General features: G+C 65.7%; 55 protein-coding genes and 1 other RNA gene (2 of these 56 cut by a window edge). 30 read left to right on the plus strand and 26 right to left on the minus strand.

Annotation, left to right across the window (positions count from 1 at the left end; genetic code table 11):
* From AC1DGP_RS06895 to AC1DGP_RS06915, 5 genes are all read left to right on the plus strand, one after another.
* A protein-coding gene (locus AC1DGP_RS06895) for a Crp/Fnr family transcriptional regulator (RefSeq protein WP_476831900.1) crosses the window boundary here: on the plus strand, positions 1-8 show its 3' portion. It extends 793 nt beyond the left edge of the window; the window shows 8 of its 801 coding nt (coding positions 794-801); the start codon falls outside the window, past its left edge; its stop codon occupies positions 6-8.
* Positions 9-130: 122 nt separating this feature from the next.
* Positions 131-922, plus strand: a complete 792-nt coding sequence (locus AC1DGP_RS06900) for a class I SAM-dependent methyltransferase (RefSeq protein WP_441504961.1) — start codon at positions 131-133, stop codon at positions 920-922.
* A 150-nt stretch (positions 923-1,072) separates the two neighbouring features.
* Positions 1,073-1,642, plus strand: coding sequence for an NADPH-dependent FMN reductase (locus AC1DGP_RS06905; protein ID WP_441504962.1), 570 nt, complete (start codon positions 1,073-1,075; stop codon positions 1,640-1,642).
* Positions 1,643-1,799: 157 nt separating this feature from the next.
* A complete protein-coding gene (locus AC1DGP_RS06910; RefSeq protein WP_441504963.1) occupies positions 1,800-3,005 on the plus strand; it encodes a diguanylate cyclase domain-containing protein in 1,206 nt (401 codons plus the stop codon).
* Positions 3,006-3,234: 229 nt separating this feature from the next.
* Entirely contained in the window at positions 3,235-4,182 is a 948-nt protein-coding gene (locus tag AC1DGP_RS06915) for a glutaminase (RefSeq protein WP_441504964.1), read from the plus strand.
* A 205-nt stretch (positions 4,183-4,387) separates the two neighbouring features.
* Here AC1DGP_RS06915 and AC1DGP_RS06920 read toward each other — a convergent pair whose 3' ends face one another.
* Positions 4,388-5,089, minus strand: coding sequence for an SDR family oxidoreductase (locus tag AC1DGP_RS06920; RefSeq protein WP_441490571.1), 702 nt, complete (start codon positions 5,087-5,089; stop codon positions 4,388-4,390).
* Positions 5,090-5,202: 113 nt separating this feature from the next.
* Here AC1DGP_RS06920 and AC1DGP_RS06925 point away from each other — a divergent pair, with 113 nt between their 5' ends.
* From AC1DGP_RS06925 to AC1DGP_RS06960, 8 genes are all read left to right on the plus strand, one after another.
* The gene (locus AC1DGP_RS06925; RefSeq protein ID WP_441504965.1) at positions 5,203-6,093 is read left to right on the plus strand and encodes a LysR substrate-binding domain-containing protein; all 891 of its coding nucleotides are present in this window, start codon (positions 5,203-5,205) and stop codon (positions 6,091-6,093) included.
* A gap of 455 nt (positions 6,094-6,548) precedes the next feature.
* A complete protein-coding gene (locus AC1DGP_RS06930) occupies positions 6,549-8,417 on the plus strand; it encodes an ABC transporter permease (protein WP_441504966.1) in 1,869 nt (622 codons plus the stop codon).
* Positions 8,417-9,550: an ABC transporter ATP-binding protein gene (locus tag AC1DGP_RS06935; protein ID WP_441504967.1), complete on the plus strand. Its 1,134-nt coding sequence runs from the start codon at positions 8,417-8,419 to the stop codon at positions 9,548-9,550. The genes AC1DGP_RS06930 and AC1DGP_RS06935 overlap by 1 nt, the downstream gene beginning before the upstream one ends.
* A 32-nt stretch (positions 9,551-9,582) precedes the next feature.
* Complete coding sequence (locus AC1DGP_RS06940) at positions 9,583-10,692, plus strand: ABC transporter substrate-binding protein (RefSeq protein WP_441504968.1); 1,110 nt, start codon at positions 9,583-9,585, stop codon at positions 10,690-10,692.
* A 77-nt stretch (positions 10,693-10,769) separates the two neighbouring features.
* Positions 10,770-11,885 (plus strand): ABC transporter substrate-binding protein, encoded by a 1,116-nt coding sequence (locus tag AC1DGP_RS06945; RefSeq protein ID WP_441504969.1) that lies wholly within the window; start codon positions 10,770-10,772, stop codon positions 11,883-11,885.
* Between the two features lie 33 nt (positions 11,886-11,918).
* Positions 11,919-12,749 (plus strand): inositol monophosphatase family protein, encoded by an 831-nt coding sequence (locus AC1DGP_RS06950; RefSeq protein ID WP_441504970.1) that lies wholly within the window; start codon positions 11,919-11,921, stop codon positions 12,747-12,749.
* A gap of 166 nt (positions 12,750-12,915) precedes the next feature.
* Positions 12,916-13,557 carry a dual specificity protein phosphatase family protein gene (locus AC1DGP_RS06955; RefSeq protein ID WP_441504971.1) on the plus strand — a complete coding sequence of 214 codons (642 nt, stop codon included), beginning with the start codon at positions 12,916-12,918 and terminating at the stop codon, positions 13,555-13,557.
* Complete coding sequence (locus AC1DGP_RS06960; RefSeq protein ID WP_441504972.1) at positions 13,554-15,215, plus strand: metallophosphoesterase family protein; 1,662 nt, start codon at positions 13,554-13,556, stop codon at positions 15,213-15,215. The genes AC1DGP_RS06955 and AC1DGP_RS06960 overlap by 4 nt, the downstream gene beginning before the upstream one ends.
* Here the strand turns inward: AC1DGP_RS06960 and AC1DGP_RS06965 are convergent.
* Positions 15,182-16,183 (minus strand): LacI family DNA-binding transcriptional regulator, encoded by a 1,002-nt coding sequence (locus AC1DGP_RS06965; protein WP_441504973.1) that lies wholly within the window; start codon positions 16,181-16,183, stop codon positions 15,182-15,184. The genes AC1DGP_RS06960 and AC1DGP_RS06965 overlap by 34 nt on opposite strands.
* Before the next feature lie 555 nt (positions 16,184-16,738).
* Here AC1DGP_RS06965 and AC1DGP_RS06970 point away from each other — a divergent pair.
* Positions 16,739-17,326: a phosphatase PAP2 family protein gene (locus AC1DGP_RS06970; protein ID WP_441504974.1), complete on the plus strand. Its 588-nt coding sequence runs from the start codon at positions 16,739-16,741 to the stop codon at positions 17,324-17,326.
* Between the two features lie 193 nt (positions 17,327-17,519).
* Positions 17,520-17,801 (plus strand): hypothetical protein, encoded by a 282-nt coding sequence (locus AC1DGP_RS06975; protein ID WP_441504975.1) that lies wholly within the window; start codon positions 17,520-17,522, stop codon positions 17,799-17,801.
* Between the two features lie 273 nt (positions 17,802-18,074).
* On the opposite strand, the gene gyrB is transcribed toward AC1DGP_RS06975, so the two are convergent.
* From gyrB to mutM, 11 genes are all read right to left on the minus strand, one after another.
* Positions 18,075-20,495 (minus strand): DNA topoisomerase (ATP-hydrolyzing) subunit B, encoded by a 2,421-nt coding sequence (gene gyrB / locus AC1DGP_RS06980; protein WP_441504976.1) that lies wholly within the window; start codon positions 20,493-20,495, stop codon positions 18,075-18,077.
* 144 nt (positions 20,496-20,639) lie between these two features.
* Positions 20,640-22,472, minus strand: coding sequence for a DNA helicase RecQ (recQ, locus tag AC1DGP_RS06985; protein WP_441504977.1), 1,833 nt, complete (start codon positions 22,470-22,472; stop codon positions 20,640-20,642).
* Positions 22,473-22,549: 77 nt separating this feature from the next.
* Positions 22,550-23,164 carry a LysE family translocator gene (locus AC1DGP_RS06990; protein WP_441504978.1) on the minus strand — a complete coding sequence of 205 codons (615 nt, stop codon included), beginning with the start codon at positions 23,162-23,164 and terminating at the stop codon, positions 22,550-22,552.
* Positions 23,165-23,262: 98 nt separating this feature from the next.
* Positions 23,263-24,387 (minus strand): DNA replication/repair protein RecF, encoded by a 1,125-nt coding sequence (recF, locus tag AC1DGP_RS06995; protein WP_441504979.1) that lies wholly within the window; start codon positions 24,385-24,387, stop codon positions 23,263-23,265.
* Positions 24,388-24,401: 14 nt separating this feature from the next.
* On the minus strand, positions 24,402-25,517 hold the full coding sequence (dnaN, locus tag AC1DGP_RS07000; protein ID WP_069878403.1) for a DNA polymerase III subunit beta: 1,116 nt from the start codon (positions 25,515-25,517) through the stop codon (positions 24,402-24,404).
* 157 nt (positions 25,518-25,674) lie between these two features.
* The gene (dnaA, locus tag AC1DGP_RS07005) at positions 25,675-27,177 is read right to left on the minus strand and encodes a chromosomal replication initiator protein DnaA (RefSeq protein WP_441504980.1); all 1,503 of its coding nucleotides are present in this window, start codon (positions 27,175-27,177) and stop codon (positions 25,675-25,677) included.
* Positions 27,178-27,977: 800 nt separating this feature from the next.
* On the minus strand, positions 27,978-28,244 hold the full coding sequence (gene rpsT, locus AC1DGP_RS07010) for a 30S ribosomal protein S20 (RefSeq protein ID WP_069878404.1): 267 nt from the start codon (positions 28,242-28,244) through the stop codon (positions 27,978-27,980).
* A 188-nt stretch (positions 28,245-28,432) separates the two neighbouring features.
* Positions 28,433-28,822, minus strand: a complete 390-nt coding sequence (locus AC1DGP_RS07015) for a RidA family protein (RefSeq protein WP_441504981.1) — start codon at positions 28,820-28,822, stop codon at positions 28,433-28,435.
* The gene (locus AC1DGP_RS07020) at positions 28,819-29,817 is read right to left on the minus strand and encodes a threo-3-hydroxy-L-aspartate ammonia-lyase (protein WP_476831901.1); all 999 of its coding nucleotides are present in this window, start codon (positions 29,815-29,817) and stop codon (positions 28,819-28,821) included. The genes AC1DGP_RS07015 and AC1DGP_RS07020 overlap by 4 nt, the downstream gene beginning before the upstream one ends.
* 106 nt (positions 29,818-29,923) lie before the next feature.
* On the minus strand, positions 29,924-30,697 hold the full coding sequence (locus AC1DGP_RS07025) for an enoyl-CoA hydratase (RefSeq protein ID WP_069878406.1): 774 nt from the start codon (positions 30,695-30,697) through the stop codon (positions 29,924-29,926).
* Positions 30,698-30,835: 138 nt separating this feature from the next.
* On the minus strand, positions 30,836-31,726 hold the full coding sequence (gene mutM, locus AC1DGP_RS07030) for a bifunctional DNA-formamidopyrimidine glycosylase/DNA-(apurinic or apyrimidinic site) lyase (RefSeq protein WP_476831902.1): 891 nt from the start codon (positions 31,724-31,726) through the stop codon (positions 30,836-30,838).
* Between the two features lie 112 nt (positions 31,727-31,838).
* On the opposite strand from mutM, the gene ubiE reads away from it, so the two are divergent.
* Both ubiE and ubiB read left to right on the plus strand, forming a co-directional pair.
* Positions 31,839-32,600, plus strand: coding sequence for a bifunctional demethylmenaquinone methyltransferase/2-methoxy-6-polyprenyl-1,4-benzoquinol methylase UbiE (ubiE, locus tag AC1DGP_RS07035; RefSeq protein WP_441504984.1), 762 nt, complete (start codon positions 31,839-31,841; stop codon positions 32,598-32,600).
* Between the two features lie 16 nt (positions 32,601-32,616).
* The gene (gene ubiB, locus AC1DGP_RS07040) at positions 32,617-34,173 is read left to right on the plus strand and encodes a 2-polyprenylphenol 6-hydroxylase (RefSeq protein WP_441490550.1); all 1,557 of its coding nucleotides are present in this window, start codon (positions 32,617-32,619) and stop codon (positions 34,171-34,173) included.
* 6 nt (positions 34,174-34,179) lie between these two features.
* On the opposite strand, the gene AC1DGP_RS07045 is transcribed toward ubiB, so the two are convergent.
* From AC1DGP_RS07045 to AC1DGP_RS07070, 6 genes are all read right to left on the minus strand, one after another.
* Complete coding sequence (locus AC1DGP_RS07045) at positions 34,180-35,373, minus strand: serine hydrolase domain-containing protein (protein WP_441504985.1); 1,194 nt, start codon at positions 35,371-35,373, stop codon at positions 34,180-34,182.
* Positions 35,370-35,786 carry a VOC family protein gene (locus AC1DGP_RS07050; RefSeq protein ID WP_441504986.1) on the minus strand — a complete coding sequence of 139 codons (417 nt, stop codon included), beginning with the start codon at positions 35,784-35,786 and terminating at the stop codon, positions 35,370-35,372. Before AC1DGP_RS07050 ends, AC1DGP_RS07045 begins: the two co-directional genes overlap by 4 nt.
* 55 nt (positions 35,787-35,841) lie before the next feature.
* Positions 35,842-36,318 (minus strand): DUF1579 domain-containing protein, encoded by a 477-nt coding sequence (locus AC1DGP_RS07055; protein ID WP_476767502.1) that lies wholly within the window; start codon positions 36,316-36,318, stop codon positions 35,842-35,844.
* A 45-nt stretch (positions 36,319-36,363) separates the two neighbouring features.
* Positions 36,364-36,903 (minus strand): SRPBCC family protein, encoded by a 540-nt coding sequence (locus AC1DGP_RS07060; RefSeq protein WP_441504988.1) that lies wholly within the window; start codon positions 36,901-36,903, stop codon positions 36,364-36,366.
* A 42-nt stretch (positions 36,904-36,945) separates the two neighbouring features.
* A complete protein-coding gene (locus AC1DGP_RS07065) occupies positions 36,946-37,368 on the minus strand; it encodes a DoxX family protein (protein ID WP_113517055.1) in 423 nt (140 codons plus the stop codon).
* Positions 37,369-37,478: 110 nt separating this feature from the next.
* Positions 37,479-37,859 (minus strand): ArsR/SmtB family transcription factor, encoded by a 381-nt coding sequence (locus tag AC1DGP_RS07070; RefSeq protein ID WP_441504989.1) that lies wholly within the window; start codon positions 37,857-37,859, stop codon positions 37,479-37,481.
* Positions 37,860-38,019: 160 nt separating this feature from the next.
* Between AC1DGP_RS07070 and AC1DGP_RS07075 the strand changes: the two genes are divergently transcribed.
* The 6 genes from AC1DGP_RS07075 (at position 38,020) to AC1DGP_RS07100 (ending at position 43,298) form a co-directional block, all read left to right on the plus strand.
* On the plus strand, positions 38,020-39,474 hold the full coding sequence (locus AC1DGP_RS07075) for an AMP nucleosidase (protein ID WP_441504990.1): 1,455 nt from the start codon (positions 38,020-38,022) through the stop codon (positions 39,472-39,474).
* 79 nt (positions 39,475-39,553) lie between these two features.
* Positions 39,554-40,840, plus strand: coding sequence for a phosphopantothenoylcysteine decarboxylase domain-containing protein (locus AC1DGP_RS07080; protein WP_476831903.1), 1,287 nt, complete (start codon positions 39,554-39,556; stop codon positions 40,838-40,840).
* Positions 40,841-40,845: 5 nt separating this feature from the next.
* On the plus strand, positions 40,846-41,331 hold the full coding sequence (dut, locus tag AC1DGP_RS07085; RefSeq protein ID WP_441504992.1) for a dUTP diphosphatase: 486 nt from the start codon (positions 40,846-40,848) through the stop codon (positions 41,329-41,331).
* On the plus strand, positions 41,328-41,777 hold the full coding sequence (locus AC1DGP_RS07090; protein WP_113516840.1) for an RrF2 family transcriptional regulator: 450 nt from the start codon (positions 41,328-41,330) through the stop codon (positions 41,775-41,777). Before dut ends, AC1DGP_RS07090 begins: the two co-directional genes overlap by 4 nt.
* Before the next feature lie 85 nt (positions 41,778-41,862).
* Positions 41,863-42,849 carry a cysteine synthase A gene (gene cysK / locus AC1DGP_RS07095; protein ID WP_441504993.1) on the plus strand — a complete coding sequence of 329 codons (987 nt, stop codon included), beginning with the start codon at positions 41,863-41,865 and terminating at the stop codon, positions 42,847-42,849.
* Positions 42,846-43,298 (plus strand): GNAT family N-acetyltransferase, encoded by a 453-nt coding sequence (locus AC1DGP_RS07100; RefSeq protein WP_441504994.1) that lies wholly within the window; start codon positions 42,846-42,848, stop codon positions 43,296-43,298. Before cysK ends, AC1DGP_RS07100 begins: the two co-directional genes overlap by 4 nt.
* A gap of 111 nt (positions 43,299-43,409) precedes the next feature.
* Here the strand turns inward: AC1DGP_RS07100 and AC1DGP_RS07105 are convergent, their stop codons facing one another.
* The 3 genes from AC1DGP_RS07105 to AC1DGP_RS07115 form a co-directional block, all read right to left on the minus strand.
* Complete coding sequence (locus AC1DGP_RS07105; RefSeq protein ID WP_441504995.1) at positions 43,410-44,279, minus strand: VOC family protein; 870 nt, start codon at positions 44,277-44,279, stop codon at positions 43,410-43,412.
* Positions 44,280-44,402: 123 nt separating this feature from the next.
* Positions 44,403-45,638 carry an NAD(P)/FAD-dependent oxidoreductase gene (locus AC1DGP_RS07110; RefSeq protein WP_441504996.1) on the minus strand — a complete coding sequence of 412 codons (1,236 nt, stop codon included), beginning with the start codon at positions 45,636-45,638 and terminating at the stop codon, positions 44,403-44,405.
* A 3-nt stretch (positions 45,639-45,641) separates the two neighbouring features.
* Entirely contained in the window at positions 45,642-46,697 is a 1,056-nt protein-coding gene (locus AC1DGP_RS07115; RefSeq protein WP_476831904.1) for a YihY/virulence factor BrkB family protein, read from the minus strand.
* A gap of 259 nt (positions 46,698-46,956) precedes the next feature.
* Between AC1DGP_RS07115 and AC1DGP_RS07120 the strand changes: the two genes are divergently transcribed.
* A complete protein-coding gene (locus tag AC1DGP_RS07120) occupies positions 46,957-47,661 on the plus strand; it encodes an outer membrane protein (RefSeq protein WP_441490535.1) in 705 nt (234 codons plus the stop codon).
* Positions 47,662-47,677: 16 nt separating this feature from the next.
* On the opposite strand, the gene recR is transcribed toward AC1DGP_RS07120, so the two are convergent.
* The 4 genes from recR to ffs all read right to left on the minus strand — a co-directional run bounded on the left by recR (position 47,678) and on the right by ffs (position 50,731).
* Positions 47,678-48,283: a recombination mediator RecR gene (gene recR, locus AC1DGP_RS07125; protein ID WP_441490534.1), complete on the minus strand. Its 606-nt coding sequence runs from the start codon at positions 48,281-48,283 to the stop codon at positions 47,678-47,680.
* A gap of 13 nt (positions 48,284-48,296) precedes the next feature.
* On the minus strand, positions 48,297-48,617 hold the full coding sequence (locus AC1DGP_RS07130) for a YbaB/EbfC family nucleoid-associated protein (RefSeq protein WP_113516833.1): 321 nt from the start codon (positions 48,615-48,617) through the stop codon (positions 48,297-48,299).
* Positions 48,618-48,641: 24 nt separating this feature from the next.
* A complete protein-coding gene (locus AC1DGP_RS07135; protein WP_476775083.1) occupies positions 48,642-50,495 on the minus strand; it encodes a DNA polymerase III subunit gamma/tau in 1,854 nt (617 codons plus the stop codon).
* Positions 50,496-50,634: 139 nt separating this feature from the next.
* Positions 50,635-50,731: signal recognition particle sRNA small type (gene ffs / locus AC1DGP_RS07140), an RNA gene on the minus strand.
* A gap of 573 nt (positions 50,732-51,304) precedes the next feature.
* Here ffs and rpmH point away from each other — a divergent pair.
* The 6 genes from rpmH to AC1DGP_RS07170 form a co-directional block, all read left to right on the plus strand.
* A complete protein-coding gene (rpmH, locus tag AC1DGP_RS07145; protein ID WP_038364779.1) occupies positions 51,305-51,439 on the plus strand; it encodes a 50S ribosomal protein L34 in 135 nt (44 codons plus the stop codon).
* 11 nt (positions 51,440-51,450) lie between these two features.
* Positions 51,451-51,894, plus strand: a complete 444-nt coding sequence (gene rnpA / locus AC1DGP_RS07150; RefSeq protein WP_476831905.1) for a ribonuclease P protein component — start codon at positions 51,451-51,453, stop codon at positions 51,892-51,894.
* 46 nt (positions 51,895-51,940) lie between these two features.
* Positions 51,941-53,833: a membrane protein insertase YidC gene (gene yidC / locus AC1DGP_RS07155; RefSeq protein WP_476831968.1), complete on the plus strand. Its 1,893-nt coding sequence runs from the start codon at positions 51,941-51,943 to the stop codon at positions 53,831-53,833.
* Positions 53,834-53,930: 97 nt separating this feature from the next.
* Entirely contained in the window at positions 53,931-54,563 is a 633-nt protein-coding gene (locus AC1DGP_RS07160) for a CatB-related O-acetyltransferase (protein WP_476767494.1), read from the plus strand.
* A gap of 9 nt (positions 54,564-54,572) precedes the next feature.
* Complete coding sequence (gene yihA, locus AC1DGP_RS07165; RefSeq protein WP_476831906.1) at positions 54,573-55,238, plus strand: ribosome biogenesis GTP-binding protein YihA/YsxC; 666 nt, start codon at positions 54,573-54,575, stop codon at positions 55,236-55,238.
* A gap of 108 nt (positions 55,239-55,346) precedes the next feature.
* On the plus strand, positions 55,347-55,360 hold the 5' portion of the coding sequence (locus tag AC1DGP_RS07170) for a DUF423 domain-containing protein (protein WP_476767493.1). 355 nt of this gene lie beyond the right edge of the window; 14 of the gene's 369 nt are visible here — the first part of the coding sequence; its start codon is at positions 55,347-55,349; its stop codon lies off the right edge, out of view.

Here is a 55,360-nt window from a genome sequence, read left to right on the forward strand (position 1 = left end):
TGATCTGAAACAGCTCAACCGCTACGCCGCACTCTTGACCCGAACTTCTTGACGGTTAACGTCAATTCTGCTCGCTAGCGGCATCTGTTCGTTCTGATGCTTCGGCTAACGGGGCGAGGCCTGAGGTTTCATGACGCGTCCTTCCACCACCCGGGATTCTCGCGGCGCGCTTGCCGGCCGGCTCGGCAAATCGAGCGTTGCCGCTCGCATCGAGGGTGAAATGCGCGTCACGGCCGCAGAGTTGGCCGATAGCGTGGCGGAGGCCAGGCTCAAGGTCGCAGCCGTGCGTTACAAGGTCGAGGGCGAGGTCCGCAACACGGCCGGGAAGCTGAAGACCCGGGTCAATGAGGCCAAGGCGAAGTTCGGCGACGATGCCCGCTTCCTGAAATCCTGGATCGACGACCCGCTGCGCACGGGTTCGGTGACCCCGTCAAGCCCGTTCCTGGCGCGCCGCATGGCCTCCTTCGTCGATCCGAGCGTACCTGGTCCGGTGATCGAGATCGGCCCCGGAACTGGCCCTGTGACAGAGGCGCTGATCGAACGCGGCATCGACGAGTCCAGGCTGATCCTGGTCGAGTACAGCCCCGAATTCTGCAAGCTGCTGCGCGAACGTTTTCCGCGCGCCACCGTGGTGGAAGGCGACGCCTATGCGCTATCGACGACGCTTGCCGGGCATCTGAGCGAGAAGGCCGTAGCGGTCGTCTCCAGCCTGCCGCTATTCACGCGCCCGCCGGCCACGCGCACGGCCCTCGTCAAGGACGCTTTCACGCTGCTCATCCAGGATGCGCCCTTTATCCAGTTCACTTACTCCGTGATCTCGCCGGTGCCGCGGAAGGGTTCGGGCCTCAAGGCCATGGTGTCCGACTGGGTCTTGCGGAATATCCCGCCGGCCCGCGTCTGGGTCTATCGTCGCGCGGCATAGGACTGCGACGGCTCCCGGGCGATGGTCCCACCCGCCCTCCCGCGCATGGTGTCGATACCGCAGCCCGGGTTTCCAGGCCGCCAGCAAGAGTGCAAGCTTTCCTGATCGCGGACAGGCCGGAGCTTTCCGGCCAGGTCATGGGGTCGTCACATGCCAGAACCTAGAATTCTCGTTTTCGCCGGTTCCTGGCGCGAGGGCTCCCTCAACACCAAGCTCGCGACGCTGGCGGCAAGGAGGCTGCGTGCCGCCGACGCAGAGGTGAAGCAGATCTCGCTCGGCGACTATCCGCTTCCCCTGGTCGATGCCACCGGCTTCGGCAACGCGCCGCAGGCAGCCCATGAGCTGCGCGCGCTGATCGACGCGCATGACGGCCTCTACATCGCGAGCCCCGAATACAATGCCGGCTACGCCCCGGCCTTGAAGAACGCGCTCGACTGGGCATCGACAGCCAAGCCTGGCGCCCCCGCCAGCGGCCTTGCAGGCAAGGTCGTGGCGCTCGGCGGAGCTTCCACCGGCTCGCTCGGCGCCTATCGCGGGCTGACCCAGTTGCGAACCTCACTCGAACTCGGCTTCGGCGCGCTGATGGTGCCCGAGATGGTCGCCGTCAGTTTCGCCGACAAGATGTTTGATGCCGATGGCAACCTCACCGATGCGCGCAGCAGCGGTTTCTTGGATGCCCAGGTGGCCCGACTGCTCAAACTTTCCGGCAAGGGCCTGTAGTCGCGGCGGCGTGACGATCCGACGCTAGGGAAGTTCGCAAGTCATTATGCCTTCCACACGGAATCGTAACAGCTCGGCCCTATGAGCCGCGAACAAGAGCACTGGTCTCGACCCGGTCTCTTCCAGGACCTCACGGCCAGGGAGTTGCAGCACGCGTATGAATGGCCAGGCATCAAGCTATAGTTTGCCGCGCTGGCGCCTGACGCGCTGGCTGACCGATGCTGGCCCCGATGTGCCTGCCGACATCAGGGTCGCCTTGATTGGGAGCCTCTATGGCACCTTGCCGATCTTCGCCGGCGGCGTGATCAACACCATTGCCGTGTCGTTTCTGATCGCGATGCGGATTCCGACGTTGCCATTCGTGCTCTGGTGCGCCTTCGAGATCCTCTGCTGCGTGACGCGGCTCTTCGTGCTGCTCCTCGCCCAGACCCGGGCAAGGCAGGGCAAGGAAACACCGACGGATCTCTACATCCTGCTCGGCGTCGCCTGGGCCGGCGGTGTCGGCTACGGCACCTTCATCAGCCTGAGCAGCGGCGATTGGGTGGTGGCCACGCTCGCCTGCCTGTCGGCCGCCGCAATGGTCGGCGGCATCTGCTTTCGCAATTACGGGGCGCCACGACTCGCCGGAGTGATGATCTTCCTCACGCTCGGGGCCTGCTGCTTTGCCGCGCCCTTCCTCGGCGAGCCGATCATGCTGATCGTCTTCATGCAGATCCCCTTCTATCTTTTCAGCATGAGCCGGGCGACCCGCACGCTCAACAAGATGCTGGTCACGACGATGCGCGCCGAGCGCGAGAACGAGTTCCATGCGCGCCATGACATGTTGACCGGGCTCTCGAACCGCTCGGGCCTGACGAAGGCACTCGACGCGCATTTCGCCCGCGATGCCGGACAGAAGCGGCTCGCACTGATCTATCTCGATCTCGACGGCTTCAAGGCCGTCAACGACAGCTATGGCCATATGGCCGGAGACCGGCTGCTGCAGCTCGTCGCCGAGCGGTTGCGTGGCATGATCCGCACTGGTGATCTCGCCGCCCGGATGGGTGGAGACGAGTTCATCGTCTTGTCCGAGCAAACCGAAGCCGCGCAACTTCTCGGCTTCGGCGAAAGGCTGATCCGCGAGATTTCGCGGCCCTACGAGCTCGACAACAAGCACGAGGTCACCGTGGGAGCCTCGGTCGGGATTGCGCTTGCTCCGGACCACGGCACGGACATGATGACCCTGCTCGCTGCGGCAGACAGCGCACTCTATCAGGCCAAGTCGCGCGGCAAGTCGCGCTGCATGATCGCGTCGCAAAGCGAACTCGACCGGCCCTTCTCCGGCGCGCCGCTGCTGGTCAGCTCGGCCCGCCAGTTGCACTGAGCCCAAGATTCGCGGCTTGCTGCAGCTCGCAGCGCTCCTCCCCCACGGCATGTCGCCAAAGCGATCCTGGCCAGGCAATGCCGCACGCCCACGGCGTCATCCGGCAGCGAAGCATCGTCGCCCGCAGCACCGCAACGACGGCCCCTTGCAAGGTCGGTCTGGCGCGCCGCAATCTTGACCCCCCTGCAGCCCTCGGGCTTCCTGCCGTCCGGGAAAGCGGAGAGCGGCCGTGGCAGATATCGGACGAATCGTCCACGAGGTGGCCGAGGAGATGGCCGCCCATCCCGAACGGGGCGAGGTCGCGAGCTATATTCCGCCGCTCGCCCACGTCGATCCCGGACAGTTCGGCCTCTGCATCGTCACCTCCGATGGCGCAACGCATGCTGCCGGGGATGCCGAAGAGCCCTTCTCGATCCAGAGCGTCTCCAAGGTCTTCGCGTTGACCCAGGCGCTCGGCAAGGTCGGCGACACGCTCTGGCGCCGCGTCGGACGCGAGCCTTCCGGAACCCCCTTCAATTCGATCGTCCAGCTCGAGCGCGAACAGGGCATTCCGCGCAATCCCTTCATCAATGCCGGCGCACTCGTCGTCAGCGACGTCAATCTCGCCGGACATGAACCGCGCATCGCGATCGGCGAACTGCTGCGCTTCATCCGCTATCTCGCCGAGGACGAGACGATCGTCATCGACGAGACCGTGGCCCGCGCCGAACAGGAGACGGGTTTCCGCAACATTGCGCTGGCCAATTACATGAAGGCCTTCGGCAATCTGACGCATGCGGCGCCACTGACGCTTGGCGTCTATTTCCACCAATGCGCCATCGCCATGAGCTGCCGGCAGCTCGCCATGGCCGGGCGCTACCTGATGCTCGGCGGCCTGCATTCGCCCGGCGGAGCGCGGGTAATCTCGGCGCAAAGAGCCCGCCGCATCAATGCCCTGATGCTGACCTGCGGTCATTACGATGCTTCCGGCGACTTCGCCTTCCGCGTCGGCCTGCCCGGAAAATCCGGGGTCGGCGGCGGCATCCTGGCGATCGCGCCGGGCAAGGCCGCAATCGCCGTCTGGTCGCCCGGACTGAACGAATGCGGCAATTCCCGCCTCGGCACCCTCGCGCTGGAGCGCATTGCCGAAGCGACGGGCTGGTCGGTGTTCAGCCCATCAGGAGGCGGCCACCCCTGAGCGGTCGGCAGCATCCAGACAGCACGTCACCGGCCTGCACCTCCGCCCTGACCCGGGAGCCACTCCCCCCGAGGGCAACCGGGCAAGAGCCCTCTGTCGGAAGGAGCCTTCTGGGGGGAAAGGGCATTTCCGGGCGCGCCTGAGGGGGCCGCGAGCGTTTTCCGCAAGCCCCCCAAATGTTCAAGAGCCCAGCGCGCGCTGTTGCTCAGATCCCGCGCGTGATGCCGCCGTCGACGCGAATATTCTGTCCGGTAATGTAGCCGGCATCGTCGGAGGCAAGGAAGGCGATCGTGCCCGCGATTTCGTCGCTCCTGCCATAGCGCTGCAGCGGCACGCGCTGGCGTCGCTCATCGGTGGCCGGCAGGCTGTCGATCCAGCCGGGGAGCACGTTGTTGATGCGGATATTGTCCGCTGCGTACTTGTCGGCAAAGATCTTGGAGAAGGAGGCGAGCCCTGCCCTGAACACGGCCGATGTCGGGAACATAGCGTCGGGCTCGAAGGCCCATGCCGTCGAGATGTTGATGATCGATCCCGAGCGTTGAGCCTGCATGACCGGCGTCACCAGCCGGGCCGGCCGTACGACGCTCAAGAAATAGACCTCCATGCCGCGATGCCAGTCCTCGTCCGGGATCTCCAGGATCGGCGCGCGCGGGCCATGGCCTGCACTGTTGACGAGAACGTCGATGCGCCCCCAGCGGGAGACGGTCGCATCGACGAGGCGCTTGATATCGTCATTGGACTGGTTCGAACCGGTCACTCCGATGCCGCCGAGCTCATGGGCCAGGGCTTCGCCCTTGCCGGATGAGGACAGGATGGCAACCGCGAAACCGTCCTTGGCGAGACGGCGCGCGGCGGCAGCCCCCATCCCGCTGCCACCGGCCGTAATGATCGCGACTTTCTGAGTCATGGACTTTCCTCTGGTTGCCTGCTGCAGCTGGTCGTAGGCGACGAGGACGCCCCGAACCATGGATTTTCCGTGCGGTGTCCCTGTAGCGTTGCTACACCCTCATCATGTCACGAATGCCCCCTCTCGCGACCTTGCGCGCATTCGATGCGGCCGCGCGCCATCTCAATCTTCGCCTTGCGGCGGAAGAGCTGAATGTGACGCATGGCGCTGTCGCCCAACAAGTTCGCGCCCTGGAGGCCAGCCTCGGGGTCGCCCTGTTCGAGCGGGAGCCGCGCGGCCTCGCGCTCACCGCGGCCGGGCGGGCCTTTCATCCGCAGATCAGACGGGCCTTCGCACTTATCGCGGGCGCCATGGTCGCAATCGAACCCACGCAGGAACGCGAACGACGCGGCGTGACGGTCACTGTCACTCCCTCCTTCGCGGCAAGATGGCTCATTCCGCGGCTCGGGAAATTCTCGGTGATTGCGCCGGATGTCGAGGTGCGCGTCCTGGCGTCGGAATCGACCGAACGCCTCGGAGGACATGGCCTGCCGGATCTCGCAGTGCGTCTGTCAGCTCCGCCCTTCGAGCGCTCGCTCGATGCCCGGCGCCTGCTTGCGGACGATCTCTTTCCAGTCTGCAGCCCATCCATCGCCAAGACACTCTCGAGCCTGGACGACCTTGCAGGAGCGACGCTCCTTCACGACGCCCACGACGCATGGCCGCTCTGGCTGGAACTGGCGAACGCATCGACCCCACCAACGGTCGGACGCCGATTCAACCAGACCGCGCTGGCCCTTGCTGCCGCGCTTGACGGCCAGGGCGTGGCGCTTGCGCCATCTGCTCTCGTTGCGGAGGATCTCGCCGGGCAACGCCTGGCGGCACCATTCGGCACGGCCCTGCGTGTCGCGTCGGAGCGGGCCTTCTATCTTCTCACGCCGAGGCTCTCCCGAATGCGTGCTGAGGTCTCGAGCTTTCGCTCCTGGCTGATCGACGAATGCGACGCCGGCCTGGATGCGGAGTGACGGCCCCGCCGGGCTGCCTGGATCTGACGTCCGGCCCGCCCGGTTGAGGAGGTCGGACCGCCAAGAGCTCCCATGATGAGAGTGCTCCCATGACGGTTCCGCCGAGGCGGATGATCGCATCCGCCGGGCCGTAGCGGCTTTGGCCAACGGCGCCCGCCCAACGTGCTCAAACGCGAGGATCGCGTCGCAAACCACGGTCGAGGTTCACCACAACCTGCCCAGGTTCGCGCTTGCACGCATGTGCAAAATTGCGATTGACAGGCCTGCCGTTTGCGTTGAGCTTGATACGCAACGGATCGGGTCAAGCTGCGTGCAGCCCCACGATCAGAGCTAAATAAGAGCTGCCCCACAGCAGAGCGTTCTTTGCAAGGCTGTGCGGGGAGAGGGAGGGTACGATGGCCAAGACGTGTCCCGCTTCAGCGGGCGCCCGCCCTTGCGCGGAATAGGGCGCCTCGATGACCACCGGTAATGCCGTCGCGCCACGCCGCGAGAGTGGCCGGGAAGGGGCCCGGACGAATGCTATCCCGTCGCCGGCCTGGACATGTCGGCTGCGCTACCGGCTCCGCGTTGCGCTGCGCGAGCCGACGACCATCATCGGCCTCTTCGCCGCGCTTCTGTTTGCCTATCTCATCGTCGTGCCGGTGGTCTCCATTCTGCGCGATGCGGTGACCGTGCAGTTCGGCGACGAGCGCCGGACCGCCGCGGAGGTCGGCAGCCTCACAACCTATTACCTCACCCGCGCCTTCACATCGCCGGTGGCGGCGAACCTGTTCTGGCAACCGCTGCGCAACACCTTGATGGTGGCCGCCGGCGCCATTGGTATCGCCGTCGTCGTCGGCACGGCCATCGCCTGGCTGATCTGCCGCACGGACATGTTCGCGCGGCAGTGGTTCGCGACGGCCCTCATCGTGCCCTATATGCTGCCGGCCTGGACCTTTGCGCTCGCCTGGACGACGCTGTTCAAGAACCGCACGGTCGGCGGCCAGGCCGGCTGGATGGAGAGCCTCGGCTTCACCCCGCCGGACTGGCTCGCCTACGGCCAGGTGCCGATCACGCTCATCCTGGCGCTGCACTACACGCCGTTCGTCATTCTCCTCTTCGGGTCGGCGCTGCGCCGCTTCGACAGTCAGCTCGAGGATTCGGCTCGCGTCCTCGGTGCCGGACGCGGAGCTATCGCGCTGAAGATCATCCTGCCCCTGATGCGCCCGGCGCTGATGTCGGCGGTGGTGCTGATCTTCGCCAAGTGCCTCGGCGAGTTCGGCGTCGCCTATGTGCTCGGACTGCCGGTGAAGTACGACGTTCTCGCGACCTCGCTGTACCGCTCGATCGGTTCGCGCCAGACCGGCGTGGCCGGGGTGATTGCCGGCGCCATCATGCTGATCGGCATCATCACGATCCTGATCGACGCCTATCTGGTGCGCGAGGCGCAACGCTTCGTCACAGTCGGCGGCAAGGGCGCCATGAACCGGCCGGCGCGGCTCGGCATCTGGCGCTGGCCGGCCACCGGCTTCGCCGCGGGCGTCTACGCCGCCAGCGTCGGCGTGCCACTGCTGACCCTGTTCCTGTCGACGGTCATGCGTGTACCGGCGGATTTTTCATGGTCGAACTTCACCCTCGACTATTGGATCGGCTGGAATCTGCCAACGGTCGCCATGCGCACCGGCATCCTGCTCAGCCCGGACCTGTGGCAGGCGGCGTTCAATACATTATGGATCGTCGGCCTGGCCTCGACCTGCTCGGGCCTGCTCGGCATCATCACCGGGTATGTCGTGGTGCGCACGCCGGTCCGGCCACTCGCCGCCGTCCTGCGCCAAGTGACGTTCATGCCCTATCTCGTGCCGGGCATCGCCTTCGCAGCCGCCTATCTCTCGTTGTTTGCGGTGCCGCGCGGGCCGATTCCGGCGCTCTATGGCACCTCGCTCATCCTGATCCTGGCACTCATCGCCGACCAGATGCCCTATGCCTCGCGCGCCGGCATCTCCGCCATGATGCAACTCGGCAGAGATCCGGAGGAGGCGGCCCAGGTCGTCGGCGCAGGCTGGCTCGCGCGCATGCGCCTTGTCGTCGTACCGATCCAGAAGGGTTCGCTGATGACCGGCATCCTCCTGCCCTTCATCTCCGGCATCAAGGGGCTCAGCCTGTTCGTCATGCTCGCCGTGCCCAGCACCGACGTGCTGACCACCTTCTCGATGCGCCTCGTCGACTATCACTACACGCAGGCGGCCAACGCGGTCGTCCTGATCATCGCGGCCATCGCCTATTTCGGCACTCTGGCGGCGCAGAAGCTCACCAAGACGAACCTGGCGGAAGGACTAGGCAGCTGATGCCCGCGATCATCCTGGAAAACGCCAATAAGAGCTACGGCGCCGGTTCGCCCAACGCAGTGTCGAATCTCGACCTCGAGATCGCCAATGGCGAGTTCATGTGCCTGCTCGGCCCATCCGGCTGCGGCAAGACGACGACCTTGCGGATGATCGCGGGGTTGGAGAACCTCTCCGGCGGCGAGATCCGCATCGGCGAGCGCGTCGTCGACAGCATTTCCAAGGGCCTGTTCGTCGGGCCGGAAAAGCGCGAGCTCGGCCTCGTATTCCAGAGCTACGCGCTCTGGCCGCACTTGACCATCGAGCGCAATACCGATTTTGGCCTGCGCCTGCGCAAGGTGCCGAAGGCCGAACGCGAGGCTCTCGTCACCCGCGTCATGAAGGCGCTCGACATCGAAAAATACCGGGGACGGTATCCGTCGCAGCTCTCCGGCGGCCAGCAGCAGCGTGTGGCGCTTGCCCGCATGCTTGTGGTCAATCCGGGCGTATTGCTGCTCGACGAGCCGCTGTCGAATCTCGACGCCCGACTGAGGCTGGAAATGCGCGCCGAATTGAAGCGCATCCATGCTGAGTTCGGCACCACCATCGTCTTCGTCACGCACGATCAATGGGAGGCGATGACGCTCGCAACCACAATTGCGGTGATGAACGAGGGCTCGCTGCAACAGATGGGGACGCCGAACGACATCTATGACCGGCCAGCCAACCGTTTCGTTGCCGAGTTCGTCGGCAGCCCGCCGATCAACATTTTCGAGATCGGCGCTGCCTCGCACGACGTCGTCGGGCGGCACGCGGTGACCTTTCTCACGGCCCGACTGGGCCCCGATGCCGATATCGGCTCGCTCGGGCTCCGGCCCGAAACCATTCAGATTGCCGACTCGGCCGACGCGGTGCCTCTCGGCAACTTCGCCGACGAGGCGGTCGTGACCGGCATCCTTCCGACCGGTGGCAGTTGGATCGTCGAGCTGACTTCGGGCGGCAAGAAGACATTCGCGACCGCCAACGAGGCGCCGCGCCACAAGGTCGGCGACACGATTTGGTTCCACGTCCGACCGGCAGCGCTGCATGTGTTTTCGCGCGACGGCCAGCGTCTCCAACGTGCCGACGACGTCCTCGCGCAAACAGCTGTCCAATGAACGCCCCCAACGACAGAAAACGGGAGGGATCCATGCTTGTCATGACGAGGGCTGCACTCCGCACCGGCCTGGCGGTCGCCGCGTCGGTCGCTGCAATGGCCGCCATGGCCGAGGATCTGAAGCTGCTCGCGGAGCGTGCGAAGGCCGAGCCGCCGATGACGGTCTACGCCGTTACCGGCAAGATCGTCGATACGGCCAACGCCTTCAACAAGATCTATGGGCTTGGAGTCACCGGCAAGAAGGTCAGCGAGGCAGGCCAGGTGGAACTGCTCATTCGGGAGCATCGCGCCGGTGCCGCGCTCGCCTCCATCTCGCTTGCGGCCGACACGGCGTCGGTCGCGGCCGAGTTGCTGCCAAAGAAGGTCGTCACCTCCTACGTGCCCGACGACGCGGCGAACCTGTTGCCGAAAAATGCGCGGGATCCGCTGGTCTTCGTCACCGATCCGCATGTCTGGAGCTATAACGGCGCGGCATCGCAATCCTGCCCGGTCAAGAACGTCTGGGAACTGACCGAACCGGCATGGTCGCGTCTGGTGACCCTGATGGACCCCCTGGAGAGGCCGGCCTATGCCGACTGGTTCAACCAGTTGGAGACGCACCACGACGCCGCGATGGCGGCCGCATATGCGACGCATTTCGGCAAGCCGTTCGACAAGCGGCAGGGCTCGGCGACCGCCGCCTGGGTGAAGGCGCTGGCCGCCAACGGGCCACTCATCGCCGATTCGACCGCCGTCGCCGCCGCCGTCGGCGCGCCCGGACAAAAGCAGCCGTTTTTTGGCATGGTGCCGGTCGCCAAGTTCCGCGACAATATCGACAAGAAGTTCAGCCTGACGATCTGCCGCGACATGCAACCCTTCGCCGGCATGCTCTATCCCAGCATGGCTGTCGTTGCGGCCGGCACGAAGAGCCCCAACACGGCGAAGCTGTTCATCAACTACCTGCTGACCGAACCGGGACTCGCGCCGCAACTCGTCGACGGGAAGGTGCCGACGCACCCCAAGATCGCCTTGCCCGCTGATGAGCCCTCGGGCATCGGCCGTTCCCTCGACCGGATGATGGCGTGGGATCTGGCGTCGTCCGTGAGCGACCTGGAGCGCCGCCAGGATTGGCAGGACCTGTGGCGCGTCAACCTCAGGCGCTGACGGCGCCCTGCACGCGAACCCAACAAGCAAGCGGCGCGGGTGCAACAGCTCGCAAGCCGCACAAGGGAGGAACGACCATGAGCGCCTACTGGAGAGCACCGCTGCTGGCCGTTGCGTTGGCAGCCGCCGCCACTCCGACCATCGCCGCCGAGCCGCTCGACCTCAACAGCCTGATCGCCGCGGCCAGGAAAGAGCCGCCGATCACCATCTACGACAGCACCGGCAAGATCGTCGACATGGCCAAGGCGTTCTCGGCCAAGTACGGCCTCAGTGCCACGGGGCAGAAGGTGTCGGCCAACAGCCAGCTCGAAATGCTGCTGCGTGAGAGCCAGAGCCGCAACGTCAAGGGAGACGTGGCGCTGTTGACCGACACGCCGGCCGTCATCGGCCAGATGCTGCCGGCCAAGGTGCTGGAAAGCTACCTGCCTGCCGACCTCGCCGGCGAAATCCCGGCCGGCTATCGCGACCCGCTCGCCATTTCCGTCAACGCCAATGTCTGGGCCTACAACACCGAAATCCACGGCGCGACCTGCCCGATCTCCAATGTCTGGCAGCTGACCGAGCCGGAATGGAAGGGTCGCGTCGCCTTCATCGATCCGCTGACCAAGGGAACCTATACTGACTGGTTCAACCAATTGGCCCAGCACGGCAACGAGGCGCTCGCTGCCGCCTACAAGGCGCACTACGGCAAGCCGCTGGTCCCGCAGCAAAAGACCGCTGCCGCCGAATGGCTCGCGGCTTTGGCGAAGAATGCGCCGCTCGTGTCCGAGAATGACGACCGCATTTCCGACGCAGTCGGGGCGCCCGGGCAGAAGGCGCCGTTCATGGGGCTGCTGAGCTCCGCCAAGTTCCGCGACAACGCCGACAAGGGCTACAAGCTTGGCCTTTGCAAGACGCTTCAGCCTTGGGTCGGCTGGAGCTACACCAAGCTTGCGCTCATCGCCAAAGGCACCAAAAGCCCAAACGCCGCCAAACTCTTCGTCCGCTACATTCTGACGGAAGAGGGGCTGATGCCGCAGATGCAAGATGGCAAGCTGCCGACCAGCAAGGCGATCCCGGTCCCCAAGGACGAGCCATCGGGTGTTGCCGTCGTGCTGGACCGCCTGTTTCCCTACGACGCCAAGACAGGCCTCGACGACTGGGACAAGCGGCAGGATTGGCAGGATTTTTGGCAGATCCACTACAAGCGCTAACACACCGCGCCCCTTGAGCCGGAAGTCCAGACAATGCTGCATACGACGATCGCCGATATTGCCCGCAAAGCCGTTCTCGCCGTTCAGGAGCCGCTCACGGCCGCGTTTCGCGCCGGCATGGTGGTCGATTTCAAGCGCGACCGGCACGACCCCGTCACCGAGCATGACCGCCGCGCCGAGGCGGTGATCCGCGATCTCGTGTTCCGGGAGGTTCCCGACTCGACCTTTGTCGGCGAGGAAGGCGGCTCGGTCGGGAGCGGCGCGGTGCACTGGTATGTCGATCCGATCGACGGTACGGCCAATTTCGCCAGCGGGATGGCGTTCTGGTGCACGTCGGTGGCAGCGGTGGTCGACGGCGAGACCGTCGCCGGGGCCATCCTCGATCCGATCGGTGGCAACCTGTTCCTCGCCGATCGGAACGGGGCCTGGCTCAACGGGCAACCGCTCGCCAGCCGTGCCGCCCCCGACGAGGCCAACGCCGTACTGATCACCGGCTATCCGGTGCCGCGCGACTTCCGCAACGACGGCGAAGCGGTCGCGCTCGGCCGTTTCGGCGAACTGACACGCACCTTCGCGACCCTGCGACGACCGGGTAGCGCCGCACTCAGCATCGCCCATGTCGCGGCCGGCTGGGTCGACGCCGCCGCCGGTTTCGGCGTCAACGCCTGGGACGTCACCGCCGCCATCCTGATCCTAGAGAAGGCGGGCGGCCGCTACACCCCGCACGACCTCGGCAAGGTCGCGCCGACCGCGCCGGCGTTCCTCCACCCGGGCTATGTCGCTGTAGGCGCAGGGGCGAATTATCCGACGCTCGATCGCGTCGCGCGCGAGATCTCCGAAGGGCGAAGGCGACGCGTCGCCTAGATGGCCGTGCCGTTGCGGCGGCGCGGTCACCGCAGGAGTGGACTGCGTCATCGCATCTGCACGAGCGGCTGCGAGCGAGCGATAATGAACAGCTGTGCAAACTCATTCGATCCGGAATTGGCGAGTACCCCTTATGGCTCCGACAAGAGACGTTGCTGCCCCTGAAATGCCCACGCCCCGCTATGACCGGCCGCACATCTCGCGCGTCTACGAGAACCTGCCCGGCTATGGCATCGATCTCTATGTCGGCGGGCGTGAAGGCGCATCCGATATCCCGCTGCTGAAGCGGCACGGAATCACCACGGTGCTCAACTGCGCCGTCAATCTCGACTTCAACTACGTGGCCGAGCCGGCGCCGGACGCGCTGAACGACGTCGATTTCGGGCATGCCCCGATCCGCTACTACAAGCTTGGTATCGTTGACGGACCGGGCAACCCGCAAACCATGATGCTGGCCGGCTATTTTCAGCTGAAGGGCGCACTCGACCAGATTCTGCCGGAGAAGCCATCCTATTCCGTGCGCGAGCGCGGCAATGTGCTGGTCAGCTGCCGGGCCGGGCGCTCGCGTTCCGTCATCCTGGTGGCGCTCTTTCTGCATCTGCGTCTCCCAGCGGAGTTTCCCACCCTGGAGGACGCCATCAATTACGTTCGCGGCAAGCGCGAACTCCGTCCCGACGAGTGGCATGAGACGCCCAAGCCCATGCTGATCGCCGCCGCCGCGCGGACTGCTCGCTGGGCGCGCATGATCGAGGACGACATCGCCGCGCACCCGGAAGAGCATGGCCCTCTGCCGGAGTTGGCTGATTGAACCCAACATACCGCATCGCCGTCATCGCCGACCCGCATGTGCATGACGTCGCCTGGCGACCAGCGGGGGCGGGGCTTACGGGCGCAGTGCGCAGCTGGGCCGATACAGCTGCGTCCACCCGCGTATTCAACGAGAGCCTTCCTGCCTTCCGCGCCGCGCTCGATTGCGCTGTTGCGGAAGGCGCGAGGCTTGTCATCGTTCCCGGCGATCTCACCGACGATGGTCAGCGGCACAATATCGAAGTCGCCGTCGCGCTCATCGCCGAGTACGAGCGTCGCCATGGCCTGCGCGTATTCATGACACCCGGCAATCACGATTTCTGGGCGCTGAAGGGCCGGCCGCAGCGCAAGGAGTTCGTCGGGCGCGACGGCAGCCGGGTCATCGTCGGGAGCCACGCCGCACCGGGTGGCGCCGCGATCTCGTCGCCGGAGACTGCCATGCTCGGCGCGCCCGAGGCGCTGACGCTCATGGCCGATCTCGGCTTCCAACCTCGCACCGACGACCTGCATTTTGAAACGCCGTTTGGCAGCGATGCCCGTTGGAGCTCGCGAACGGTCCGTGCCGCCAGCCCTGACGGAGCCAAGAGCTTTGATATGATCGACGCATCATATCTGATCGAGCCCGTTGCGGGGTTGTGGCTGCTCTCCATCGACGCCAACATCGTCGCGCCGCGCGACGGGGCAACTGATCTCGATGATCCCGCGCAGATGCTCGATCCCTCGGATGGCGGGTGGTCTGCAGTGTTGCGCACGCGTCCGCATCTGCTCCCCTGGATGCGCGACGTCGCCGAGCGAGCGCGGCGCGGCGGCAAGGCTCTCGTCGCATTCTCGCATTATCCGGTGCTGGACGCACTCGCCGGCGCCTCGGCATTGGAGTGCACACTTTTCCCAAGTTCCGGCCTCGCCCGGCGCGCGCCGACCATGGAGGTGGCGCGGTGCTTCACCGAGACCGGCGTGCGTCTTCACCTCTCCGGCCATCTGCACGTGAACGATACCGCCGTGTTCCGGGACGAATATGGGGGCTTCTTCAACATCGCCGTGCCATCGCCGGTCGGCTTCGCTCCGGCGATGAAGCTGCTCGATGTCACCACGGACCACGTGCGGTTACGCACCATCCGTCTCGACGACGTGCCCGGTCACGATGCCGCGTTCGATGACTATAGCCGCGAGGCGGGCGCCGCCGGCGATCCGTCACCGAAGGCTGTCAGCGCCGGCGGCCATCTTGGCTTTCTCGACCGTCATCTGTGCGCCCTCGTCGGCGCCCGTTACATGGCACGCGAATGGCCGCGCGATATGGCGGAGTTCGCACGCACCCACCGCTTCGCCGATCTGGAGAGACTGCTCTGGCCACAGGCAACGCCGGCTGCCAGCACGGGTGACATAGCCCTGACCGCCCTCGCCGAGGACTGGTACCGCTTGCGCAAGGCAGCAGACCTCGCGCTCGATCTGGTGCCTGAAGCGCGCCTTGCCGTCTATCGCCGCTGGATCGACGAACTGCATCATGCCGAAGCCATGGGGCTGGCCGGGCGGCTCATCGCCTTCATCAGCCTGCTCGGGCGCTATCTCGACCGCATGCCGACCCTTGATGTCGCGCTGGATCTCAAGGCGCTCGTCGTCACGCCGTCTCAGGGGCGGACACTGCGCCGCCAGACCGTCTGAGCCGGCAGGTTGATGGGGCCTTCGACCAGGCAGCCGCCCTCCAGGATTGTTGCGATATGGTCGGCCATGCTGTCGAGTGGCTGGCGGAAGGTCGTCAGCTCGTAGGCAGCCCAGCCGGCCTGCGGTATATCGTCGAAGCCGATGACACAGAGATCCTCGGGGACGCGCCGGCCAAATTCCTTCCGCGCCGCATCCATGAAGCCCAATGCCAGCAGGTCGGTGACGCAGAAGACGCCATCCGGCCGCGCCGCCGAGGCGAAAAGCTGACGCGCCGTCTCAGCGCCCGTGGCGTAACCCGTCGGGCCGAAACGGCACAGCTGCACGTCGACCCCGGCCTTGGCGGCAGCAACCGAAAGACTGACTTCGCGCGCCACGATGCTGGGCGTGCCGGCGGTCGAACTGACGACAGCGATGCGCTCGCAGCCAGCGCGCCGCAGCATCATCAGCGCCTCGGCAGCGGCGCCGGAACTGTCGACGAGGATCTGCTGGGTTCCTTCGAGCAGATCGTCGCGATTGATCAGGATGACGCGCTGGCCGTTGGCGACGCAGGTCTCCACGAGCGAGGATGAAGGACTGCCCGACACGACCACGGTGGCGTCCGCGCGGTAATTGAGCGTCTGGCGTAACGCGGCCTCTGTCGCTTCCGCCTGCCCCGCCGTGTTCAAGACCATCACGACCTTGCCCATGGCTTGCAGCCGCCGCGTCACCACATCGAGCAAGGCCGACTGGTAAGGCGTGGCGATTTCGCCGATCAAAAGGCAGACGATGCCGGATTGCTGGCTGGTCAGGCCGCGAGCCAGATGGTTGACGTGATAGCCGAGGTCTGCGGCTGCCCGGAGCACCTTGGCGCGCGTAGACTCCGACACGCTGGCGCCCTCGGTGAAGGTGCGCGACACCGCCGAACGCGACACGCCGGCGCGATCGGCGACTTGCTGGGCGTTGATCGGCGGACGAATCGGCTTGTTCATAGGGAACCCTTTGGCGCGCTCCTGTGCAAATTTGCACAGGGCTCCCAAAAATGGAACCGAACGAGGTCTCCACCAGCAGAAATTATTGTTAGATCGTAATAATTTCTGCTGAACGCAAGCATGTGCAGACGGCTAAATATCTCCGCGTTTCAAGCGCCACTTGCCGAGGCGTCACGGCCCGGAATCGGACATCCGTTACGAGCGGTCCAGCCGTGCTCGCCGCGCGCTCATCGCGCCATGCTTTCGATCGATGCGGAGGCCTTGATGTCGCCGTTGCAAAGCAGAAAGCCGGCGGTCCCGACCGGTGTCATCCCTCTGAGACGGGCTCGATCTCCAGCAGAGCGGCAACAGGCTCGGCATCAGGACGAAGACGATCCCGGAAGCGTCGAGAACGAAGGCTGCGATGAAAATCGGGCCGAGACAGGCTCTCACCCTCCAAGGAGCCGCAGGCGCACGGCCTCCATACGGTCGAGGAAAGGCCGGTAAATTTCATTCGCCCGCCACCGCATCGTGTGCGACAGCCGTCCCCCAAGATCGTGACCGATTCTCTCGCCGATGCTCGCACTCGATACCGAACTGTTCCTTGCTCTCAATGCCGGGCCGAGCCCAAGCTCTTATGTCGCTCTTTTCGCGATAGCGGTCACTCGCTTCGTGATTCTCCTGATTCCCTGCTACATCGTCGTCCTGTGGATCCGCGGCTCTCGAAGGCGGCGCCTTCTCGCCTTTGCCCTCACTCTCGCTCTGGTCATCGCAATGACCATGAGTTTTGTGATCGGGCTCATCGCCTTTCGGCCTCGTCCTTTCATGGTCAGCCTCGGGCACAGCTTGGTCGATCACCGCTCCAGCGCCTCCTTCCCGAGCAATCACGCCCTCGCCTTCGCGGTGGCTGTCGCTGTGCTTGCCTTGGTGCGGCAATATGGGGTGGCCTGCCTTGCTGCCGCGATTGGTGCGCTCGTAGGCTGGTCGCGCGTCTACGTCGGCGTCCACTACCCATCCGACCTCTTCGGCGCGATTATCGTGGCCATTCCAGCGGCCTTGATCTCGCTCGCGGTGACAGCGAGACACGGTGGGTCAATCATCGCAGCGGTCGAGGGCCTGCAGCGCAGATTGCAGACCCGCCTGACGCGAACCAGTCGACGCTGAAAGGGCAACATCCGCGGACATCATCGGAAACCGTGTCGGCATCTCGGTTCAGGTGACGCGCTCTGAAGCCAATTGCCTCCTTTCGGCGACACGCCCGCCTGATCGGGATAGCGTCTAGCATGAGCCTGAGAGCCACATTCCCGTTTGCGGGCCGATACTCTTGGTTTCCCGATCGTGCCGACCGAGGTGATTCATGCTCGAAGCCGTGAAAGATAAAATCGAAGCGGAGATCGTCGCGCTGGTGAGCCAGAACCAGCATCTCATCACGGACTTCGTGGGGCAGAAGGCCTCCGGTCTCATCAACGACGACGCTGCAATGACCGGTTTCGCCCTCAAGCTCTACGGCATGTTGCCGACCATGCTGAGGTCGATCGTCGGTCAGGACACCTTCACGGCCTTCGTGCTCGACAATCGCCAGCGATTGATCGCGGCAATCACCGCGGCAACGCAGGCACCCAACGAAAAGAAACCCTGATGCCCTCGCCTCAGGCCTCAGCGACTGCCCGCGTAGCCGCGGGAGCCCGCAGCGCGATTCCGTCCGCGCGCATCTCGCTACGCCTCTGTTTTCTTTCCCTAACCTCGCTGTCGCACAGATTTGATATCAGCCGATCTGATGGGCATCCCAGGACGCCCCCATCCGACGGCACCCGCGTGCTTGAGTGGTGGTGTTGGCACACCACTCGAGGGAGGCGTCCGTGGAGCAGGGCGGCACGATCGGTCCGGGTCACGGACCGCCAGGGCCGCGCCGTCACGTATCGACGGTCGCGTTCAGTGCGTTGCTTTGGATGAAGTCGCGACGGGGTTCGACGACGTCGCCCATCAGCTTGACGAAGAGATCGTCAGCCTCGTCATTCTGGTCGTTCTTGACCCTGAGCAGCGAGCGCACGTCGCGATCGAGTGTCGTCTCCCAGAGCTGCTCGGGGTTCATTTCGCCGAGGCCTTTGTAGCGCTGGAGCGAGACGCCCTTCTTGCCGATGGCGCTGACCGCGTCGAAGAGATCGCTCGGGCCATTGACGATGTGATCATCGCCCTTGCGGCTGAGCACGCCCGGCGTGGCATAGGCTTCCTGCAGCGAGACGGCTGCCGCAGCGAGCTTGCGCGCTTCGGCGCTCGCAAGCAGGCCGGCATCAAGTACCGCGACCTGCTTCACGCCGCGCACGAGGCGCGAGAAGGTGAAGCTGCCGTCCTCCACCCGGCCTTCCCAGCCGCGCTCGAGATCATCGGAGATCGCGTCCAACCGCCGCGCGACATAGGCCGCGGCTTCGCTGGCCTGCGCCTCGCTCTCGTTGGTCAGCGGATGTAGCGCGCCCGCGATCGCCATCTGCTCGACGATGCGCCGGTCATAACGCGAATGAAGCTGCGACAGCGTGTTGCGTACGCCGCGCGCCTCGTCGATCAGACTGCGCAGGTCGGGACCGGCGCGCTCGATGCCGTCTCCTGTCCGGAAAACAGCACCGTCCAAGGTCGAGTCGACGAGGTATTCCTCAAGCGCGCGCTCATCCTTGAGATAGGTCTGCGACTTGCCGCGCGCCGCCTTGTAGAGCGGCGGCTGGGCGATGAAGAGATGCCCGCGCTCGATCACCTCCGGCATCTGCCGGAAGAAGAAGGTCAGCAGCAGGGTGCGGATATGGGCGCCGTCCACGTCCGCGTCGGTCATGATGATGATCTTGTGGTAGCGCAGCTTCTCGATGTTGAATTCCTCGCGGATGCCGGCTCCGAGCGCGATGATCAGCGTACCGACCTGCTCGGAGGAGAGCATCTTGTCGACGCGCGCGCGTTCGACATTGAGGATCTTGCCGCGCAGCGGCAGCACTGCCTGGTATTCACGGGCACGGCCCTGCTTGGCGGAGCCACCGGCCGAGTCACCCTCGACGATGAAGAGTTCTGATTTGGCGGGGTCGCGCTCCTGGCAATCCGCGAGCTTGCCGGGCAGCGAGGCGATATCGAGCGCGCCCTTGCGCCGGGTCAGATCGCGTGCCTTGCGGGCCGCTTCGCGCGCCGCGGCAGCTTCCGCCACCTTGCCGACGATGGTCTTGGCTTCATTCGGGTGCTCCTCGAGCCAGGTCGAAAGCGCCTGATTGACGATGTTCTCGACGACGGGACGCACCTCGGAGGAAACCAGCTTGTCCTTGGTCTGCGAGGAGAATTTCGGGTCCGGCACCTTCACCGAAACGATGGCCGTCAGTCCTTCGCGGCAATCGTCACCGGTGAGCGAGACCTTTTCCTTCTTCATCATGCCGGAGGTCTCGGCATAGCCGGTGATCTGGCGAGTCAGCGCAGCACGAAAGCCGGCTAAATGCGTGCCGCCATCCCGCTGCGGGATGTTGTTGGTGAAGCAGAGCACGTTCTCGTGGTAGCTGTCGTTCCACCACAGGGCGACATCGACGGTGATGCCATCCTTTTCGGCGCCGAGCACCACCGGCTTGTCGACGACGGGGGTCTTGGCGCGGTCGAGATAGCGCACGAAGGCCTCCACGCCGCCCTCATATCTCAGCTCCTCCCGGACGACCTCGGCATGGCGTGCGTCGGTGAGGACGATGCGAACGCCCGAATTCAGGAAGGCGAGTTCGCGCAGGCGATGCTCGAGCGTCTTGTAGTCGAACTCGACCATCGTGAAGGTCTGGGTCGAGGGCAGGAAGGTGACTTCGGTGCCGCGCTTGTCGCCGGCCGGGCCGACAATGGCGAGCGGCGCGACGGCGTCGCCATGATGGAACTCCATGAAATGCTCTTTACCGCCACGCCAGATGCGCAGCTTGAGCGAGACCGAGAGCGCGTTGACGACGGAGACACCGACGCCGTGCAGGCCACCCGAAACCTTGTAGGAATTCTGGTCGAACTTTCCGCCGGCATGGAGCTGGGTCATGATGACCTCGGCGGCGGAAATGCCCTCCTCGCTGTGGATATCGGTCGGGATGCCGCGCCCGTTATCGGTGACCGTGACCGAGCCATCGGCGTTCAGCGTGACAGTGACGAGATCGGCGTGCCCTGCCAGCGCCTCGTCGATGGCGTTGTCGACCACCTCGTAGACCATGTGGTGCAGGCCCGAGCCGTCATCGGTGTCGCCGATATACATGCCGGGGCGCTTGCGCACCGCATCCAGGCCTTTGAGAACCTTGATGGAATCGGCGCCATAGGCAGCGTCTTCAAGGTCGCGGGCAGCATCACTCATGTCGGGGTCCTTCAGCGGGCGAGGCTATGCCCGCGATCGTCTTGATTCGTATCATGAATATAGGCGGGAACGGTGGCTTTTTCACGCGCGTACGCGTACGTGCGCGCAGGGGCAGCCCCGGCGCATCGTGACGAGACTGCCCCGCTATCCCCGAAAGCCAGCGATCGCATCGGCGAAGACCTCGCCATACTGGGCGAGCTTGCGCTCGCCGACGCCCTCGATCCCGCGCATCTGATCGAGCCCGAGCGGCCGCTCGCGCGCCATGGCAATCAGCGTGCGGTCGGTGAAGATGATATAGGCCGCCACGCCTTCCTCGCGGGCAATCGTCAGCCGGAGCTGGCGCAAATGCTCGAACAGGGCAGCGGTGCCTTCATCGAGCCCATCGGCCCGCGCGCCACGCTCGGCAGGGCGACCGCGCCGTACGGGGAGGGCATCGGCCCTGAGCGCGATCGGCTCGCGTCCGAACAAGATGTCTTCGCCCTTCTCCGTCAGGCGGAAACCGCCATGTTCGGTGCTGGCTTCCGCGAGCGCGCCGGCGGCGAAGAGCTTGCGGGTCAGGGCTGCCCAGGCGGCCTTGGGCTTGTCGTTGCCGACGCCGAAGGTCTTCAGCCCGTCATGGTTCTGGCGGCGGACCGCTTCGCTCATCGTGCCGGTCAGGATATCGGCGAGATGCCCGGCGCCAAAGCGCTGTCCCGAGCGCGCCACTGCCGAGAGCAGCTTTCGGGCATCCAGCGTGGCATCCTGGAGCGTCGCCTCTCCAGCACAGAGATCGCAGCGGAATTGTGCTTCCCGATGCCGGCAAGGCGGCGTCTCCTCGCCGAAATAGGCAAGCAGGGAAGAGCGCCGGCAGAGCGCCGACTCGCACAGGTCGGTCATCGCGCTGAGACGCCTATGCTCGATGCGCCGGCGCTCGTCGTCGATCGCTTTCTCGTCGATCTGGCGGCGGCGCAGCGCCATGTCCTCGACGCCGTAGAGGGTGAGCGTATCGGCCGGCAGTCCGTCGCGGCCGGCGCGGCCGATCTCCTGATAATAGCCCTCGATCGAGCCCGGCATGTCGGCATGGACGACGAAGCGGACATCGGGCTTGTTGATGCCCATGCCGAAGGCGATGGTGGCGCAGATCACCACACCATCCTCCTGCAGGAAGAGGTCCTGGTTGCGGTTGCGCTCCTGCTGCTCCATGCCGGCATGATAGGCAAAGGCCTTGTAGCCCTGCTCGCGCAGGCCTTCGGCGAGGCGCTCGGTCCGGCCTCGCGACGAACAATAGACGATGCCGCTGCCGCCGCGATGTCGCTTCAGGAAATCGGCGATCTGGCGCCGCGGCTGGTCCTTCGGGGCGAAGGCGAGCTTCAGATTCGGCCGATCGAAGGAATGAATGACGGTGACAGGCGGCTTCGGGAACAGCTGCTGGGCGATGTCATCGCGCGTCTGCCGATCCGCAGTGGCCGTCAGTGCCGTGACCGGGACGCCGCCGAGCGCCTCGCGAACCTTGGCAAGCAGGCGGTACTCCGGGCGGAAATCATGCCCCCATTGCGAGACGCAATGCGCCTCGTCGATGGCAAGCCGGGCAACGCCGAGCCTGCGCAGCCGAGCGACCAGTCCCTCCCCCGCCAATCGCTCCGGCGAGACGAAGAGCAGACGCAGGTCGCCGGCGTTGAGCTTCGCCCAGGCGTCCGCCGCCTCGCTCTCGCTGTTCATCGAGTTGAGCGAAGCCGCCGCGACACCGGCCCGCGTCAACTGCCCGACCTGATCCCGCATCAGCGCAATCAGCGGCGAGACCACGAGCGTCAGCCCGCCCGTGACCAGTGCGGGCAGCTGATAGCACATCGACTTGCCGGAGCCGGTCGGCATCACCGCGAAGACGTCGTTTCCCGCCAGCGCGGCCGCGATGACCTCCCATTGTCCCGGGCGGAAATCGTCATAGCCGAAGACGGATTTCAGCGTCGCGCGCGCCTGTGATTCGCGAGATTGCGGCATGCCGAAGGGTTTGCCCGAGGCTGGCGGCAATGGCCAGCCCCAAGCCGCGACCATCCTGGGGGCGCTGGAACTGGTTTTCAGCCCCTAGCGGCGATAGCAGCCGCCGCACCGGCCATGACGCCGCCAGTCAGGCGATTGATCCGACGCATCGCCGTCGGGCTCGCCACCAGCCGCCGAGCCCGATCCGCGGCATAGGCATAGGCGAGCATCGTCGAGCCTATGATCAGGGTCAGCAGCAACGCAACCTCGACGAAGGCGAGCATCGTCATCCGGCCGAGATCGACGACAAGAGGCAGGATCGACAGGAAGAACACCATGACCTTGGGATTGCCGAGCGTCAGCGCGATGCCGCCGAAGAACAGCCGCAAGCCCTCCCCGCGGGCACTCGGCGGCTGACGCGGCGCCTCGGCCGGGGCGGTCCAGAGTTTCCAGGCGAGATAGAGCAAATAGGCACAGCCGACATATTTGATCGCGACGAAGAGTCCATGGAAGCCCTGCATCAGCACCGCAAGGCCAAGCGCCGTGCAGGAGAACCAGATCAGATCGCCTGCGACGATTCCCGCCGCAAAGGGAAGCGAGCGGCGAAAGCCGGTGCCGAGCGAGCGCGCAACCAGGGCAGCGACCGCAGGACCAGGCGAAGCGACCGCCAGAAAATAGACGCCGGCAAATACCAGAAGGCCTGTAAGTTCCATGGGAGCAGCCTCTTCAGAGCAGCGGCAACCCTAGCAGAATGCACCCGAGGCGTCTCATTGCGACGCGTGATCTGACCGATCAGCCCAGCTCAAGCACGTCAGCCGATGGCCTCGACCTGCCCGGATGTCACGGTGAAACACTGCGCCCCTGCCGGCAGATCGGTGAACAACGCCGGATCGGCACCCGTCATCCAGACCTGCGAGCCCAGCTCGCCGAGTTCGGCGTAGAGCGCCGCGCGCCGACGCGGATCGAGATGGGCGGCGACTTCGTCGAGCAAGACCAGTGGCGGAAGCCCGCTCATGCTCCGGACCAGCCTCGCATGCGCAAGCACGAGCCCGATCAGCAGGGCCTTCTGCTCGCCGGTCGAGCCCTGCTCGGCCGGGATATCCTTGGCGGCATGGCGAACGAGGAGGTCCGACGCCTGCGGGCCGACAAGGGTGCGCCCGGCCGCGCGGTCGCGCTGGCGCCCCTGCCTCAGGATGTCGCGATAGCGATCCTCGGCATCGAGTGCCGGCAGCCCCGCCACAAGCCGGTCGATCTCGCCTTCAAGGCCGAGCGCGGCACGGGGGAAGGGAGATGCGTCGTCGCCATTGGCCGCGATGATCATCGCCAGTCGGCCAACCGTCTCGGCCCTCGCGGCAGCCACGGCCACGCCGAGTTCGGCGATCTCCCGCTCGATCGCTTCAAGCCAGGACGACTCTTGCGGAGTGTCCTCGAGGATCCGGTTGCGCGAGCGCAAAGCCCGTTCTAGCGCGTTCGAGCGTGTCGCATGGCCTGGATCGACCGCAAGCACGAGCCGGTCGAGGAAGCGGCGGCGGTCGCCGGCCGAGCCACGGAACAAGCCGTCGAGATCCGGGGTCAGCCAGACCACGCGGAGATAGTCGCTGAAAGCCAGCGCCGAGCCGACCTGGACCCCGTCGATGCGGGCAAGCCTTGCACGCCGCCCGTCGCTTTCGCTGCCAAGCCCGATGCCGAGGCGCGGCCCATCCTCCGCGAGCGCAATCGATACGGCGAAGGAGCCCGGGCCCGCCTGGCGCGCCATGTCGGAGAGATCGGCGCGGCGCAGCCCCCGGCCCGGCGCGAACAGAGACACGGCTTCGAGCAGATTGGTCTTGCCGGCGCCATTCTCACCGACAAGCGCAACGATTTGGCCCCCGATCGCGAGATCGAGGGCCTCATAGGAGCGGAAATCCTGAAGGATCAGGCGCGCGACCGTGGTCAAGATGCGAGCGCGGCCTAAACCCGCATCGGCATCAGCACATAGAGCGCAGACGCACCTTCGCGATCCTGGATCACGGTCGGCGAACCGGGATCGGCAAGCTTGAGGAGGGCCGTGTCGCCATCGAGCTGGGCGGCGATATCCATCAGGTAGCGGGCGTTGAAGCCGATATCGAGCGGGCTCGCATCATAATCGACCTCGACCTCCTCGGTCGCCGATCCGGAATCGGGATTGGTGACCGACAGGGTCAGGCGGCCATCGGCGATGGACAGCTTCACCGCGCGACCGCGCTCGGAGGAGATCGTCGAGACACGATCGACCGAGGCAGCGAAATCGCCCTTGTCGACGGTCAGGCGCTTGTCGTTTCCGCTTGGGATCACCCGCTGGTAATCCGGGAAGGTGCCGTCGATCAGCTTCGAGGTCAGCACCACCGCCTGCGTCGCGATACGGATCTTGGTGGCGGAGAGCTCGACCGAGACCTCGGTGTCGCCATCCTCCAGCAGCTTCTGGATCTCCGCCACGGCCTTGCGCGGCACGATCACGCCCGGCATGCCGGCAGCCCCGCTCGGAGCCGCGGTATCCACGCGGGCAAGCCTGTGCCCGTCCGTCGCAACGGCGCGCAGCAGGCTGCGGCCTTCGACTTCGATGGTGTGGAGATAGATGCCGTTCAAATAGTAGCGCGTCTCCTCGGTGGAGATCGCGAACTGGGTCTTGTCGATCAGGCGCTTGAGCTCACCCGCGGCGAGCGTGAAGCGATGCGCCATCTCGCCCGCGGTGATGTCGGGGAAATCGCCCTCGGGCAGGGTTTGCAGCATGAAACGCGAGCGGCCGGAGCGGAGCGTCAGCCCCGCTTCACCCGTCGTCTCGAGCGAGACCTGGGCGCCGTCGGGCAGCTTGCGCACGATATCGTAGAGCGTATGTGCCGGCACGGTCGTCGCGCCCGGCTCCGGGACATCGGCAGGCACCGTCTCGACGACCTCGATATCGAGATCGGTCGCCTTCAGTTTGAGGCCGGCACCGTCCGCGCTCAGCAAAAGGTTCGACAGGATCGGGATCGTGTTGCGGCGTTCCACCACGCGGTGGACATGACCCAGCGACTTCAACAGCGTAGAACGTTCGACCGTGACCTTCATCGTCTGTCTTCTGGCGTGCTAGCGCCCGAGCAGCGGCTGCGCGGGCGACGGAATGGCCCGCGACATTGCAGGACGCGCGCCGGTGGCGCAAGGGCGCTCTCACAACCGGCCACAGCCAAAGCCGCGCTCGCCTTCAGGGCATAGCGCGGCAGGCAGCTCACTCCTGCAGCATCCGCTTCAGGAGATCGACCTCGTCATGCAGCAGGCGATCTTCGGCGATCGCCTTTTCGATCTTGCGCACGGCGTGCAGCACGGTGGTGTGATCGCGGCCACCGAAGCGGCGGCCGATCTCCGGCAGCGAGCGCGGAGTCAGCGCCTTGGACAGATACATGGCGATCTGGCGCGGCTTCACGACTGCCGCGGTGCGGCGCTCGGAGAGGATGTCGGCCCGGCTGACATTGTAGCGGGTGGCGACCAGCTTCTGGATGTCCTCGATCTTGACGCGGCGCGGCTCGCGGGTCCGGACCAGGTCACGGATCGCCGCCTCGGCCGTTTCCAGCGTCACCGCATTGCCGGACAAGGTGGCATGGGCCAGCAGCCGATTGGCGGCGCCGTCGAGATCGCGGCCATTGGCGGTGATGACGCGGGCAACATAGGCGATCACGTCGGAATTGACGTGGAAGCTCGAATGCGCCGCCTGCAGCGACTCGAGCCGGCTTCCGAGAATCTTCACGCGCAGCGCCTCGTCAAGCTCGCCGACCTCGACGACAAGCCCGCCGGCCAGCCGCGAACGGATGCGCTCGTCGAGCGCTTCGAGATCATTGGCAAGCCGATCGGCCGCGACCACGATCTGCTTGCCGGCATCGATCAAGGCGTTGATCGTGTGGCCGAACTCCTGCTGGATCGAGCGCCCCTGGATGAACTGTACGTCGTCGACGATCAGCAGGTCGATGCCGCGCAGCTTTTCCTTGAAGGCGAGCGCCGTCTGCGACTTCAGGGCCGCGACGAAACCGTACATGAAGCGATCGGCCGTGAAATAGGCCACGCGTTTGCCATGATTGCGCGCATCCTGAGCAATCGCCTGCAGGAGATGCGTCTTGCCGAGCCCGACCCCAGCATGAAGGTAGAGCGGATTATAGGGGGTCGATCCGGCCGGGGCCGCGGCAATTCGCTCGGCCGCTGCAAAGGCCAGCTGGTTCGACTTGCCGACGATGAAGCTCTGGAAGTTGAGGCGCCGGTCGAGCATGGTGCCGCAGGCGTCAACAAGCTCCTGCTCACAGGGCAGGGATCCGGCCTCCGCCGAGCGAAGGGCCATGACGGGCTCGGGTGCCGCCGCACGCGGGGCAGCCATGGCAGCCTCGCGGACCGCGGCCGGAATGGCATCCCGGGCAGCCTGGCGCACCGAAAGCAGGATGCCATTGGCAGCAGGCAACTCGGCCAGGCAATGCGCCCGCAGGCGCTCGGCATAATGCGCCTCCAGCCAGCTCTTCAGGAAACGGGTCGGCACGGTGAGATAGGCCACGCCATCGACGAGGCCGCCGATCTCGACACGCGCAAACCAGCTGGAGAAAACATCCTCGCCGAGTTCGGCACGCAGGCGGCGGCGCACGCGGTCCCAGGCTTCAGTCAGGGAAAGCGCTGCTCCCTCCCCCTGGATGCTCGCAGTCGTGGTCGCGATCACAGACGCCGGCACAGCCTTCGCATCGGTAATCTCGTCCATGGCTTGCCGCTCGAACATTTCGTGCCCCATTTCAATATCAAGAGATGCGCTATCGGCGGCGGCTCTTGGTGGACCGCCTGCCGGAGCTGTTGTTTGGACAAAGAGAATGACGCCCACTCGACGGCATGCGCCGGCGAGTGACAGGCTCTCGATCCATTTCTGATTACGCTTAGAAGGCTCGCCGAAGGACGGAGCCGCTACTTCATCTCAACTCAAACAGACAAAGAGCCGCATCCTCTCCCCTCTGGGGCGTGAGCCAAAAACGCCGTTAATCTTTGGAAACCACCGGAGGTCATTGCTGTCCGCCCGGCGATGAAGGGACCTTACAGGGGCGCCTCGAACGGGGGCAATATCCCAGTCAGCCGGCTTCGGAGACTCAAGCCCTTTCAGAGCCCCCATGACCTATGGGCAAGGCAGGCCCAATAGGTTGGGGAACTTAACGTTTTTTTTACGGCGGAGGCTGCGCGCGGAGCGCGAATCTTTTTTTCGGGAAGCGACGGAGACGCAGGTAGAAGCTCCGGCGATTCCCGACAACAGATTCCTTTGCCCGCTAACGTCATGAAAAATATGGGATTTATTTGCGCGGCCAAAAGGCGAAAAAAGCACCTTTTGGCGCCCTGAAACCACAACCGAAGTCAACCCCATAACGCAGCGGAAAGATTACTGAATCGGCCCCGCAGATGAGATTTTTCTCGTCTGCGGCAGTCAGGCTTGCCTAACGGTCGGTTAACACAGCAAACAAAAAGCCCGACCTGACGGCCGGGCTTTTCTTAGTCCGAAACTGCTCTGCAGAACGCCGCTCAGGAAGCGAGAGCGCTGATCCGATGCGCCAGGCGCGAGACCCTGCGCGAAGCGGTGTTCTTGTGAACGACGCCCTTCTGAGCGGCGCGCATGATCTCCGGCTGAGCGGCCTTGAGCGCCTCCGCAGCGGCACCCTTGTCGCCCGAGGCAATTGCCTCCTCGACCTTGCGCAGGAAGGTGCGCATACGGCTGCGGCGCGCCTTGTTCACCTCGGTGCGCCGCGCGATCTTGCGCGTGGCCTTCTTGGCCGACGTCGTATTGGCCATCGATCGTCCTCGTCTTCATTGCGACCGAACACCCGGCGGATTTGCCTGGCGGGTTCGGGCCGCTACCTTGATTGAAATGCATGTGCGGCGGCGGTTGCTTGCGCTAGCCGTCGCGAGACGCTGGCCTATAGTATCTTGTGCGGGCCGCGTCAACGCCGGAATGGCCGTATCACGCCAGGAGCGCCAGATCAGCCCCTTCGGACCGCCACAGCCTCGATCTCGATCAGGTAGCCATGATGCAGCTCGGGCACCGGCACGACCGAGCGCGCAGGGCGGTGATCGCCGAAGGCCTCAGCGTAGATCCGGTTGAACTCGGGCCAGTTGCCCACCCCGACCAGATAGGCCGTAACCTTGACGACATCGGACGGCGCACAGCCAGCCGCCGTGAGGATCGCGAGCATGTTGGCCAGCGCCTGATGCGCCTGGACGGCGAAGGGCTCGGCCGAGCTATGGCTGCCGTCAGGGCGGGGAGCGAGCTGGCCGGAGACGAAGACGAGGTCCTTATAGGCCACGGCATGCGCATAATGCCCCGCCGGGGCCGGCACCTCGGGCGAGGCGATGGTCTCGATCCTGCTCATGCCGAAGGCCCTACGAAGCGTGCGAAGGCAGCAAGATCGACATTGCCGCCGCTGATGATGACGCCGACACGCTTGCCCGTGACCGGAACCGCCCCGGTGAAGGCCGCTGCAGCCGCAAGGCAACCGGTGGGCTCGACCACGAGCTTCATGCGCTCGGCGAAGAAGCGCATCGTCTCGATCAGCGCCGCATCCGGCACCGTGACGATATCCTCGACGAGGTTCTGGATGATCGGGAAGGTGTATTGACCGAGGAAGGCGGTCTGGGCGCCGTCGGCAATGGTCTTGGGCACGTCGATCTTGACGATCTTGCCGCTGCGCAGGGATTGCTGGCCGTCATTGCCGGCCTCCGGTTCGATGCCGAAGACGCGGATGCCGGGGTTGAGCGCCTTGGCCGCGAGAGCCGCGCCGGAAATCAAACCGCCGCCGCCGAGGGGGACCAGCAGGATATCGAGCGGGCCAGCCTCCTCGATCAGCTCCTTGGCGGCGGTGCCCTGGCCGGCAATGACATCGGGATGGTCATAGGGCGGAATCAGGGAGAGGCCGCGGGTCTCGGCCAGCTCGCGGCCGAGCGCATCGCGGTCCTGGCTGTAACGGTCGAAGAGCACGACCTCGGCGCCATAGCCACGGGTCGCCGCAACCTTCGCGGCAGGCGCATCCTGCGGCATCAGGATGACGGTCGGCACGCCGAGCAATTTGCCCGACAGGGCGATCGCCTGAGCGTGATTGCCCGAGGAGAAGGTGACGACACCAGCACGCTTCTGTTCGGCGCTCAGCGCCGAGATCGCGTTGAAGGCGCCACGGAACTTGAAGGCGCCCATGCGCTGCAGGTTCTCGGCCTTGAAGACCAGCGAGGCCTCGGTGCGGGCATTGGCCGTGCGCGAGGTCAGTGCCGGCGTCCGGTGTGCGATGCCTTGGAGGCGACCCGCCGCCGTCACGACATCCTCATAGGTCGGCAGGACGAGCCCGCCCGTGGCGGAAGGAGCGGCAGCGTTCATCTGGTATCCCTAAGCTTCGAAGAGAACCCCCATCGTGTCAGCAAGCGGGGCTGAGCCGCAAATCAAAGATCGTCGGCCCCGGCATTCGCCCCGCTCATGACTGGGTTCAGCGGTTCTTGAAATCCGGCGGCCGCTTCTCGGAGAAGGCGGCCATCCCTTCCTTCTGATCCTGCGTGGCGAAGAGCGAGGAGAACACGCGCCGCTCGAAGCGCAGCCCCTCGTTCAGGGTGACCTCGAAGGCCCGGTTGACGGATTCCTTGACCATCATCACCGAGGGCAGCGACTTCGCCGCGATCGCCTCGGCCGCCTTCAGCGCTTCCGTCATCAGGTCGGCCAGCGGAACGATACGGGCGACGAGGCCGGAGCGCTCCGCCTCGTTCACGTCCATCATGCGGCCGGTGAGGCAGAGATCCATGGCCTTGGCCTTGCCGATCGCCTTGGTCAGGCGCTGCGTGCCGCCGGCGCCGGGAATGACCCCGAGATTGATCTCCGGCTGGCCGAAGCGGGCATTGTCCGCGGCGATGATGAAATCGCACATCATGGCGAGTTCGCAGCCGCCGCCGAGCGCAAAGCCCGCGACCGCCGCGATGATCGGCTTGCGGCGCTGGCCAATGCGGTCCCACGGCTCGAACTTGTCGTCGAGATAGGTCTCGGGGAAGGTGCGGGACTGCATTTCCTTGATGTCCGCGCCGGCGGCAAAGGCCTTCTCCGAGCCGGTGATGACGATGCAGCCGATGCCGGCATCCTTCTCGAAACCATCGATCGCCGTGTTGACCTCGCCAATCAGCTGGCCGTTGAGCGCATTCAGCGCCTGCGGGCGGTTCAGCGTGATGACGCCCACCTTGCCCTTCACCTCGACGAGAATGGTCTCATAAGCCATGGCGGCCTCCCGGATGATGCTTCGCGTGCAGCATTAACGGGGCCCGCGGGCGCGGTCCATGCGCGGCCGCGCAAAGGCGGCTTTCGAACCCTGCGGAAGCCGTGCCGCCGACACCGCTCCGCGCGATATGACGTTGGCTCAGCGCTTCGGTTGGCAGCGCTCGCAATAGAAAGTCGAGCGGCCGGACTGGACGAGCCGCTTCACCAGGCCGCCGCAGCCGGGCGTGACACATTGGTCGCCCTCGCGGTCATAGACCTTGAAGCGGTGCTGGAAATAACCGAGCGAGCCGTCGGCATGGGCGAAATCGCGCAAGGTCGAGCCGCCAGCGGCCACCGCCTCATCGAGAACCTCGCGAATAATCTGTGCGAGCGCATGGGCTGCCTCGCGGGGCCGACCGGTTGGCGTCGTGATCGTACCGGCCGCCGCTTCCGGATGAAGCCCCGCCCGGAACAGCGCCTCGCAGACATAGATATTCCCAAGGCCTGCCACGAGCCGCTGGTCGAGCAGCGCCGCCTTCAGCGGCGCGAGCTTGCCGGCAAAGAGCTTTGCCAGGACTTCGCCGGAGAGCTCGTTGCCGAGAGGTTCGATTCCCATTCCCGCGAAATGCTTCGAGCTCTCCAGCTCGGCCCGCGGCAGGAGATCCATGAAGCCGAAGCGACGGACATCGTTATAGGTGACGCGCGCTCCCGATCCGAGATGGAAGACGACATGATCGTGCTGCAGGTGCCGGCCGATCTCGTTGTAATAGGCGCCAGGTTCGGTGGGTGGCGTGCCCGGCGCCTCGACCACGAAGCGGCCGCTCATGCCGAGATGCATGATCAGCGCCTCGCCATCATCGAGATCGGCGATCAGGTACTTGGCGCGGCGCGACAGGCCCTCGACCCGCCGCCCGGTCAGGCGCTCGACGAAATGCTCAGGCAATGGAAAGCGCAGATCAGGCCGGCGCTGCTCGACCCGGGCCAGCACCTGGCCGAGCATGGCGGGCTCCAGCCCACGGCGGACGGTTTCGACCTCGGGAAGCTCGGGCATTGCACTTCGCTCTTCAGCATGCGTCGAGACGGGCCGCGACAAGGCTCGCTCGTTTCGCTATTCATCCGGCTCTAGTTACCGCCTCACCAGAACACAAGCTCCGGGCCAAGCCGTGACAGCAGCCTCCGATACCACCCATTTCGGCTTCGAGACCGTGCCGCTCGCCGAGAAACAGGCCAAGGTCGACGACGTCTTCCACAAGGTCGCCGGCCGCTACGACCTGATGAACGACCTGATGTCGGCGGGCCTGCACCGGCTCTGGAAGGATGCCCTTATCTCGACGCTGAAGCCGCCGCGCGACCGGGCTTTCCACCATCTCGACGTGGCCGGCGGCACAGGCGATGTCGCCTTCCAGGTCCTGGAAGCCGGCGGCCCGGCAACCGATGTGACGGTGCTCGACATCAATGGCGAGATGCTGAGCGTCGGGCGCGAACGCGCGCAGAAGCGCTTTCCAGGCGATGGCCGCATCCGCTTCGTCCAGGGCAATGCCGAGGAGCTCAGCCTGCCGGACAACAGTTTCGACGCCTATACGATCGCCTTCGGCATTCGCAACGTGCCACGCATCGACAAGGCGCTGACGGAGGCGCATCGCGTCCTGAAGCGCGGCGGGCGCTTCCTTTGCCTCGAATTCAGCCATGTCGACGTGCCGGTGCTCGACAAGATCTACGAGACCTATTCCTTCAACCTGATCCCACCGATGGGCAGGCTCGTGACGGGAGATGCGGAGCCCTATCGCTATCTGGTCGAATCGATCCGCAAATTCCCGAAACCACAGGTTTTCGCCGACATGATCGCAGCAGCCGGCTTCCGGCGGGCGCGCTTCACGCCCATGACCGGTGGGGTCGTGGCACTGCATTCCGGCTGGAAGCTGTGACGGCCCGCCTTCCAGCATGATCTCCTCAATCGCCCATTTCACCCGCATGGCGCGGGTTGGTTTCGTTCTGGCTCGCGAAGGCGCGCTCGCGCTGGTGGATCCGTCGGTTCTGCCGCCCGCGGCACGTGCGCTGATCAGGGTCGGCCGGCTGATCGAACGCCGGGGCGCCGGCTCCTCGGCCACGCGCCTTGCCGCTGCGATGACCCGGCTTGGTCCGTCCTATGTCAAGTTCGGCCAGTTTCTGGCGACGCGGCCAGATGTGGTCGGGATGAAGATCGCCGAAGACCTGTCGGCGCTTCAGGACAGGATGGCGCCGTTCCCGATGGAGCAGGCCCGCGCCGCGATCGAAGCCGCGCATGGCGAGCCGGTCGAGGCGCTGTTCTCCGAATTCGGCGAGCCCGTCGCGGCCGCCTCGATCGCCCAGGTCCATCGCGCACGGCTGAAGGATGGCTCGGAGGTCGCGGTCAAGGTGCTTCGGCCCGGCATCCGTGACCGTTTCAACCGCGACCTGGCGGCGATGCGCTTCGGCGCCGAACTCGCCGAGAGCCGCTCGCACGAGGCGCGCCGCCTGCGCTTCTCCGGCGTGGTCGAGACGCTGGCGCGCTCCGTCACCATGGAAATGGACCTTCGCCTCGAGGCTGCAGCGCTCTCGGAATTCGCCGAGAACACCAGGGACGATGCCGATTTCCGCGTCCCGAAGCCGGACTGGCAGCTGACGGCGCGCGAGGTGCTCGTCGACGAATGGATCGACGGCATTCGCCTCTCCGATGTCGAAGCGCTGCGTACTGCCGGCCATGACCTCGTGGCGCTCGGCCGCACCGTCATCCAGTCCTTCCTGAAGCACGCGATCCGCGACGGCTTCTTCCATGCCGATATGCATCCGGGGAACCTGTTCGTCGATGCGCAGGGCCGGCTGGTTGCAGTCGATGGCGGCATCATGGGCCGGCTCGGCCTCAAGGAACGGCGGTTCCTCGCCGAAATCCTGCTCGGCTTCATCACGCGCGACTACGCCCGCGTGGCCCGGGTCCATTTCGAGGCCGGCTATGTTCCGGCCCATCACGATGTCGCTGACTTCGCCCAGGCGATCCGGGCCGTCGGCGAGCCGATCCATGACCGGCGTGCCGACGAGATCTCGATGGCGAAGGTTCTGACCCTTCTCTTCGAGATCACCGGGCTGTTCGATATGGCGACCCGGACCGAACTCGTCATGCTGCAGAAGACCATGGTCGTGGTCGAAGGTGTAGCGCGCTCGCTCGATCCGCAGCTCGATATGTGGAAGACGGCCGAGCCGGTGGTGCGCGAGTGGATCACCCGCAATCTCGGCCCTCTCGGCAAGATCGAGGAAGTCAGCCGAGGCGCCCAGTCCATGCTCTCGACGCTCGCCAGCCTTCCTGAAACGGCCGCTCGGGCCGAGCGTGTGCTGGGCCAACTCGAGGACGCCTCGCGCCAGGGCTTTGTCCTGGACGAACGCAGCATCCAGGAGATTGGCCGGGCCGAAGCCCGGCGCAACCGCTGGGGCAACTGGGCATTGTGGCTGATCGCGGGCCTGCTGGCCTACAGCATCTTCAGCTGACGCCCCTCAGCCGGCGACCGCCCGATAGGCCAGGACCTGGAATTCCTGGCCGAGGGCGGCGTCTTCCGGACCCTGCATCAGTCTCTGGCTCAGGAAGACCGTGACGAGGTTCCGATGCGGGTCGATATTGAGACTGGTGCCGAACCCGCCTTCCCAGCCATAGCGCCCGGGAACCGCCGAGATCGGATCGGGCTGCGTCGCGATCCCAAGACCGAAGCCCCAGCCCGTGCTCTCCCAGAAGCCCGGGAAGAACGGTGAAACCGCCTTCTGCTCCGGCGTGATCTGATCTTGCGTCATCTGCTCGACCATCCCTGGCGAGAGGATGCCCTGCCCGCCGTATTGCCCGCGCGCCAGGAGCACGCGCGCAAATCTCAGGACATCGTCGGCCGTCGAGACAAGCTCGCAGGGAAAGGCGGGCGCGCGGGCAAACGCGCTTCCGGCGCCGCGATCGAACAGGACGAGCCGGCCCGCGTCCGAATCGAGACGATAGGCGCTGGCCAGTCGTCCGGCCTGGCCCGCCGGCACGCTGAAGCCGGTATCGACCATGCCCAGCGGTCGAAACAGACGTTCCTGCATGAGATCATCAAGCGGCTTGCCGGAAACCCTGGCCAAGAGCACCGAGAGCACGTCGAAGCCGGTATGATACATCCAGACGTCCCCGGGTTGGTGGATCAACGGCAGGGAGCCGAGCCGTTTCATCCAGGCGTCGGGCGACATCTCGGGGCTCATTGGACCGGGCGCGACGCCGGCATCGGCCATTGCCTGCTGGATCGGGTAACGGCCCGGCGGCGCCATGATCGCGCCGATGCCGAGCCTGAGCGTCAGCAGATCGCGCAACGTGATTGATCGGCGGGCCGGCACGGTGTCGTCGAGCGGGCCAGCGATGCTGCGCAGGACCCGGCGGTCCGCCAGCTCCGGCAACCAAGGCTCGACGGCGTCATCGAGCCCGATCGCTCCATCCTCGACGAGCGACAGAGCCACCACCGCCAGCATCGGCTTGGTCATCGAGGCGATGCGGACGATCGCATCGCGACGCATCGGCGCAGCACTGTCGAAATCGGCCAGGCCGAAGGTCTCGACATGCACGTCATCCGCCCGGGCGATCAGCGTGACGATCCCGGCGACGGCACCGCGCGTGACATGGCCGCGCATCGCGGCGGCCGTGTCGGCGAGGGCCTTTTCGGAGAAGCCAGCGCTCATCCGTTCTTGAACTCGGCATTGACCATCCAATGCGTGCCGAAGCGGTCGGTCAGCATGCCGAAGCTCTTGGACCAGAAGGTCTCCCCGATCGGCATCTGGATCTGGCCGCCCTCCGAGAGCCCCTTGAAGATGCGCTCGGCCTCGGCGACCTCCTTAACCATGACGTTGACATAGACGCTGCGCATCGGGCCGCTGCTGCGGTCCGGCGGCGCATCGGACGCCATCAGCATCTGGCCGTCGAGCTCCAGGCAGGCATGGATGATCTTCTTGCGCCATTCCGGCGAGACGTCGTTCTCCGCCGGCGTGCCTTCATGGCTCATCATCGCGGTGATCTTGCCGCCAAGCACCTTCTGGTAGGTCGTGAACGCTTCTTCGCAATTGCCGTTGAACATCAGATAAGTCGAGAGCTTCATTGGGCTGTTCCCTTGAGAAATGGCCGGTCGCGCCGGCCTTGGATGGCTTGGTGGATCAGATTCTCTGGTAGCGAGCTCTCATGAACTCGCTCCAGTTGCCATCGGCACCGAGAACCTTCGAATAGAACAACCGCTCGGTCGGGCTGCCGATCTCGATGATGTCCCGATATTTCGACGTCGTGCCATCGCCGGAGAAGCTGGGCCCTTCGGATTCGAGCGTCAGGATCTTGCCGCTGTCGTCGAGAGAACCTTCATAGGTCCAGATCATCGCCATCATCGAGCCCAGCCAGGTTCCGACGAAACGGCCCTTTTGGGGGTCAAAGCCGAGCGTGATCTGCATGGTCGCGGGATTTCCGTCGGGCAGCTCGCTCTTGCTCTCCCCGACGATCCAGAGATCGCCGATGGAGCGAACGGTCTCCGAGCCCTTGAAGATCTCCTCCGGCTTGTCGGGCGAGCAGTTCGATTCATAAGCCCAGTTGCCGACGAGTTGCTGAAGCCAGCGATGTTCGTCCTGCGGTTCGACAGTCTGCATGGGTATAGCCTCCTCCTTGCTGGTTCTTCGGGAACTGAGATGGGTCTAGCGCTCGGCCGCCACTTGCAGATTGGCGAGTCCGGTCTCGAAATCGCGCCCGACCATGCGATCGACGTTGAAGAAGACATGCATGATCCGGGTGAGGAACGGCGCTGGGCCGGTCATGGTCCAGATCACCTCGGTGGCGCCGCCGCGAGGCTCGAGCGCGAATGTGACGTCGTTATGAGCCTCGAAGGGCTTGATGAAATCGAGCCTCAATCCAACCTTGCGGGGAGCCGAGGCCTCGACGATCTCCATGCGGCCCTGCCCGACATTCTTGTCGCCGTCCCAGGCATAGACCGCACCGAGGCCGCTTTCCGCGCCGCTGAAGCTGCGCTTCATCGCCGGGTCCTTCTTCTCCCAGGGCGACCAGTCACCCCAGCTCCGGACCCCGTTGATCAGCGGAAAGACGTGCTCCGGCGGTGCGTTGATGGCGAGCGAACGCTGGACGCGAAAGCTGTCGGGCTTCATCGCGGCCAGGACGAGCACGACGACGATGGCGAGGGCGAGAATGGCGACAATGGCCCAAAGAAGGGTGCTGAGCACGGAACGCTCCTGTGACGGATCGAGAGGGAGTGGCGAAAGCTGCTAGGCGCTTCGCAGCGGGATGAGTGCGCGCAGCCTCGGATCGCGCAGGTAGAGTCCGCCCCAGGCCATGAGGCCGAGATAGAGCCCAAAGAAGAGGTGGCTGAAGAGCGGGCTGCCGACGCGCAGATGCGTCGCCATGGCGCCGCCAAGCAGCCCCGTAAGCAGCACGGCGCCAAGAATGGATGTGCGGGGATAGGCATAGAGCAGCGCAATGATCAGCGTCATGGCGCCGAGCCCCCGGGCCAGCTCATTGCTTCCCGAATATCCCAGCTGCTGCAGGGTATCGTTGACCACCTGCAGGGGCGCCAGCTTGATACCGCCGTCGAACAGCAGGAACGCGACGACGACACCGCTCAGCACCCGTCCCGTCCAGAGCTTGGCTCTTGGCTCTGCGAAGGCGGGCTCGGTAATCGATAGAGACATAATGCTCTCCAAAGTTGTTTGATTGGGATCTAAGATCTCATTGCGAGCAGACAAGACCGCCTGGCGAGCAGGCAAAACCGCCTGGATTCCGGGGCGATGACGGGCCGCGATCATTGTCCGTCCGTCCCCTTCGAAGGCGGGCTCAACGACAGCGCCGCATTCTGGTCCTCAGTCCTCAGCTCCAGAATCATGCTCTCCAGCCTGTCCAGGCTCCGGTCCCAGAAGACCCGGTAGTGCTCGAGCCAGGCAGCCACATCGCGCAGCGGGCCGGGATCGAGCCGGCAGGGCCGCCACTGCGCCTCGCGGCCACGGGAGATCAGGCCGGCCTTCTCGAGCACCTTCAGATGTTTCGAGACGGCCGGGAGGCTCATCGCGAAAGGTTCCGCCAACTCCTTGACCGAGGTTTCCCCCAGCGCGAGGCGCGCCAGGATGGCCCGCCGGGTGGGATCGGCGAGGGCAGAGAGCGTGGCGCTGAGGTGGTCCGGCGACATCAACTAAACCGATCGGTTAATTAACTGACCGGTTTACTAATGCACCAAAGCCGTAACGTCAAGCGCCCGTTGCGAGACCGCTGAACGCCCGGCCTGCCGACCATCGGCCGGTGCGATGCCGGTTGTTGTCAGGAGCGCCCGCAGCCGGCTAGAGTCAGCCATGAGCTTCGAGATCGCCGCCACGCCGCATGACGCCATCAACCGGTTGGAGGCGCTTTATGCCGAAGCGAAGGACGCGCTCCGCGCCGATCTCCAACGCTTCTTCGATACGAGACAGCCGCCGACGCCGGAGGAGCGCGCCCGCTATCGCTACCCGATGCTGCGCGTCACCTATGAGCCGTCGAAGCTGCCCGCAGCGACACGCCGCGGCTTCGCCAAATTTGCGGCGCCCGGCATCTACTCGACCACGGTGACCCAGCCGGCCGAGTTCCGGACCTATCTGCTCGACCAGCTCGACCCCCTGGTGACGGAATACGGCGCCACCATCGAGACGGGCATCAGCACCCAGGAAATTCCCTACCCCTATGCAATCGAGGGCGGCGACGAACTGGGCGGCGGCCGGATCTCGCCCGCGGAGCTTGCGCGGCATTTCCCGACGCCGCTGCTCTCGCTGGTCGGCGACGAGATCGCCGACGGCACCTTCGAGATCATCGAGGGCGAGCCACGCCCGCTCTCGCTCTTCGATGCGGTGCGCGTCGATTATTCGCTGCGGCGGCTGGTCCACTATACCGGCACCGACTGGCGGATGGTGCAGCCCTGGGTGCTGCTGACCAACTACCATCGCTATGTCGACCAGTTCGTGCGGCTGGCATTGGCCGAGATCGAGGCCGGCACCGCCGAGGCGCTCGTCGCGCCGGGCGGGATCCGGATCGACCGCGAAGGCATCGATGTCAGCGCCGCCGAGCGCGTGATGTCCGCGCCCTGGCATCGCTTCCAGATGCCGGCTTATCACCTCATCCGCGCTGGAGGCGAAGGCGTCACGCTGGTCAATATCGGCGTCGGCCCGTCCAATGCGAAGAACATCACCGACCATCTCGCGGTGCTCAGGCCGAATTGCTGGTTGATGGTCGGCCATTGCGGTGGCCTCCGGCAGACGCAGATCATCGGCGACTACGTGCTGGCCCACGCCTATCTCCGCCAGGACGGCATCCTGGATGACCATGTGCCGCCGGACATTCCGATTCCGGCGCTCGCCGAGGTCCAGGTCGCCTTGCAGCAGGCTGCGGCCGAGGTCACTGGCGAGAAGGGCGACCGGCTGAAGCAGAGGCTGCGCACCGGTACCGTCGTGACGCAGGACGATCGCAACTGGGAGCTGCGCTGGACCAAGGAGCGCCGCCGTATCAACCTGTCGCGCGCCATCGCGGTCGACATGGAATCCGGGACCATCGCAGCACAGGGCTACCGGCTACGCGTGCCCTACGGCACCTTGCTCTGCGTCTCCGACAAGCCGCTGCATGGCGAGATCAAGCTGCCGGGCGCCGCCAACGCCTTCTATGAGCGCGCTGTCGGCGAGCACCTGAAAATTGGACTTGCAGCGCTGGAGAAGCTCAAGGAAGCCGGCAGCACGATCCATTCACGCAAGCTGCGTTCCTTCGACGAGCCGCCCTTCCGCTAGAGGCCCCTGCACGTCCGCCCCATGACAGCCGCGCCTCCGCGATGCTAGGTGAAGGGCTTCTTGCCTCGGGAGCCCGCCCTTGTCCGCATCTCGCTCCGTCCTGCTGATCATCGGCGGGGGTATCGCCGCCTACAAGGTGCTGGAGCTGATCCGGCGCCTGAAGGACCACGGCATCACCTCGCGCTGCATCCTGACCAAAGCCGGCGAAGAGTTCGTGACGCCGCTCGCCGTATCGTCGCTGGCGGGCGAACGCTGCTTCACCGATTTGTTCTCGCTGACCGACGAAGCCGATATCGGCCATATCGCGCTGTCGCGCTCGACCGATCTGGTCGTCGTCGCTCCCGCGACCGCCGACCTGATCGCCAAGATGGCGACGGGCCTTGCCAATGACCTTGCCTCGACGGCCCTGCTCGCCACCGACAAGCGCATCCTGATCGCGCCCGCGATGAACCCGCGCATGTGGGAGCATCCGGCGACACGGCGCAACATGGCGCTGCTCGAGAAGGACGGGGTGCTCGTCGTCGGGCCGAACTCCGGTGCCATGGCCGAGCGAGGCGAGAACGGACCCGGCCGCATGGCCGAGCCTCATGAGCTGCTGGCGGCGATCGAACAGGCGCTGGCCGGCGAAACCCGGCTCTCCCCGGGTGGAACGATCGGCTTCCTCGGTCGCAGTCCGGGCGGCGCGTCCGGTGCCCCCAAGCTGCTCGCCGGCAAGCGCGTGCTCATCACCTCCGGGCCGACGCATGAACCGATCGACCCCGTGCGCTACATCGCCAACCGCTCCTCCGGAAAGCAGGGTCACGCGATCGCAGCCGCCGCCGCGGCCGCGGGCGCCAGCGTGACATTGGTGTCCGGCCCGGTCGCGATCGCCGATCCGGAGGGGGTGACCACGATCCATGTCGAATCCGCCCGCGATATGTTGGCCGCAGTCGAAGGCGCGCTGCCGGCGGATATCGCGATCTTCGCCGCCGCGGTCGCCGACTGGCGCGTTGCGGAAGAGGCGCCCGGCAAGCTCAAGAAGCAGGCCGGCGCGAGCGCGCCTGCCCTCGCCCTCGTCGAGAACCCGGACATCCTGGCGACGATCGCCGCACGCGAGATCGATCGCCCCGCCCTCGTCGTCGGCTTCGCCGCCGAGACCGACCACGTGATCGACTATGCCCGCGCCAAGCTGGCAAAGAAGGGCTGCGACCTGATCGTCGCAAACGATGTCGGCGGCACCGGAGTGATGGGCGGCGACGCCAACACCGTGCATCTCGTCACCTCCGACAATGTCGAAACCTGGCCGACCCTGCCCAAGGGCGAGGTCGCGAGCCGGTTGATTGCGCATCTGGCGCGCATGCCGCAGGCCAGCAAGACGGACCGCTGAGCGCCATGGTCACGCTTCCCATCAAGCGCCTGCCCCATGGCGCCGACCTGCCGCTGCCGGCCTATGAGAGCAGCGGCGCCGCCGGCATGGACCTCCGTGCCGCCCTGGCCGCCGATGAGCCCTGCGTTCTGGCGCCGGGCGGACGCGGTCTCATCCCGACGGGGATCGTGCTGCAATTGCCGCAGGGTTTCGAGGCGCAGGTCCGGCCGCGCTCGGGCCTCGCCTTCAAGCATGGCGTCACGGTGCTGAATTCGCCCGGCACCGTCGACAGCGACTATCGTGGGGAGATCAAGGTGATCCTGATCAATCTCGGCGCAGAAGACTTCGTGATCCGGCACGGCGACCGCATCGCCCAACTCGTGGTCGCCCCGGTCTCACAGGCGGCCTTGGTCGAGGCTGCCACACTCGACGAGACCGCGCGCGGGGACGGCGGCTTCGGCTCGACCGGCATCGCTGGGAGCAAGGCGACGGCGCAAGGTGGCGGCCAATGATGCCGCTCTCGCACCGCAGCCTCCTCGCCGTCGCCGCAGTCGTCGATATCGCGCTGCATGCTCGCCCGTCGCCCGTCGCCGCCAAATTCCTGGCTGCACGCCACGACCTGCCGCCGCGCCATCTCGAAACCATGCTGCAGGCGCTCGTGCGCGCCGGCATCCTGAAGGGCGTGCGCGGTCCGCGCGGCGGCTATGAGCTCGCTCGCGAACGCCGCCGCATCACCGCCGGCGATATCGCGCGTGCGGCCATGCAGGAAACGAGCGATGAAACCACGCCCCTGCCGCAGTCCCGCCTTATCGACGAGGTGGTCGGCCCGGCGCTGAGGCGGGCGACCGATGCCTTCCTGGCCGAGCTCGACAGCGTCACCGTCGAAGATCTCTGTCGCCAGTCCGAGCAGAAGTCGGTCTTCGGAGAGATCGCCCAGAGAGCCGATTTCACAATATAATTATGTTATTAAACTAATTATTCGACATAAGATGTGAAATACGTTAGCCCTTCCATCCTGACCATATGACGCAAGGGAGGCCGCTATGGCCGAAGCAGCACAGAAGCTCAATCCCGCACAGGACAAGGCGCCCGGTCGAGGCCGGGTCTATGAGTCGATCACCGATACGATCGGTGACACTCCGCTGGTGCGGCTGAACCGTCTCCCGGCAGAACGCGGCGTCAAGGCGACGATCCTTGCCAAGCTCGAATTCTTCAACCCGATCTCCAGCGTCAAGGATCGTATCGGCGTAAACATGGTCGATGCGCTCGAAGCCTCAGGCGTTCTGAAGCCGGGCGGCACGCTGATCGAGCCGACCTCGGGCAATACCGGCATCGCGCTCGCCTTCGTCGCTGCCGCGCGCGGCTACCGCCTGATCTTGGTCATGCCGGAGACGATGTCGCTGGAGCGTCGCAAGATGCTGGCCCTGCTCGGCGCCGAACTCGTGCTGACGCCCGGCCCGGGCGGCATGCGCGGTGCCGTGGCCAAGGCCGAAGAGCTCAAGGCCGAGATCCCGGGTGCGATCATTCCGCAGCAGTTCGAGAATCCGGCCAACCCCGAGATTCACCGCAGGACGACCGCCGAAGAGATCTGGAACGACACCAACGGCGAAATCGACATCTTCGTCTCCGGTGTCGGCACCGGCGGCACGATCACCGGTGTCGGCCAGGTGCTGAAGCCCCGCCGGCCCGGGCTGAAGGTCATCGCGGTCGAGCCTGAAGACTCCCCGGTTCTCTCCGGCGGCCAACCCGGTCCGCACAAGATCCAGGGCATCGGCGCCGGTTTCGTTCCCGGCGTGCTCGATCGCTCGGTGATCGATGAGGTGGTGACTGTCGGCAACCAGACCTCCTTCGACACGGCTCGCGCGCTGGCCCGCCTCGAAGGCATTCCGGCCGGCATCTCCTCGGGCGCGGCAGTCGCTGCCGCGCTGGAAATCGGCGCGCGTCCCGGCAACGAAGGCAAGACCATCGTCGTGATCATCCCCTCCTTCGCCGAGCGCTATATTTCGAGCGCTCTCTTCGAAGGCCTGTGATCTCCAGCGCGCTTCAGGTCGTCCGGCTCAGCGAAACGCTGCCGGACGATTTTTCTGCCCTGCAGGACGAAGCGGCGGCCGAAGGCTACCGCTTCGTCGACGGTTTGCGGGACGAGTGGCAATCCGGCCGTTATCGTGACGCCGACGAGCGGAATGCCCTGTTTGCGGTGTTTCGCGATGGGGTGCTCGCCGCGATCGGCGCGGTGACGCCGGACCCTTATGACCCAGCGCCCGACCTCCTGCGCATTCGCCATGTCTATGTCCGGCCGACCGGCCGGCGCGGAGGCGTCGGCCGCCTGCTGGCGAGCGCACTCGTGCAACAAGGGCTGTCGCTGGCGCCGAGGCTCTCGCTCAACGCTGCGGATTCCGGCGCGGCCGCTTTCTGGGAAGCCATGGGCTTCAAGCCCGATGGCGGCGGTACACGCCGCAGCCATCTGCTCACGCGCTAGGATCGAAGCCTGGATCGGCGTCCCGAAAACCGCACCCCACCTTTCGGGCCGAGGCTTTCGTGTTTGCATCGGCTTTCCCGAAAACCGCGCCCCACTTTTCGGGCCGATCCGTTAGCGACGCAGGATCAGACGGTTATTCCAGGGGTCGGCAACGGTGACGGTGCCTCCCTGATCACGACCGCCGGCAGCGATCATCCGCGTCCGCATCGCCGCGAAGGCCGGGTCGTCGGCGGCGACGAGCTCGAAGCTCGCGAGCCCCGCATCGCTGTCAGCCCGCAGGCCTGCCCCCCGGCTGCCCCAGACATTGACGGCGATATGGTGATGGTAGCCACCGGTCGCGAGGAAGCTGGCGCCGGGATAATGCACCATCACGTCAAAACCGAGCCCATCGCGGTAGAAGCCCTCGGCCTGCGCGGTGTCGCCGACGCGCAAATGAACATGCCCCATGCCCGTGCCAGTCGGCATGCCGGGATAGGCGGCTCCGTCCGACTCACGCAGGAGCAGGTCGAGATCGAGCCGATCGGTCGACATCTTGATGGCGCCGCCATCAAGTCGCGGCCATTCCGGCCGGCTGCGATCACGATAGATTTCGATGCCGTTGCCTTCCGGATCGGAGAGGTAGAGCGCCTCGCTGACGAGATGGTTCGAGGCGCCTTCCAGCGGCACTCGGGTCCTGGCCGCATGCGCCAGCCAGTTGGCGAGGTCACGGCGCGATGGCAGCAGGATCGCGAGATGGAAGAGGCCGGCGGCCGATACCGGTGCGCTCGCCCCCCCTTCGAGCCGCACCAGCGGCACGCCGTCGACACCGAGCACGGAGAGGCCGGGCTCTTCCGAGATCAGCGTCAGCCCGATCGCGTCGCGATAGAAGGCCGTCAGGCGCGGCAGATCGCGCACCCGCAAGGAGACCGCGCCAATGTGAAGGGGCGCGTCATAGGCCTCAAGCCGTACCGGTGACGAAACCTTGTCCTTAACCGTGAGCATCGCCGCCTCCGAAAATGATGCGGCCCGACGTCCGCCGCAGTCTTCAAATGGCAAGAAACCGAGCCATTGTCGCCCCTTGGCATGGCAAGACCAAGATTGCAGCCGCGCAATATCGCGGGGCCGTCAGACCGGGCTCGGCCGGTCGATCGCAAAATCAGAGAACCAGGCCTCCTCCCTGCCCTCTAGCAGGGCGCCGAGGAGACGAGACGCGAGGAAGCTGAAGGTGATGCCGTTGCCGCCATAGCCATAGGCCGCCAGCAGGCGTGGCTGGCCAGGGACCCGCCCGATCAGCGGCAACCCGTCCCCGGTCTGGCCGAAGGCCCCGGACCAGGTGTGAGCAAGCGAGAGCCGCGCAGCCGGCACAAGGGCCGCGAGCTTGCCGAGCAGCGCCTCTGTCTTCTCCGGCCCGAGACGCTCGCGCAGATCGGCGTCATCGCTCCCCTCGTCCTCGCCTCCGATGACGATGCCTCCATCGGCCGTGGTCCGGCAGTAGACATAGTCCGTCGAAGCCTCCCAGACGAGCGCACGCCGAGGCCAGAGCGCCTGTGCGGGCTGCGGCTGCGTCGCCAATGCCCAACTCGAGGCGATGCGATGCAGATCGCTCCGGACGCAATCTGGCATGACATAGCCGGTTGCCAGGACGACATGACCGGCTTCGATCGTGTGGCCAGCGCCGAGCTGGACCATGGCGGAGCGACCCTGGCCATCGAATGCCACCGCCTCGTCGCGGATAAGACGCGCGCCCCGCGCTGCCGCCACGCCGAGCAGGGCATGGCACAGGCTGAGGGGGTCTGCTTCCGCCGATCCGGGCGAGACGATGGCTGCCGCCCGGTCGAACCCGAACTCGCGCAGCAGCAGGTCATGGCCGAGCAGGGAGCCGGGCAGGCCAGCGCGCTCCCGCAGGAGATGCTCGTCCAGCAATTCACGCGCCCCGGTCTCGCCAGCTGCGAGATAGACCGTGTCACGGGGATGGAAGGCGCAGCGCAGTTGTTGGCCCAGGACCAGCTCACGAAGCCCCGCCACGGCCCGAAGGCTGCGCCGATAGATATCCGCCGCCCGTTCGAAGTCGTAGAGCGCCGAAAGCCGCCGCAAGGGCTGGTCGATCTCCCATTGCAGCATCGCAGTGCTGGCCACCGTGCTGCCGAAGCCTGGTCTTTCACGATCGACGAGCACGACCTGCCGCCCACGCGCGGTCAGATGTTCCACCAGCATCGCCCCCGTGATGCCGCCGCCGATGATCGCCACGTCGCAGCGAATATCCGCTTCGAGCGTCTCGCCTCGCGGATGTCCGGCATCTGTGCGCCAGGGGCTCGAACCGCTGCGCAGGTCGCTCTGGCGCGTGTCGTCGGGATCCAGCATCGCCTACTCGTCCGCCATGGCAGCACCGACCCTGTCCGCCATGGTCGCGCCCCTGCGGCCGAGAGGCTTGGGTCGCCCGATCGTGGTGTCGCGCTCGGTCTGATGCTCGAGTTCGGCATTGAGTTCGGCACCGGCGAGCACGATCATCGCCGACAGCCAGAGCCAGGTCATGAAGACCACCACCGTCGAGAGCGAGCCATAGGTCGCCGTGTAATTGCCGAGCGTGCCGACATACCAGGAGAAGGCCCATGACGCGGCCGCCCAGAGCAGCGAGGCGGCGATCGCGCCTGGCATGACCCAGGCGAAGCGCGGCCGCCGCCTGCTCGGTCCGATCCAGTAGAGGCAGGCGATCGCCAGCGTCGCCATCACGACGAAGGTCGGCCAGCGCACCAGCCGGACCAGTTGCTCGAGTTCGTAGTGGAACGGGAAGAACGCGGAGATGACCGGCAGGATGGCGATCGCGATCAGCGCCGCCATCAGCAGCACGACCCCGCTCAGCGTGGTCAGCAGCGAGATCAGGTTCAGCTTTAAGAAGCTGCGCTTCTCCCGTTCGCGATAGATGATGTTGAGCGCATCGAAGACCGCCTTCACCGCGGCGTTCGCACTCCAGGCCGCCACGAGCAGGCTGACAAGGACAGCAAGGGACAGGCCGGTGCTGGATTGTGTCGCAAGCCGCATCGCTTGCTCGCGGATCAACTCGCGTGCGGCAGTTGGAAAGACCGTGGTGAGGCTGTCGAGCTGGCCGGCGATGGTCAGCGGGTCGGTGAAATAGCGGTACAGCGCGACAAGGAGCGAGAGCGCCGGGACAAGCGAAAGCAAGGTGAAGAAGGCGACCGCACCAGCCAGAGAACTGAGACGGTTATCGGCAACATTGCCGGCAAAGCGCAGCAGGACATCCTTCCAGCCAAGCCAGGTCATCTCGAGCGGCGAAGCCGCGTCGCGGCCGCGTGCAACCTCCTCTCGCGAAGGCCGCGCACGCCAGCGCGAGATCGCCTCGGCCACGTAGCCCAGCGCCACCCCCGCGCCCGCTGCGCCCGTGATGCGTTTCAAGAAGGCCATGAAAAGTCTCCGCCGCCGCGGTGGGTCGACACGCGGCCTGGCACCAGCCTAGGGCAAACCGGGCGGACGACGAGTTTGTTCCCTGCGCGGCGGGCCACCCCAGGCCGCTTATCCGTTTGTTAACCTTAACAGTTCCTAATCAGAGCCAGAAAACGCGCGCTTCACATGCGTCAGCAAAGGCTTGCGACCTCCTCGTCCCGGATGATGGGAGGCACCGCATCTGGCCACCCGATCGGCGAACGACATACAGAGACCTGCGATGAAGATGTTCCTGAAAGCCGGCCTTGCGAGCCTCGCACTTCTGGCTGGCGGCGCGGCCTCCGCGGCGGACATGCCCTATCGCAAGGGCACGCTGCCGCCGGCTCCTGCACTGCCGGAATTCTTTTCCTGGACCGGGTTCTACGCCGGCGGCCAGATCGGTTATTCCTGGGGCTCGGAGCGCACCCGCTTCATCGCCGCCAACGGCATCGGCGCGGCTTTCACCTCCGATACCGATTCGGTGCTCGGCGGCGGACATGCCGGCTTCAATTACCAGTTCGGCTCCTATGTCCTCGGCATCGAAGGCGATATCGAGGCCCTGAATAGCGATGGGCGCTTCCGTCATGCCCTCGGCATCGGTGAGGTGAAACGCGACTGGCAGGCTTCGGTGCGCGGTCGCCTGGGCTTTGCGATGGACCGCTTCATGATCTATGCCACGGGTGGCGCGACTTTCACCGAGTTCGACCAGCAGCTCTTCGATCCGGCTTCGGGAGCACGTGACAGCGCCCAGACATCGCGCTCGGGCTGGAGCGTGGGCGGCGGTCTTTCCTTTGCGCTGACCGACCACCTGATCGCCGGCGTCGAATACCGCTACACCGATTTCGGCCGGTTCAACCGCCTGGCGCGCGGCGCCTTCCTTGGCGTGACGACCGATCAGGATTCGACGCTGCATAGCGTCCGCACGAGCCTGAGCTACAAGTTCTGACGGGACGAAGCCCGGATCAGAAGCCCGTGCGCTGGCGAATGGCGGCAGCGAGCGTGCCGTCGTCGAGATAGTCGAGCTCGCCGCCGACCGGCACGCCATGGGCGAGCTTCGTCACCTTGACCGGCAAATGGGCAAGCAGATCGGTGATGAAATGCGCCGTGGTCTGCCCGTCGACCGTGGCGTTGAGCGCCAGGATGACCTCCTTCACGGCCGGGTCGGAGGCACGGGCCACCAGCGCATCGAGCGTCAGGTGCTCGGGCCGGATGCCGTCGAGCGCCGAGAGCACGCCGCCCAGAACATGATAGCGCCCTGAAACAGCGCCCGAGCGCTCGAGCGCCCATAGGTCGGAGACGTCCGCGACGACGACGATCACCCCATCGTCGCGGCGGGCGTCGCGACAGACCGAGCAGGGATTGCTGGTATCGATATTGCCGCAGGTCGTGCAGACGACGATGCGTTCGCGCGCGGTAGCCATGGCCTCGGCGAGCGGGCCCAGAAGCTGCTCGCGCTTCTTGACGAGATGCAGGGCAGCGCGCCGGGCCGAACGCGGCCCGAGGCCCGGCAGCTTGGCGAGAAGCTGAATCAGCCGCTCGATCTCGGGGCCGGCAATGGCGCGTGACATGCGGGCCTGCAGCTCAGAACAGTTTCATGCCGGGCGGGATCGGCAGGCCCTTGGTGATCTCAGCCATGCGCTCCTGCATCACCCGCTCGGCGCGGGCGCGGGCGTCGGTGCTGGCCGCGACGATCAGATCCTCGAGTATCTCGCGCTCGTCGGCCATCATCAGGCTCGGGTCGATCCGGACCGACTTGAGCGCGCCCTTGGCTGTCATCGTCACGGTGACCATGCCGCCGCCGGAGGCGCCCTCTACCTCGATGGTGTCGAGCTCGGCCTGAACATCGGCCATCTTCTGCTGCATCTGCTGCGCCTGCTTCATCAGGCCCATCATGTCGCGCATGGTGTCTCTCCGTATGCGAAAGTGTCAGAAATCGACGCCGTCGAAATCCGGCTCGCTGTCGTCGAACAGCGGCTCGGCATCAGACATGTAATCATCGTCGGCCGAGCCCGAGGATTGCGCCTCGGCAGCTTCAGCCGCGCGCGGATCGCGCACGTTGACAATGCGGGCGCCGGGAAAGCGCTCCAGGACAGCCTTCACCGCTGGATGAGCGGCAGCGTCGCTCTCGCGCTGGTCCTTGGCGGCAACGGCCTGCTCGCGCAGCGTCGCGCCTCCCTCCGTATTGACGATGACGACCATCCAGGTCTGTCCCGTCCATTCCTTGAGGCGGCGCGACAGATCATTGGCGAGCGTGCGTGAACCACCTTCGACCAGGGCGAACTCGATCCGCCCCTGTTCGAAGCGAACGGGCCGCACATCGCGCTCGAGCGCAATCTTCAAGGTGATGTCGCGATTCTGCGAGGCGAGCGCGACGATATCTTCGATCGAAGCGACGAGCACGGCCGGGGCCGCAACCGCACGAGGGGCGGCAGCGGGCGCGGGGTTCGCGCTGGCGAGCACAGGCCGTGCCGCGAGCGCCGTGTTCCCGCCACCGGAGGGAGGGCGGGGCGCTGCGCCCCCCCCGCCATTGCCCGATCCGGCGGGAGAGCCATTGCCGTCGCGCAGCATCCGCATGGCCTCGTCGGGCGTCGGCAGGTCGGCCGCATGGGTGAGACGGACCAGCACCATCTCGGCCGCCATCACCGGCCTGTCGGCCTGTTTCACCTCGGCCATGCCGCGCAACAGCATCTGCCAGGCGCGAGCCAGCACGCGCACCGACAGTCGGGCCGCGAAATCACCGCCGCGCACGCGCTCGGCCTGGCTCAGGCCGTTATCCCGGGCGGCTTCAGGCACGAGCTTCAGACGCGTCACCAGATGGGTGAACTCGGCGAGATCGGTCAGCACCACGACCGGATCGGCACCGGCATCATATTGCGCCCTGAGTTCGCCCAGTGCCGCCGCGATATCGCCCTTCATCACCGACTCGAACAGATCGATGACGCGGGCCCGGTCGGCGAGGCCGAGCATGGAGCGCACATCCTCGAGCGTGATTCGGCCAGCCGCATGGGCGATGGCCTGGTCGAGGATCGAGAGAGAATCGCGAACCGAGCCTTCGGCGGCGCGGGCGACGGCACCGAGCGCCTCCTCTTCGGCGTCGACCCCTTCGGCCTTGCAGATGTTCGAGAGATGGCCGACGAGCAGGCTGCCATCGACCCGGCGCAGATCGAAACGCTGGCAGCGCGACAGCACCGTCACCGGCACCTTGCGGATCTCGGTGGTGGCGAAGATGAACTTTGCGTGCGGCGGCGGCTCTTCCAGGGTCTTGAGGAAGGCATTGAACGCCGCCCCGGTCATCATGTGCACTTCGTCGATGATGTAGACCTTGTAGCGTGCGGAGACCGGCGCATAGCGCACGCTGTCGTTGATCTGGCGGATATTGTCGACGCCATTGTTCGAGGCGGCATCGATCTCCATCACGTCGATATGCCTGCCCTCGATGATTTCGCGGCAATGCACGCCGAAACGCGAGAGATCGGTGGTCGGCCCACCCGCTCCATCCGCGCTCTGGAAATTCAGGGCACGCGCCAGGATGCGGGCCGTGGTCGTCTTGCCGACACCGCGGACGCCAGTCAGCATCCATGCCTGCGGGATGCGGCCGGCGGCGAAGGCGTTGGTCAGAGTACGCACCATGGCGTCCTGGCCGATCAGGTCGCCGAAATGGGCCGGACGGTATTTGCGCGCAAGCACCCGGTAAGGCGCCGCGGTCGCGACGGGCGCTGGCGCGAGGCCGGGAAAACCCAGCTCTTCAACGGAATCGGCAGCGGCGGTCTCGTCGGTCATCCGCATGCTTTCGCCAATCGGGAGGCGACGGTCAACGCCGGACTTGCAATACTCCGGCCGGGACGAGGCAGGAGCGGCCCCGATCCAAGGCTTGGATCGAAGACCTGGCAAGCGGGAGCAGCGCGCGAGGCAGCCGCAAAGTGGGAGGCTGGACGAAGACCCGTTCGGTCTCGTTAGGGCTGCTTCCTTCCGGACCTGACCCGGTTGGCGAGTGAGACGTCCCTCGCCAACCTCCCGGGCGCTATATCGTGCATGTCGATCGAGAGCGCAAGCGCGAGCTACGCCTTGTCGCGCAGTTCGCCCGGCCGCTTCCCCTCCTACCGCGCGAAGAGATTTTGCCGCGCGAAGAGATGATTTTGCCGCGCGAAGAGATGTTGCGCATGGGCATCCAGGATCGCATCCGACCGAAACCAGCCGCTCGGCCGCCTCCCCAACGCCGGCGCGAGCCGCTCTATGACAGAGCCGGCCCGATGAACCTCGGCGTCGTCAGCCTTGCCGCACGGGCGGCCCCTGGCGACGCCCTGCCTCTTTTCACGATCGAAGGCCCTCTGCACGCCGACTGCGTCGCGGCTCCTGATGATCAACGTCTTCAAGGCACGGACGGGCCGAGGAGCCGGGCCTGTCGATCCGCGCGGCATCGTCGCAGGATGCGCCTTCGGCATTGACTCGCCCCCGCCCTTCCGCCATAAGCCCGCGACCTGCGCAGCCTTTCGGGCGGCGCCGCCCCTTTTGCATGACAGGCTTGGCCGGCCGATTTTCCCCAGCGGGAACCCGGTCGCCATGCCGGAACAAGGCCCCGGAGACGGACCGTGAAGAGAACCTATCAACCCAGCAAGCTGGTTCGCAAGCGCCGCCACGGTTACCGCGCCCGTATGGCGACAAAGGGTGGCCGCAAGGTCATCGCCGCCCGCCGGGCGCATGGCCGCAAGCGCCTGTCGGCCTGAGCGACCGGCGCGTGACCTGCGCGCCGTTTCCGGAAGACAGGCCCATCGCCATGCGCCACGCCCGTCTGACCGAACGCAAACAGTTTCTGGCGGCGGCCGAGCATGGCCGCCGTTTTCGTTCGGCTGCCTTCACGGCGCAGGTGCGCGATGCCGCGGGTGAAGAAGGCCGTCACGGCCTGCGCCTCGGCCTGACCGCTTCCCGCAAGGTCGGCGATGCCGTTGAGCGCAACCGCATCCGGCGCCGTCTGCGCGCCGCCGCGAAACAAGCCCTTGCCGCCCAGGCCGACCGGCCCTGCGATCTCGTGATCGTCGCGCGGCGCGAGGTGCTGACAGCTCCGTTTTCCGCGCTGATCGCCGATCTTTCCGTCGCGCTCGATCGCGCCAGACCCGCAAAACCCGGCCGCAGGCCGACCGACAAGCGCCCCACCAGTGGTGGCACCCGTCCCCAGCCTTAGGCCAAAAGCCCTTCGGGGCATTCAGCGAGATCCGTTTCCGGTCATGATGAAAGAAGACAATCGCAACCTGCTTCTGGCGATCACCCTGTCGGTGGTCGTGCTGCTCGGCTGGCAGTTCTTCTACGGCGTGCCGCAGATGGAAAAGCAGAAGCAGGCCGCGCAGCAGAGCCAGCAGGCGCAGACCCAGACGGCCCAGCCGGGCTCGTCGGCTACTCCGGCTCCGGCGACCGTTCCAGGCCAGCCGGCAGCGACCGCCGCTCCCGGCACGGCCCAGGCCGTCGCTGCTGTCGAGACCCGCGAGCAGGCGCTCGCACGCGGTCCGCGCGTCAAGATCGACACGCCCAAGATCGCCGGCTCGATCTCGCTCACCGGCGCGCGCATCGATGACGTCTCGCTCAGGGCCTATCACGAGACCGTAGACCGCAGCAGCCCGAACATCGTGCTGCTCTCGCCGCTCGGCGGACCCAACGCCTATTATTCCGATTTCGGCTGGGTCGCCGCACCCGGCGCCAATGTGGTGCTGCCGAATGCGACGACCGTCTGGACCGCGGACGCCCAAGTGCTGCGCCCCGGTACGCCGCTGACGCTGACCTGGGACAATGGCCAGGGCCTGTTGTTCAAGCGGATGATCTCGGTCGATGACAACGCCATGTTCTCGATCCGCGACGAGGTCGAGAACAAGGGCGGTGCGCCGGTCACGCTGTATCCGTTCGGCCAGGTGGTTCGCCACGGCAAGCCGCATACGCTTGGCTACTACGTGCTGCACGAAGGCCTCGTCGGCAATCTCGGCGAGCAGGGCCTGCAGGAATACACCTACGACAAGATCGACAAGGAGCCGGCGCTCTCGCCCGGCACCACCGGCAAGGTCTGGAAGGACGCCGTCGGCGGCTTCCTCGGCATCACCGACAAGTACTGGGCGGCCGCGGTCATCCCCGATCAGCAGCGCAAGTATGACGGGCGCTATTCCTCGGTCCAGACCGGCAATTCGCACACCTACCAGGCCGATTTCCTGGGCGAGGCCGTCACGGTCGCGCCGGGCGCCAGCGCGACCGCCAATGCCCGGCTCTTCGCCGGCGCCAAGGAAGTCGCGGCCATCGACGGCTACGAGAAGAATCTCGGCATCAAGCGCTTCGAGCTGATGATCGACTGGGGCTGGTTCTATTTCATCACCAAGCCGCTCTTCTTCGTGATGGACTGGGTCTACAAGCACGTCGGCAATTTCGGCGTCTCGATCCTGATCGTCACCGTGCTGCTCAAGGCCCTGTTCTTCCCGCTCGCCAACAAGTCCTACGCCTCGATGGCGAAGATGAAGGCGGTGCAGCCGGAGATGCTCGCCATTCGCGAGCGCTACGCCGACGACAAGATGAAGCAGCAGCAGGCTCTGATGGAGCTGTACAAGACCCAGAAGATCAACCCGCTCGCCGGCTGCTGGCCGGTGCTGGTGCAGATCCCGGTCTTCTTTGCGCTCTACAAGATCCTGTTCATCACCATCGAGATGCGGCACGCGCCGTTCTTCGGCTGGATCAAGGATCTTGCCGCGCCCGATCCGACCTCGGTCTTCAACCTGTTCGGGCTGCTGCCCTTCGCGGTCCCCGCGATGCTGATGATTGGCGCTTGGCCGATCTTCATGGGCATCACCATGTTCATCCAGATGAAGATGAACCCGGAGCCGCCGGATCCGGTGCAGAAGATGATGTTCACCTGGATGCCGGTGTTCTTCACCTTCCTGCTCGGCTCTTTCCCGGCCGGTCTGGTGATCTACTGGAGCTGGAACAACCTGCTCTCGATCGTCCAGCAGGGCTTCATCATGCGCAAGCACGGTGTGAAGATCGAACTGTTCGACAATCTGAAGAGCATGTTCGGCAAGAAGCCGGCTGCGGCGGCAGCAACGGCGACGCCGGCGCCCGGAAAGCCGGCGAACAGCAACAAGGCGAAGTAAGCCTCCGGGCTGCGACGCGACGCCCCTCTCCCTCGGGAGGGGGGCTTTTTGCTTTTTTTTCGGACCTTGTTCACGCTGCCTTCGAAAGGGAGCCTCCATGCCGCTTCCCGATCCGCGGACCCTTCACCCGATCCCGGGCTGGAAGGGCACGGCCTTCCTGAAGGCCGTCGTCGACCACCCGCTGATCGAGGTCGGCGACTACAGCTATTATGACGACTCGCGCGGGCCGGAGCACTTCGTCGGCCGCTGCGTGCGCTATCACTTCGACTTCATCGGCGACCGGCTGATCATCGGAAAATTCGTCGCCATCGCCCAGGCGGCACAGTTCATCATGAATGGCGCGAACCACCCGATGGGCGGCTTCTCGACCTATCCATTCCAGATGTTCGGATTCGAGGGCGCTCCCGAGATGACGCCGGACAGGCTTGGCCTGCGTGGCGACACGGTGATCGGCAATGATGTCTGGATCGGCCGCGAGGCGGTGATCATGCCCGGCGTGACGATTGGCGACGGCGCCATCATCGGGACACGGGCCCAGGTCTCGCGCGATGTGCCAGCCTATGCGGTGGTTGTCGGCAATCCCGGTCAGATCGTAAAGATGCGCTTCCCGGCCGAGACGATCGCGGAACTCCTCGCCATTCGTTGGTGGGATTGGGATGCAGAGACAATCTCCCGCAATCTCGGTGCAATCGCCGGCGCCAACATCGACGCCTTGCGCGCCGCCGTGTAGGCAGGACCCATGACAGCAAGCACGACAACCCCCTTCACTCCGGACGAGATCGAGAGCGCTCGCAAGATCTTCGAAGGTCCCTGGGATTTCGTCTGGGCCTCGACCAAGATCGACGACCTGCCCCCCATGGTCGGCCAGGAGATCGCCTTTGCCGGGCGCTCCAATGTCGGCAAGTCGAGCCTGATCAATGCCCTGACGCGGCGCAATGCGCTGGCCCGGACATCGCATACGCCGGGCCGTACCCAGCAGCTCAATTTCTTCCGTCAGGTCGGGCATGATGAGCGCCTGACCATCGTCGACATGCCCGGCTACGGCTATGCCGCCGTCGGGCGCGACAAGGTCGCAGCCTGGACCAATCTGATCCACGAATATCTGCGCGGCCGCTCCAACCTGATGCGGGTCTATGTGCTGATCGACGCCCGCCATGGCATCAAGGATGTCGACGGCGCGGTGCTGGAGACACTCGACAAGGCCGCCGTCTCCTATCAGGTCGTGCTGACCAAGGGCGACGCGATCAAGAAGGCCGACCAGCAGTTCATGCAGGAAGCGACCTTCGACGAGATCAAGCGCCGGCCGGCCGCCTTCCCCGAGGTGCTGCTCACCTCGAGCGAAAAGGGCCTCGGCATTCCGGAGCTGCGCGCAGCGATCGCGCGCGTATTGGCAGAGCGGGCATAAGCCTCGCGGCTGCCGTGATGGCGAGGGAGGCGAGGCAATCCGGCCAGGCCTCCTCGCGAGGCCCCGCACGCCAGCATTTCGGTCCGGTCCAGAGAAAGTGATCCTGCCATGAGCGCCGCAAA

This window comes from Allobosea sp. 05T433, assembly GCF_056396065.1.

Excerpts from the sequence above, each read along its gene's own strand:
- AC1DGP_RS06900 (WP_441504961.1), top strand. The coding sequence starts at position 131 with ATGACGCGTCCTTCCACCACCCGGGATTCTCGCGGCGCGCTTGCCGGC.
- AC1DGP_RS06905 (WP_441504962.1), top strand. The coding sequence starts at position 1,073 with ATGCCAGAACCTAGAATTCTCGTTTTCGCCGGTTCCTGGCGCGAGGGC.
- AC1DGP_RS06910 (WP_441504963.1), top strand. The coding sequence starts at position 1,800 with ATGAATGGCCAGGCATCAAGCTATAGTTTGCCGCGCTGGCGCCTGACG.
- AC1DGP_RS06920 (WP_441490571.1), bottom strand. The coding sequence starts at position 5,089 with ATGACTCAGAAAGTCGCGATCATTACGGCCGGTGGCAGCGGGATGGGG.
- AC1DGP_RS06925 (WP_441504965.1), top strand. The coding sequence starts at position 5,203 with ATGCCCCCTCTCGCGACCTTGCGCGCATTCGATGCGGCCGCGCGCCAT.
- AC1DGP_RS06930 (WP_441504966.1), top strand. The coding sequence starts at position 6,549 with ATGACCACCGGTAATGCCGTCGCGCCACGCCGCGAGAGTGGCCGGGAA.
- AC1DGP_RS06935 (WP_441504967.1), top strand. The coding sequence starts at position 8,417 with ATGCCCGCGATCATCCTGGAAAACGCCAATAAGAGCTACGGCGCCGGT.
- AC1DGP_RS06940 (WP_441504968.1), top strand. The coding sequence starts at position 9,583 with ATGCTTGTCATGACGAGGGCTGCACTCCGCACCGGCCTGGCGGTCGCC.
- AC1DGP_RS06945 (WP_441504969.1), top strand. The coding sequence starts at position 10,770 with ATGAGCGCCTACTGGAGAGCACCGCTGCTGGCCGTTGCGTTGGCAGCC.
- AC1DGP_RS06950 (WP_441504970.1), top strand. The coding sequence starts at position 11,919 with ATGCTGCATACGACGATCGCCGATATTGCCCGCAAAGCCGTTCTCGCC.
- AC1DGP_RS06955 (WP_441504971.1), top strand. The coding sequence starts at position 12,916 with ATGCCCACGCCCCGCTATGACCGGCCGCACATCTCGCGCGTCTACGAG.
- AC1DGP_RS06965 (WP_441504973.1), bottom strand. The coding sequence starts at position 16,183 with ATGAACAAGCCGATTCGTCCGCCGATCAACGCCCAGCAAGTCGCCGAT.
- AC1DGP_RS06970 (WP_441504974.1), top strand. The coding sequence starts at position 16,739 with ATGCTCGCACTCGATACCGAACTGTTCCTTGCTCTCAATGCCGGGCCG.
- AC1DGP_RS06975 (WP_441504975.1), top strand. The coding sequence starts at position 17,520 with ATGCTCGAAGCCGTGAAAGATAAAATCGAAGCGGAGATCGTCGCGCTG.
- gyrB (WP_441504976.1), bottom strand. The coding sequence starts at position 20,495 with ATGAGTGATGCTGCCCGCGACCTTGAAGACGCTGCCTATGGCGCCGAT.
- recQ (WP_441504977.1), bottom strand. The coding sequence starts at position 22,472 with ATGCCGCAATCTCGCGAATCACAGGCGCGCGCGACGCTGAAATCCGTC.
- AC1DGP_RS06990 (WP_441504978.1), bottom strand. The coding sequence starts at position 23,164 with ATGGAACTTACAGGCCTTCTGGTATTTGCCGGCGTCTATTTTCTGGCG.
- dnaN (WP_069878403.1), bottom strand. The coding sequence starts at position 25,517 with ATGAAGGTCACGGTCGAACGTTCTACGCTGTTGAAGTCGCTGGGTCAT.
- dnaA (WP_441504980.1), bottom strand. The coding sequence starts at position 27,177 with ATGGACGAGATTACCGATGCGAAGGCTGTGCCGGCGTCTGTGATCGCG.
- rpsT (WP_069878404.1), bottom strand. The coding sequence starts at position 28,244 with ATGGCCAATACGACGTCGGCCAAGAAGGCCACGCGCAAGATCGCGCGG.
- AC1DGP_RS07015 (WP_441504981.1), bottom strand. The coding sequence starts at position 28,822 with ATGAGCAGGATCGAGACCATCGCCTCGCCCGAGGTGCCGGCCCCGGCG.
- AC1DGP_RS07020 (WP_476831901.1), bottom strand. The coding sequence starts at position 29,817 with ATGAACGCTGCCGCTCCTTCCGCCACGGGCGGGCTCGTCCTGCCGACC.
- AC1DGP_RS07025 (WP_069878406.1), bottom strand. The coding sequence starts at position 30,697 with ATGGCTTATGAGACCATTCTCGTCGAGGTGAAGGGCAAGGTGGGCGTC.
- mutM (WP_476831902.1), bottom strand. The coding sequence starts at position 31,726 with ATGCCCGAGCTTCCCGAGGTCGAAACCGTCCGCCGTGGGCTGGAGCCC.
- ubiB (WP_441490550.1), top strand. The coding sequence starts at position 32,617 with ATGATCTCCTCAATCGCCCATTTCACCCGCATGGCGCGGGTTGGTTTC.
- AC1DGP_RS07045 (WP_441504985.1), bottom strand. The coding sequence starts at position 35,373 with ATGAGCGCTGGCTTCTCCGAAAAGGCCCTCGCCGACACGGCCGCCGCG.
- AC1DGP_RS07050 (WP_441504986.1), bottom strand. The coding sequence starts at position 35,786 with ATGAAGCTCTCGACTTATCTGATGTTCAACGGCAATTGCGAAGAAGCG.
- AC1DGP_RS07055 (WP_476767502.1), bottom strand. The coding sequence starts at position 36,318 with ATGCAGACTGTCGAACCGCAGGACGAACATCGCTGGCTTCAGCAACTC.
- AC1DGP_RS07065 (WP_113517055.1), bottom strand. The coding sequence starts at position 37,368 with ATGTCTCTATCGATTACCGAGCCCGCCTTCGCAGAGCCAAGAGCCAAG.
- AC1DGP_RS07070 (WP_441504989.1), bottom strand. The coding sequence starts at position 37,859 with ATGTCGCCGGACCACCTCAGCGCCACGCTCTCTGCCCTCGCCGATCCC.
- AC1DGP_RS07075 (WP_441504990.1), top strand. The coding sequence starts at position 38,020 with ATGAGCTTCGAGATCGCCGCCACGCCGCATGACGCCATCAACCGGTTG.
- dut (WP_441504992.1), top strand. The coding sequence starts at position 40,846 with ATGGTCACGCTTCCCATCAAGCGCCTGCCCCATGGCGCCGACCTGCCG.
- AC1DGP_RS07090 (WP_113516840.1), top strand. The coding sequence starts at position 41,328 with ATGATGCCGCTCTCGCACCGCAGCCTCCTCGCCGTCGCCGCAGTCGTC.
- cysK (WP_441504993.1), top strand. The coding sequence starts at position 41,863 with ATGGCCGAAGCAGCACAGAAGCTCAATCCCGCACAGGACAAGGCGCCC.
- AC1DGP_RS07105 (WP_441504995.1), bottom strand. The coding sequence starts at position 44,279 with ATGCTCACGGTTAAGGACAAGGTTTCGTCACCGGTACGGCTTGAGGCC.
- AC1DGP_RS07110 (WP_441504996.1), bottom strand. The coding sequence starts at position 45,638 with ATGCTGGATCCCGACGACACGCGCCAGAGCGACCTGCGCAGCGGTTCG.
- AC1DGP_RS07115 (WP_476831904.1), bottom strand. The coding sequence starts at position 46,697 with ATGGCCTTCTTGAAACGCATCACGGGCGCAGCGGGCGCGGGGGTGGCG.
- AC1DGP_RS07120 (WP_441490535.1), top strand. The coding sequence starts at position 46,957 with ATGAAGATGTTCCTGAAAGCCGGCCTTGCGAGCCTCGCACTTCTGGCT.
- recR (WP_441490534.1), bottom strand. The coding sequence starts at position 48,283 with ATGTCACGCGCCATTGCCGGCCCCGAGATCGAGCGGCTGATTCAGCTT.
- AC1DGP_RS07130 (WP_113516833.1), bottom strand. The coding sequence starts at position 48,617 with ATGCGCGACATGATGGGCCTGATGAAGCAGGCGCAGCAGATGCAGCAG.
- AC1DGP_RS07135 (WP_476775083.1), bottom strand. The coding sequence starts at position 50,495 with ATGACCGACGAGACCGCCGCTGCCGATTCCGTTGAAGAGCTGGGTTTT.
- yidC (WP_476831968.1), top strand. The coding sequence starts at position 51,941 with ATGAAAGAAGACAATCGCAACCTGCTTCTGGCGATCACCCTGTCGGTG.
- AC1DGP_RS07160 (WP_476767494.1), top strand. The coding sequence starts at position 53,931 with ATGCCGCTTCCCGATCCGCGGACCCTTCACCCGATCCCGGGCTGGAAG.
- yihA (WP_476831906.1), top strand. The coding sequence starts at position 54,573 with ATGACAGCAAGCACGACAACCCCCTTCACTCCGGACGAGATCGAGAGC.